We start from the raw sequence: 55,389 nt of genomic DNA, 5'->3' as shown, positions 1-55,389 counted from the left end.
CGTTGTTCCGGATCGTTTGTCAATCCGATCACGGATGTGTGCTGGGGCTGCATGTTTCCACTTTCGCTCGGATCGCTCAAGATCTGGCCATCCTCGCGCGCCGATACCAAGAATCCGGATCTGCCGATCTGCGCGTGCGGAACGCCCGTGCCGCGCGTCGGGCTTGCGATGGGATTCTGGGAACCCGTGCGCCTTGTCGATGTCTCGACAAAACCGTGGTGCTTTCCAAATCTCGGAGGCATCAAGCTCGACCCTGGCTTCCCGATCGGTAACGGCTATGCGTCGAACTCTTCGCAGATCGGAGGACAATCGCAGAACACCGCCAAATATCACGTTCATTATTACATCTATCCGCTTCTCTATTGGCTGGAGGTCGTAACCGACTTCCTGTGCCTTGAGGCGAGCTCCTTCGACATTGCCTATATGAGCGAGATCGATCCGCTCTGGCAGGACGACGAGCTGACGACGCTGTTAAACCCGGAAGCGGCGCTCTTCACCTCGCCGATCGCGCAGGCCGCGTGTTCGGCCGACTGCATCGCCTCGACCGCCAAACTGCCGATCGACGAGCTGTTCTGGTGTTCGGGTTGCCAAGGGCCGATGTATCCGATGAACGGCAATATCGGAGCCAATGTCGGCATCAAGCAGTCGGCGCGGCTCGCGGCCGAGCGGATGATCTACAAGATGCATCGCCAGGGCCTTGCCTGGGGGACCAGCGGCTCGAAGGCCCTTTGCTCGAAGTACATCATGCCGATCCTGAAGAAGAGCCAGTATCGGCTTCAGCAGGTCAATCCGACGCCGATGGTCAGCGGGCGCGAAAGCTGCTCGCCGATCGGGGCGACAACCATCTTGCCCAAATCCGGACAGGTTTACCCGGTCAAGGGAGAGGACGTCGGCTTCCTCCTTTGGCGTAAACGCAATTGCTGCGTGCTGTAGGACGGAGGCTCGCCGTGAACCGAAAAATCGCTATCTCGCTCGCCGGCTTCAGCCTCATCGGCTGCGTAACGGCGGTCGTCGCCCAGAGCGCTGACGGGTTCGACCCCCAGGCTATCGAGGCGCGCGCGGGAGAGTTCCAAGCGGATGCCCAGGCACTCTTCGACTACGTTACCTCCAATGGCGATGAACATCGGGAAGAGGCGCAGACGATCGTCAACGAGGGTTACGCCTCGATCGAAGGTCTCGATGTGTCCGATATTGCGGGCGGTGACGGGCCTTTCGACTTCGACGAAATGGTCGCCGGCGCGAAGGCCGGCATGGCCAATCCCGAAGGCGCGCCGCTATTCATCGCATTCGCGAGCCTTTCGATGCCCGAGGGAGCGCTGGCGAAATTGATCGAGGACACGACGAAGGCCGGTGGCGTCGTCGTGTTCCGTGGCTTCTCGGCCGGAAACCCGCAGGCGTTCATCACCGGCATCCGCAATGTTGTGGATCAGGCTGGCGCGAGCAACGTCGCGATCGATCCGCGGCTGTTCCGGTCGTTTCGGGTCGACCGGGTACCGACCTACGTCGCGCTTTCGAGCGATTTCGAACCCTGCGACCAGCTCGACTGCGTGACCACGCCGCCTCCGCACGACCGGATCGCCGGCAACGTCAGCGTTGGCTACGTGCTAGAGACCTTCTCGAACGCCAACGGCCCCGGCGCGCCGGTCTCGCGGGTTGCGCTCGCCAATTACAGGTCTGAGCGGTGAACATCCGCGGCCTCGCTCTTGCTTGTGCCGTTCTCGTGGCGACGGGTCAGCTCGCCCATGCGCAGATGACTTCGGCCGATGCGCGCGCAGAGGGCGAGGCGATCGGGGAGGGCGTCCGCGATGCCACGAACGGGTCCATCCTCGCCGATGGTGCGCAAGCGAACGTCCCGACATACGGAGGGACCGATTTTCCATCGCTCGAGTATGCTGACGATGCGGTCGGCCTGACGACGGCCGGCGAAGCGCAGCGCTATCAGCAGGACTATCGCATCGTCGTAGATCCATACCGCAAGGTCGTCGATCCTGCGACGATCGATCTCTCCGCGGCATCCGCCATCGAAAGCGATCCCGACGCCTATCTCGGTCCCGGCGCTAGCCCGGGTGGATCGAGCGGTTCATGCGATCCACTGCCTCCCGGGGGCGGTGGATCGACCACCTATCTCGAGAGTTGCAACCAGGGTTCGCAGCCTTTCGACGAAGCACGGACGTGCAGGGCTCTTCTGACAATTCAGACACAGGGGTCCCGGTATTGGGAGTACACCTGCGATGAGGGGTTCGACAGGGATGTCAATCTAGGCGCGCGGCAATGCGCCGCCATTCAAGGCCAGCTCGATGCCGGCGGTTGTCAGGAGATCAACCGGGTCCGGATAGGCCAAGGGTGCCTTCAGTGGTACGACAATGGACGCACTCGCTACTGCTCCGAACCCGGCGACCCAATTTACCGTCTGACCTATTCTTGCCCCGCGCAAACTGCGGTCTCCGGAGGCATTGAGCGGAACACGATTTCGATTGTCAGCGAGTCCGTCGAAGAAACACAATGCGAAGCCACGATCGGTGGAGCGACGTGCTCGCTCCAAAGCGAGACCTGCACGGCTCCCAACGAGACGCGCGTCATCAATGGCTTGCCCGTAACCCGCCCGTGCTGGGAGTGGAGCCGCACGTATCAGTGCCAGGGTTTGCTTCCGGCGAACGACTGTGCTGCGCTCGAGGCACGTCCGGAATGCGCGTTCAGCCACGACGAGTGCCTGAGCTACGACGCTGACGGCACCACCTGCAATGTCTACGATCGCTGGTTCCAATGCACCACGCCGAACACGGGGACGCCGCCCCCGCCGGCGTATGTCTGTGCGGGCGATCTCTACTGCATCAACGGCGAATGTACGAGCGTCACACGCGAGGCATCGACCGAGTTCAAGGATGCTATGGTGGCGATGAACGTCATGGGCGAGCTTCGCGACGAGTTCGATCCAAACCAGCTGAAGATTTTCAGCGGTGAGAACCTGAAATGCACCAAGAAGGTGTTCGGACTGTCCAATTGCTGCAGCGGGAAGGGGGTTCCCCTCCTTACGCCGTGGCTCTGCAACAGCCAGGACCGGGACGTCGACAAGAAGGATGATGCCGGGCTCTGTCACCACGTCGGTACTTATTGTTCGGACAAGATCCTCGGCGTCTGCGTGACGCGCAAGCAATCCTACTGCTGCTACGGGAGCAAGCTGGTCCGCATCCTCAACGAGCAAGGCAAGGCCCAGCTCGGGATGCAATGGGGCAAGGCCAAGGAGCCCGACTGCGAGGGTTTTCTGATCGCCCAGTTCCAGCAGCTCGACCTCAGCCGGATGGATTTCCGCGAGGTCTACGCCGAGTTCGTCGACGCGGCGAAGCTGCCCGACGAGATCGAAATGTCGATCCAGATCCAGACCAAGATTGAAGACTACTACACTCTGAATGGAGGGACTTGAAGTGTCGGGCGGCGAAGTCATTGCGTTTCAAAAAGGGGACCGATTCCCAGCTGCCGAGGTGCTCGATCTCGCAATCAGCGTCGCGATCGGACGCAACCTTGCTGCCAGCGAGGAGGAGATGTTCTCGCGCATCCACGACTGGTTCCTGCGGCCAGCATCAAGGGCGGAGCTCGTGGCCGCTATCGGCCGATTGCTCGAACGCGGTTGGATCTCCCGGGCGGGCGAGAGCGCCTTCGATTTCTGCCTCACCGACGCCGGCATCGACGGCGCGACGACCCTGTCCGGCGGAATGATCCGGATGATCGACCGTGGTCGGGGTCACCTCAAGACCGCCTTCCTCCTGCAGATGCTCGACCTCGACAAAGGGAAACGCTCATGAACAAGCTCGCTTTGCTCAGCCTTGCGGCAGTAGTCGCCGCAGCCACGGCCCCCAGTTTGGCGCAGACGGCGGACACGGCGTCCCAGCGCGATGCCTTCTACTGCCACGAGCGCAAGCTCGGGTCGTGGTTCTACTGCAATTCCGAGAAGGTGAAGCGCGAGGCGAAGGAGAGGGAGCAACAGCCCGCCCAAACCGTACCCGCCGTGGAGCGAATGGCGGCGATCACCAAGCAGCTCGACGAACTCAAGGCGCTCGCGATCCTCGAACCGACCTCCGAGAACATCGTCAACTACATCCGCTTTCAGCGTGAGCAGCTCGATCGTGCGTCGACCTTCGCCGATACGTGGAGCAGGTCGATCTGGCAGAACCCCGAGCTCGACTACACACTCGAACGGCCAGTGGGCACCTTGGCCAAGCAGACCTGGCTCACGGACCGCCGCGACCAGCGCGAGGGATCGATGCAGGCGCTCACGCAGCGCTACGGCGTCTTCTACTTCTACTCTTCGAGCTGCTCGGCGTGCCGGACGTTCTCGCCGGTCATGCGCGCGTTGTCCGACAACTACGGCCTCGAAGTGCTGGCTGTATCAATGGACGGTGGTCCGAATGAGCTCTTCCCGAATTACGTGATCGACAGCGGACAGTACCAGCGAATGGGTCTTCAGGGAGGCACCGTGCCGGCGATCGTCCTGTTCGACACGCAAACCAAGCAGCCGATCCCGATCGGCTACGGCGTCATGGCGGCCGACGAAGTCATGCAGCGCATCTTCTACCTCACGCAGATCGAGCCAGGGAGCGATTACTGATGTCTACTCGGACGAGAGGCGGCATCGCCGCCCGTTTCGCAAAACGCGCCGGTGTCGCTCTCTGCGCGGTGGCGACGACAGGCATGGCCGCTGCGCCGGTCAGCGCGCAGGTTGGGGCCGAGCTCAACGATTTCTTCAACGACATGGGTGCGGCGGCCAACGCGACCGGGCCGACCGCCTATCAGGGCCAATCCGCGGGCTATTATTCGGGTGGGAACATCTGGACACGGTTTCCGCAGAAGAGCGTGAACCCGGTCAATCTGCAACTGCCCTCGATCAAGGCGGGTTGCGGCGGCATCGACGTCTTCTCGGGCAGCTTCTCCTTCATCAACACCGACGAGATCGTCGCGATGTTGAAGGCGACCGCCAACAATGCGCTCGGCTTCGCCTTCCAGCTCGCCATCAAGTCGATCAGCCCGCAGATCGCCTCGACGATCGAAGAGATGGCGCAGAAGGCTCAGCAGATGAACCAGTTCAACATGAACAGCTGCGAAACCGCTCAAAATCTCGTCGGCGGTTTGTGGGGAAAGTCGGACCGCATGTCGTCGGAGATCTGCAAGTCGATCGGCAACAGCCAGGGGCTCTTTTCGGACTGGGCGAAAGGCCGTCACGAATGCGGGACCGGCGGTCAGCGGGAGTCGACGATCGCTGCGAACAGCGATCCGAACATTCCGTCGGAAAGCTACAACTTCACGTGGGATATGCTGAAGCAGAGCTATCCGAGCTTCTCTCCCCAATTCCGCGAGTACCTCATGACGTTCGTGGGGACCGTCATCTATTATCAGGATGGCGATGGGAGCGGAAAGCGCGGCTACCAGTTCTTCGGGCAAGGCGATCGCGCGCTCCTGACGGCGCTTCTCGACGGCACGAACTCGGTCACGATGCTGAAGTGCGATACGATCGACAAGTGTCTCAATCCGACGACTCAGACCATGTCGGTCGACCAGGCGCAGGCATTGAAGCCTCGCGTCCGTGCGATGATCGAGAGCATGAATGCCAAGATCCGGTCGAACACCGCGCTGACGTCGGACGAGATCGGACTGCTCGGCGCGACCACGATCCCGCTATACAAGATCATTTCGGTCAACGCGGCGGCGACGCTTGGCGGAATGACAGCCAATGACATGAACGATCTGGCCGAGATTGTGTCGATGGATCTGCTCGATGCGCTTGCGCAGCAATATTACGGCTACGCATCGCGGGGAGTCGGGACGTTCCAGAACGCGAACGAGGAAGCGCTGTCGCAATGGCGTGACCAGATCGTCTCCGTGCGCCACGTCCTCGATGGATATTCCCAAGGCATGAACCTGCGCCTCGATCGAACGCAGCACGTCATCCAGCGCGCGGTCTTCCTGGAGGGCACGCTGCGCAACAATCTCTCCCCGCAGATGTCGGCGGCGCTGTCCTTCAGCACGTCGCTGTCGAACCAAGGCGTCCAGTAAGGATCAGGGACCATGATGGAGATCTTCACGATTGGGGGCGGGGAATACATCGTCAACGTCCTCAACGCGGTCTCCGCATGGACGGGGGGAGGGGGCTTCCGTTCGCTTCTCCGGGTCGTGATGGTGATGGGTTTCATATACACGCTTCTGATCGTCGCCTTCAGTTTGAACTGGCGCGCCTGGCTCAACTGGTTCCTGGGTGCGACGCTCATGTACGGGGCACTCATCATCCCGACGACCACCGTGCAAGTCACCGATCGCCTCAATCCCAGTCTGGCACCCTCGACGGTCGGCAACGTCCCGGTTGGTCTGGCCCTCATCGCCTCGGTCAGCTCGACTGCCGGCGACTGGTTGACGCGCACGGCCGAGACCGTCTTCACGATGCCTGGCACCCTGCAGATGTCGAACAACGGTATGATCTATGGAGCCAGGCTCTGGGATCGCACCCGGGACTTCCAGATCCGCGACCCCCGCATCAGCGCCAATCTCGAGGAGTATTTCAAGCAGTGCCTCTTCTATGACATCTTGCTCGGCCATATGTCTTTCGACACGGTCGCGAACTCGAACGACATCCTGACCGATATGGGCCCCGGCTCGCCGGCGCGGGGTATGAAGTGGATCCCAGCCACGGGCACCCCGACGATCGTGACTTGCCAGGCAGGATACACGAGCCTTCAGAGCGGGATTATCACCTATACCGATGCGCAGCTCGAGGAGGAGGGCCGCAAGCTCTTTCCAGGCCTCACTCCCGCAGCAGCTCGCGCCAAACTGATCGCCGACCTCCCAGTCATCGCCAATCAGTTCCACGGTAGCAGTCAGACCGCACAACAGATTTTCCATCAACGCTCGCTGGTGGGTGCCTTCCTCGAAGCGCGAGCCAATCTCGGTGCGGCTGATGGCGATACATTCGCCATGCTCCGCGCCGAGGAACAGGCGCGCAACACCTACACGTCGATCACACAGCAAGCGATGACGTGGGTCCCGCTTCTCAACATCGTGCTGACCGTCGTCTTCTATGCGATGTTCCCGGTCCTCTTTCCGCTCTTCCTTCTTCCGCGCACAGGGGTAACCGCGCTGAAAGGTTATTTCACCGGCTTCTTCTATCTGGCCGCATGGGGGCCACTCTATGTGGTCCTGCACATGTTCATCATGGACCGCGCATCGGACTCTCTGAATGCGACCGCACCGGGCGGCATCACGATGGCAGGCATGGCCGGTATCGATGCGGTCAACGCGGATACCGCGACGATCGCAGGCTTCCTGATGATGTCGATCCCGTTCCTTGCTGCCGGCATGGCGCGGGGAGCGATGGCCGTCTCGTCGCAGGCGACCTCCATGCTCGCTCCAGCACAGGCTGCAGCGGAAGCGGCGGCCGTGGAACGGACGACGGGCAACTACTCCTACGGAAACGAAAGTTTCATGAACCTGTCGAGCTTCAACCGGCAGTCTAACCAATGGAACACTGCGCCATCCTTCACGGGTGGAGTTGCTGTGCAGTCGACCGTCAATCCCAACGGTACTTTCACGCGGACGATGGCTGACGGTTCTACCGTCTTCGATACATCACCCGGAATGAGCCGCCTCGCCTTCGGTGCCTCTTTGAGCCAGTTCGCAAATTCCGAGCGCCAGCAGACGCTTTCCGAGCTCGAGACGGCTCGCAACAGCCTCACCGAGGAGCGTTCGCGTGCGCTTTCGTTCCTCGACCGAACCTCGGCACGTCAAACGACCGGCGTCCGCAACTCGAGCGGAAGCGAAAACTCTGCAGGATATCGCTCTGGTGAAAATTTTCAGAGGTTTGACAATCAGTCGCTCGATTCGAGAGACGGTATAAGCGAAGGTGACAGGATTTCGCGCTCTTCGGGCGATCAGCAAACCAACATTGATCGTCTTGAGACTACTCGTGGCGGGAGTATTGGCGTATCTGGCACTGCCGGTAGAGGAAATTCTGGAGGAAGTCCTCGCAGGGGCTCTGGCCTTGGTATTAATGCCGGCGCCCAAACTGGCATCAATGGAGGACGGTTGCGCACCGACCTCGTGAACCGTGGAAACGATCGTATACAAAGCAACGGACTCGATTCGTCGACCTCTGACGGTCGCTCCAACGGGTCGAATGCTACACAGGATAATGGCAGCTACTCGCAGAGCGGCAGCTTTAATCGAAGCGAGGGCTATTCGGATAATTCCTATTCTCGTGAGCAAGCTCTCGAAGAGATCCGGCGCATTGATGAGCGCATTGCTGCAATCGATGAAGTTTCGACGTCCCTCAGCAACAATACCTCCAATCGCGAAGGGTACGGTGCGAACCTCAACTTCGATATGTCTCAGATTGTTGCATCAAGGTATCAGGAAAAGGCCATGGAACTTGGGGTGACGGCCCCGAGCTTGGCCCGCACCGACTACAATCCGCAAGAGCAGGCAACCTATGAGCTTGTAGCGAGAGAAATTATCGCCGATTATTACGATGCTCGCGTTGCCCCCTTCAATGATCTCATCCCTGAACGCGGCTCCTTGGTCGGCAATGTCACTGGGCCCGGCGATTTCAGCGAGTCCGACCTTCGCGCCAGCACGCCGCGCCAAAATGTTGGTGGGCCACGAAACCTCGTGAATGGATCGAGTGATGGATCTATCGGAGACCGGATCGACGAAGGCGCATCGTCACTTGGTGATCGTTATGAGGCCAACACATCTCGCTACAGCGACAAGCGGCGGGAGTTCGAGGAGCGCCGAGAAGGCTTGGGTGGAGCAAACGATCGCTTTAACGAGCGCTTCTATGATCACGACCAGCGGGAGCGTAACACAATTCAAAGACGCCTTCGTGGTGACGACGAATGAGTTACCAGCTCAAAATAGCGATAAAGATGAATGCAATTGCTAACATCAATCCGAGAATAGAATTCCATTCAACTCGTCCCTGCGATGGCTCGTAATCGTGGCCAAGGAAATCATCCCCGGTCTTATAGAGCCACTCTGGGTTCACTCCGCCTGAAGGATCCCACTTCGCGGCTGCCTTGACCACTCCAGATTCTCCAGGTTGATCGTCGAAGCTCATCGCAATTCTCCTAGGCTAGCCGTAGCATTTTAGGACGCTAAATACAACGACTGACCGGATGCTGCGTTTAAATCAAGTTGGACAATCCGTTACGGAATTCTTGATGCGCGAGACCTTGCGGACAATTCCAGACCTGCGTGGGCGATGGTCTGAAAGCAGTGCATATGCGATGCCTGATCGAAGATTTGAATCACAGGGTAGGGCGGTGATTCAGTTTCTGCGTTGGATTTGAGAGTTGCGGTGCACCAATGTCTCTTCATGGCAAAGCACTTCGAATGCCGCGAGCACTGGCGGGCTGTCGACACCGCGCGCAACATCGCACGCGACTATCAACTCACGGTCACGCTCGACCTGTTTGGCTGGACCGTCGTCGAACGTCAGTGGGGTCGCATAGGTTGTAACGGGAAGGGCGCGCGCGACAGCTTTCCGAATGCGGCGTCGGCGCGGCGTTTTGTCGATGCAGTTCGTAGCCGACGCGGAAGCGCCAAGCACCGGATCGGAGTGGAATATCGGTCCGTTGAAGAAGCATAGGCGAGCGACTCACATCCCGTAGGCATGGTTTCATGCAGTTTGCGGAAAATAGGCTTTCCAATCTCCGCATGAACTGTCGCGAATGTATTGCGCAATGCGGAGATTAGGAGAACTGGTCTGCTTTTGAGCGGGATGCCGAAACGTTGTCAGCGCGGATATCTCGCAGACTAGACGTCCGAGATCTCGCGGCTGAGGCGTGAGTTCGACCGCAGGTTTGGGCCCTGAGTCCGAGCATAAGGTTTGTAGACTGCGCCAAACACCAAGCTTGGCTTGGCAAAAGCGGAAAGCTTCAAACTGGATTTTGGTTTGAAGATATGCCAAAACACTAATCATGGCTAAGCGTTCTGACAGCAAGCTAAACCGGCTTCAGCGGGAACTCCCTGAGGGACTCCTGGCCGATGCCGCGTGGATGGAGGCGCACGGTTATTCATCGGCGCTGCGCAGCCAGTATGTCCGCGCTGGCTGGCTCGAAAGTCCGGCGCGGCGGGTCTATCGTCGCTCGCGCGCGCCATTGACATGGCCGCAGGTGGTTATCTCGCTCCAGACCGTGCTGGACCTGCCGCTGACCGTCGGCGGGCGCACCGCACTCGAACAGCTAGGCTATGCCCATTACCTTTCGGCGGAGATGCGCGAGGTTCACCTCTACGGGCCGAAGCGACCGCCGACATGGCTGGACAGCTTGCCGCTCGACGTAGCCTTCCGCTGGCACAACAGTCTGCGTCTGTTTCCCGGCGATGCCGGCGCACAAGCGGAGCCGAGCCCCGTCATGGTCAGCGCCGCAGGTCTGAGCTTACCCATCCGCTATGCGAGCAAGGAACGTGCCGCGCTCGAATTGCTCGACGAGTTGCCCAGACATGAGAGTTTCCATCAGGTCGATGCCCTGATGGAAGGGCTGAGCGATCTCAGCCCGCGTCGCCTGCAAACCCTGCTGGAGACCTGCGCCAGCGTGAAGGTGAAACGGCTATTCCTGTTCTTCGCCGACCGCCACCGGCATGCCTGGCGATCCCGTCTCGATGTGACCCGTGTCGATCTTGGATCGGGGAAGCGCGTCCTGGTCAAAGGTGGCACGCTCGACCCCGGCTACCACATAACCGTGCCGTCCGATCTGGCGGGGTAGCGGGCATCATGGCCTTTCTCGACTCTTACCGGCAACAGGTCGCCCTTCTCATCCGCACCATTCCTTTCGTAGCGCAGGAAGAAGCCTTCGCCCTCAAAGGCGGTACCGCGATCAACCTGTTCGTGCGCGACATGCCGCGCCTGTCGGTGGACATCGACCTGACCTATCTGCCGGTCGAGGATCGCGCCAGGTCGCTTGCCGCGATCAACGCGGCCATGCTGCGAATAGCGAAACGGATCGAACGCAAAATACCGGATGCGAAGGTCCATGCTTCGCGCTCGGCCGACGAGAAAATCGTCACCAAGCTGCTCGTCCGCGCTGGAGGCGTGCAGATCAAGATCGAGGTAACGCCGGTACTGCGCGGCACCGTCTACGATCTTGCCTTGCGGAGCGTTGTGCCAACAGTCGAAGACGCCTTTGGCTTTGCCGAGATGCAGATCGTGTCCTTCGAAGATCTCTATGCGGGCAAGATCGTCGCGGCGCTTGACCGCCAGCACCCTCGCGACCTTTTCGACGTGCGCGATCTCCTGGCGCACGAAGGTATAAGCGACGAGCTGCGGCGCGCATTCCTTGTCTACGTCATCAGTCACCATCGCCCGATTGGCGAAGTTCTTGCCCCGACACGAAAACCGCTTATGGAGGAATTCGAGCGCGGTTTTGTCGGAATGACGCATGAGCCGATCGCGCGGGCCGATCTTGAAGAAGCGCGCGAGGCGATCATCGCTGCGATGGTTGCCGACATGCCCGATGCGCATCGGCGGTTTCTGGTCGGCTTCAAACGCGGAGAGCCGGACTGGCAACTTCTCGGCATACCGGAAGCTTGGCACCTGCCTGCCGTCCTGTGGAAGCAACGCAATCTGGACCGGCTCCCTGCCAAGAAGCGATGTGAACTGGCGGATGCACTCGAGAAGATGCTGTTTCAATAAAGCTAGTATCGAAACTTCGTTGTCCGGAATCAAACCCTGGTCTTATTGCGGATCGTTTCCCAGAAACCGTGCGATTGCGCTCGAATATGCCTGCAGCTTCCTGCCGTATCGCAGCACCGTCGATGCAGAATCCCAGCGCATTGCATTCAAGATCGCGACACCGTCAGCGCCCAACGCGATCAGATCCTGGGTCAAGCCAACCCTCAACGAGTGGGATGATATCAACTTCAGATAGCCCACGTTGTCATCATTTTGTCGCATCGACGGCGAAAGCGCGGCCTCCGCCGCATGCTTTAGGTCCTTGCGGAAAATGTCAGGCCGCGTGGCCCAAGCTCGGATAGCAGGACCCCTGCGATGCTTAATCGAAGATTTGAATCACAGGGCAGGGCGGTGATTCAGTTTCTGCGTTGGATTTGCGGGTTTCGGTGTGAGTAATGTTTATTCATGGCAAAGCACTTCGAATGCCGCGAGCACTGGCGGGCTGTCGATACTGCGCGCAACATCGCACGCGATTATCAGCTCACGGTCACGCTTGACCTGTTTGGCTGGACCGTCGTCGAACGTCACAGGAGTCGCGTAGGTTGTAAAGGAAAGGGCGCGCGCGACAGCTTTTCGAATGCGGCGTCGGCGCGGCGTTTTTTCGATGCAGTTCGTCTCCGACGCGGAAGCGCCAGGCACCGGATCGGAGTGGCATATCGGTCGGTTGAAAAGGCTTAAGCGACCGACTTTTCGCATCCGGTCGCTCTGGTTCGATGCGTTTGGCGGAGAATAGACTCCCCAATCTCCACACGAACTGCCGTGCATATATTGGGCGATGCGGAGATTGACGTCTATATTCACCGCAGGAATTGGCAGCGCCTTTGGCTGCCGTTCGGCATCGCCAAGGGCGTCTGCGGAGCCGGATGGAAGGCTTCGGTTTTGATCTCCGCACGGCACGAGGGCGGTCAGGGAAGGTGGGGAACGTCCTACCAGGATGAATCCGAAAACATGGTTAGACGAAAGCTTCGCTTCGATCACGCTGGCAAACATCCCGACATACCCGATTGACAAGTGTTGTCAGATATGACTACATAGGATCATGTCGCGCCCCAACGCTTCGACCGATTTCGTGGATCAAGGCAGCGCGCAAGGATTTCGGGGCGTTCCCGGCCCGTGCGATCGACAAGGCGCTCGATGCGCTGACGATCGTGGCCGATGGCGGGGCGCCGGACATCGCCAAGCCGCTCGCTGGTCTCGGCTCCGGTGTTTGGGAGCTGGCGATCAAGGAGCGCGGCGATGCCTACCGTGTCGTCTACGCCCTGCAACTGGATGACGATATCTGGGTGGTGCATGCCTTCCAGAAGAAGTCGACGAAGGGAATATCGACGCCGCAGCGCGAGATCGACCTCGTGCGCGAGCGGATCAGGCGATTGAAGGAGATGCTGGAATGACCGAACAGAAGGACGACATCGAACTGGTGCGCGGGTCAGGCAATGTCTTTGCCGATTTCGACGTGGCCGATGCGAGCCTGCGTCAGCTCCGCGCGATCCTCGCCGCCGAAGTGGTCAAGACGCTCGACAAGGAAAAACTGACCGTCCGCGATGCCGAAGCCCGCACCGGTATTGCGGCGGCCGATTTTTCGCGCATCCGCCAGGCCAAGCTCGACCGCTTCACCGTGGACCGGCTGATGCGCATCCTCGACCGGCTCGACCGCGATGTTCGCGTCAAGGTATCGGTTGCTGCACGGCCCGAGCACCTCGCGGCATGAAGCAACCCGTTCAGTAATTGCAGCGGCCCGCCCGTGGGCGGGCCGCGCAACCAACTTCACCAGTCAGAACAGATCGAGCTTATCGCGCAGCGGATCCCAGAAGCCGATATCGCGCGGCTTCTGGTTTCGGCGCGGCAGCATCGGCATGTCGGCGCCGCATTGCAGCTTCTCGCCCAGAGTGACCGGGCGCACGCCCGGCATGATGATCTGGTCGGGGTCGGGTCCGGCGATGCGGACCGGTGGATTGCGCCTGGTCATGCTCCACCCCTCAATATTCGCTGGCAACCATGATCGTCAGCACTCGACGGGCAGTCGCTAGGTTGGCCGGGTTCTCGCTGCCGAACCGCAAATCGCGGTCGTAGGAATCGATCTTCCAGAACACGGTTTCGGCAAGTTGTGCCGGTCGCATGATCGTCCAATTTCCATCGCCGCCCTGATAGATCGTTCCGAAATCACGCTCGCCTTACGGATCGTTGTCCGGCACGAAGGCGTCGAAGGTCTCGATCAACTCACGCACCCGAGACCGATCTGCCTCGGGCAAGGCCCGGAATCCCTCTGTCGCCACGGCAACACCGGCCAGCCCGATCGCCTGCCGCGCCCGGTCATTGAGCCGGACAATTTTCTCAGTGCGTGAAAGTGTGCCAGCGGTCATTACGCCGCGCTCCCGCCACTTTCGCAGATGTCGATCAGTTCGCCGAAATCCTTCTGCTCACCCAGTTCCTCGACGAGTTCTGGGAGAAATGGGCAATGCGCTGGTGTCCCAAAGACCAAGGACATCAATGGCTGCTACCGGCGGGTCTACTTGCAAGACGCTTTTCCGGGTCTCTGCATCGACGAGCCCAATGAAGAACACGTCACCAGATGGTTTGCCGAGGTCAACCGGCAGATGGAACCCGGCACTGCTAACAGGGCCTTCGGTCTTCTAAGGCTGACGCTCTTGCGTCAGCGAACTTTACCTGCACTCATACATGCTAACGATAAGTATTTGATTTAACATAAGATATATTATCGTTCTAGTGGATCAACTCGGCCTGCCTTTCAGAACCCTTTCCGGGAAAGCTTGTACGCGGATCCGCTACCAAGTAGCGCGCGTGGCCCAAGGACTAATCTCGGTAGATCGCCGGATGCGCGGGTCACGTCCGTATCACTCCCAACCTCCCAATTCTTCTCGCTCGAATACGTGCTATCGGATTCTGGCGCAGCGTAAGAAATAGACGATATCCTTGAAGAACTGAGCTATCTGACACGAGACGCCGCCCGCGAAACGGAAACAAGACTATGTTTTCCAAGCGGAGTCCGGCATGCTAAATTTTTGCAGTATCATGGTATCCGATAGACGCTCGACCACTCCTGCGATTGTTGTGCAGCTTTTGCTGGGCATGGCACTCTTTGGCAGTGCGACGCCGCTCAGCAAGTTAATCGGGCAGCAGTTCTCGGTCTTCACGGCATCTTGCATGCGAATGCTGATCGCTTGCCTGGTCCTTACCCCATTCACGTGGCTGCTGACGAAAAGGTTTGGCAACGCGCAGCGGTCGGACTGGTGGGTAATTGTCGCGATCTCACTGTTCGGGATGGTCGGTTTTACCGCAGCCATGCTTTTCGGCATGCGCCTCACAACGGGGGTGATTGGCTCTACAATCATGAGCGCGACACCGGCAGTGACTGCCGGCGCGGCCGTGGTTTTCTTCGGTGCCGCAATGAACTGGCGGACGTCGGGAGCACTGGCCCTTGCGGTCGCGGGGATAGTAGCAATCAATCTGCTACGAACGGAAGGAGGCGGAGACACGGAAGCTCCGATCCTCGGCGCAGCTCTTGTCGCAATGGCCGTGTGTTTCGAAGCAGCCTACACCCTGCTTTCTCGGAAACTGTCCGACGGTATAAGCTCGCTGGAGGCCACGCTGGCAGCCTCATTGATTGCTGCGTTGGTTTTTGTTGTTCTGGCTATTGTTTTCGACCCCCGACCGTTCGATTTTTCCGACGTAGGTCAGACTGGGTGGTTTGCGGTAGCCTTCTGGGGCGCGGCTACAGCGGGGCTTGCTCCTGTTTTATGGTATAACGGTGCCCGCGAAGCGCCGGAAGCACTCACGGCAGGTGCTATGGCGGTCATGCCCCTTAGCGCGCTTGTGCTATCTTATTTGTTGCTCGGCGAGCCCTTTCGCTGGTCTCACCTCTTGGGCTTTGGGTTGGTTTTCTCAGGGCTTGTTCTGATGATAGTCGAGCATTCGAAGTCGGCAGATTAGGCTCCGGACCGATAAAGGGATTCCCAGAGCCGCGATAATGTGATCCCGCAGCGCCCCCCAAGCAAGTTGCGCAAACTTGACGCGGTTCCCTGCCGTGCTGCCAGACCATTCTCGACAAGAAAACCGCCGTGCCGTTCGAGCGCCTTGCTCATATTAAGTGGCGATCAGCCTACTGCTTCAGTGGCTAACCTTTGTTATCAAAGAGGATTTTTGCGACGAGCGGAGAAACTATCATCGCGGTGCGAGCGTTACTCCGCTGTGACCAAGTCTCTCTTGGTCAATTTCAGTCGGAAAGGAGTTATCACGATGTCCCATGAAAACGTAAGGAGCAGCGATCTGATCGGCAGCGACCGCGTCGAAGGAACGGCGGTCTATGGGTCCAATGGCGACAAGATCGGTACTGTCGAACGTGTCCTGATCGAAAAACGCGGTGGCCAGGCCCGCGACGTCGAGATTTCGGTGGGCAGCTTCCTTGGTATGGGCGGCGAGTTGCACAGCCTGCCCTGGGAAAAATTCGACTATAATACCGAACTAAATGGCTACCAGCTCGACGTGACCGAGGATCAGTTGAAGGGCGCGCCGACCTATAAGGAAAGCGAGCGCGACACCGCTTATGACCGCGATTACCAGACGCGCTCGTACGAATATTGGGCGGTCACACCTTACTGGTGACGGAAGCCACGCACTTCGCGCGCACGAAGTGCCGAGAAGCATATTGAGTGGAGACAAGGAGCAGATACCATGCCGGCAAAATCGAAAGCCCAGCAAAAAGCCGCAGGAGCAGCTCTGTCCGCGAAGCGCGGCGATACCAAGGTGAGCGATCTGCAAGGCGCTTCGAAAGACATGTACGATTCGATGAGCGAGGACGAACTTGAGGATTTCGCCAACGGCGAGCGCCAAGGGAAACCCGAGCACGCCGACAAGGATGGTTGATCGCCGGTATCGCCGTACTGGAGCTTTGTCGATTAGGCGAAAGCTCGGTATGTGAGACAAGGAATTGGTTCCGCGTGTCCTGATCCAAAACTCTGTTCGAGAGACTAGAGAGGCTTTAGACAATGGCGGAGGCTCACGCGGTCCGCTTCGATGAAGCATTGGATATGCCGGAAGGCATAATTCTGGACGTCATGCGATGCTGGCGCGATGCCAAGGATCATGGCGAAGCAGTTCAGCCCTACATATATCAGACGCTGGCGCGGCATCGGCTTGAAATTCTCGTCCCGGTTTTTGATAGCCTGATGACCCTTTGCGAAGCGGCTATGAAACGATCCATTGTTGCCGGCGAAGATGGAGATCGAAGCGGCGACGAAACCGCTCTGATCGATATGCTCGTCGATCCCGAAGACGCGCGAATTTATATCGGCTGCACTCAAGAAGATTGCATTTTGTTGAATTGCGCTTTGCGTTCGACACGCTTGATGATGGAGCAGGCAGTCGCGGGGATATCGACAGGCCGCTCACAGCAATATTAAACCAGAACTGTCGGCGTATGGTCAGCGCCGCTTCCCTTTAAAATCTCTGCCGAAAATTTGCATCTCACATGTCACACGATCCGAAACACTTCCCCTGTCCCGGTATCGCGGTAGAGATCAACCCGCGCCCCATCCCAATGATAATCAAGATGGCGGCCCTGGATCGCATTTGAGGCGAGGTCGGGATAGAACAGGCCAGCACACTCGCCGCCTTCGCGGCGCACACTTGGATAGGCCACCCCGTTCGACCCGGCTGCCTGTAATTGCCCTCCCAGCGTTTGACTCGCCGAATAGTCATTCGGGTCCGCGGCTTCACTGAATCGTCCCTCATCCGCGCGGAGATCATGGAGCCGCGCATTGATGTCCATCACGACCTCGCGGAATTGCGAAGTCCAGCCTGGTGCTTCGTTCGTGCGCGCCATGAAGCGGCTATGATGATGAATGGTTTCGAGCAGCGCGACCTCGAAGCTGTTGCCCGCATAGAGCACGCCATGGCTGCCGTCACTGAATCGCGTCGGGCGGTCGTGGCTGACATGGGTGAACGGTGCCATAAGATACGTCGCCCCAGGTCCGCCGACACGCCGCTCTTGCGGTACGAGGTCGAGATTGCCGATATTCTCCATCAATCGCGGATTGGTCTTTTGCTCCGCCGATATGAGCAGTGGCCAGTCGGCGGGATCGGCAATATCCTCGAACAGATCGATCGGCGGGTGGATGCTGCGGATGATACGGACCGCGCTTTGCCATTCGATAGTGGAAACCGGGACCGTTTCGGGATCGATCACCATCCGCCACGCTCGGCGTCGAGATAGCGGCGCACCCGCATCAGATCGGTCAGTTCGCCGCCCAGCATGATATCGAGCGCGGAGCGACCCTGAAATGCGCTATTGGGTGCCTTGATCCAGTCATGGGCGCGCCGTGTCTCACGAAACATATAGCGCAGCGCCTTGTGAATACCGATCAGGTTGGACAATCGCGCCTTGCCGTCGCGGTCGATCCGGCCGGGTTCACCGTCCGCTTTCCAGCGGCGGTAAGACCGCACGGGGACGTCAAGCAGTGTGGATGCCTGTTCGTCGGTCACATCCCATTTTCCGAACAGGTTTACCACCGCACGAAACATCGCAGCGGCCTCGTCATCGGTAATCGGGACGGGCCGAAAATCGCGAATTGCGGTGTCTACAGGTTGAAATGCAGTCATCATGATACTCCTATATGGCATCGTATGGGCCATATAGGGCCATTTGGCAACCTTCGTTTGTAATATCGGGGTTCTTGTCGCTTGCATTTATTTTCGTTGAAATCGCTAGCGGTATCCTTACCCGAAGCTGGCTTGGCGGTGGTGAACCATGTGAGCGGTTCGCAAGCAGGCGTTGCGCGCGCCTACCAGCGCCCCAACTGGAAACAGGAAAAGGGCAAAGCCCTCGACGACTGGAACAGACATCTCGTTCGCACCGTGGGTGATGCGGTCCTCTACTGCGACGCGCCGCAAGTGGAACCGCCGCCATTTTCGCGCGCCTCCTGAATGGGCGGACATGGCACATCTCCATAAGAGCAAAAGACGCAGCAGTCTCCGGCCAGCGGCTTCAGCCTTTTCTGGCAATGCGGGCACTCGTAAAAGAACCAGCATGCGTTGCTCGGCATGGTTTCGGTCGTGGCCGCTTCGCATTGGGGGCAAGTGATCGTGGAGACAGTCTGCATCAGGCTCCTCCGAGCGCACGCATCAGCGGTTGTTCAATAAAGCCCCATAGCGCGGACAGGACGATCATGGCCGTGGCAATCATCAATACCAGTCGCGTAGCCCCGTTATGGACAGGCTTTTCACAGCCTTCGGCACTGCACACGCGCGCTTTGCGCAAGTGAAGGAACCACCCGAGGGCCACGAGGACGAAGGCCGCGACCGTGAGGGGCAAATGGAAAGGAACAAACCATGCGAGCCCTCCAGCGCCGAGCCCGACAGCGACAAGGACCAAGGGCAGGACGCAGCAAGCGGCTGCGGAGAGAAGCGCTGCTGCACTCGCCAGCACTCCGACGCCAGCAACCCCACGATCGCTCACGCTTTTCGGCTCGTCGTATTGGATAGCCTGCTCGGTCATCTTTGCCTCCGCTCGATTCGAACTCTATGTACGTCCTGTAGTAGATATAGGTTCAAGGAGATTCGGCATGGGTGGCCTGTCGATAGGTGAGTTGGCGCGCAAGACTGGCGTCCATGTCGAGACAATCCGCTATTTCGAGAAGATCGGCATGCTCGGTGCGCCGGATCGTACAGCAGGCGGTCACAGGGTTTTCGACGACGGTCACCTCCGCACACTCAAATTCATCAAACGGGCGCGCGAGCTCGGCTTTGCGCCAAAGGAGGTGCGGACACTTCTGGATCTGGGCGGTCCTGCCAAAGCATGCTGCGACGAAGTGCGCGAGATTGCAGTTCATCACCTCGAAGAAGTGCGGCGCAAGATCGACGATCTCACTCGCCTGGAACGACACCTTTCCGCTACCGTCGAGCAGTGTTCGGGCGGTCATGTGCCCGACTGCGCCGTCATAGACATGCTGGAAACCGCACGGCCCTAGACCATGCATCCGATGTCAGACGCGCCGGTTGGATAGGCGAACATCGTAGTCTTCAGATCGTCAGCGGTTAGCCCATGGCGGATCGCCAGTCCGAAAATATTGATGGTCTGATCTGCGCCGGGTCCGACGAGGTGGGCGCCCAGTATCTTTCCTGTCTCCTCATCTATCAGTGTCTTGTAGCCGTAGACCGGTTCGGCGACCCGCCTGGCGGTGAACCATTGAGAGGTCCGCTCGCACTTTGTTCGAAATTTCAGCCCCGCCTCGTTCGCCTCGGCCTCGGTGAGCCCAACCCGGGCGATAGGCGGAAGAATAAAGGCAACGCTCGGTACTCCTCTGTAATCGGGTTCGCGGTGATTGCCTTCGACGAGATTGGCCGCGACCACTTTTGCATCATGGCTGGAAACGGGCGTGAGTGGCGGCCCGTTCGAGGCAGCATCGCCGGCAGCGTAGACGGCCGGATTGCTCACGCTCTGCAGAAATTCGTTCAGCTTCAGCTTTCCGTTTTCGACTGCGACACCGCCCTTTTCGAGATCGAGCCGCTCAATCGCCGGGGCCCGTCCTGCCGCATGAACGACAAGATCGGCCGCAACCTCGATCGGCCCCTCCTTGCCACTCGCATGGACCGCATACTCTCCGTCCCGTTCTCGAATGGCATCGACGGTCGTATCGGTAATCACGCGGACACCGATCCGATTGATCGCATCCATGAGCCAGCTCACCAGTTCTGGTTCGAACTGTGTCAACATGCGCGGTCCCCGCTGGAGGATCGTTACCTCGGCTCCCGCGCGGGCGGCGATATGGGAAAACTCGGCGGCGATATATCCGCCGCCGACCATCACGATCCGCTTCGGCAGCGAGGGCAATTCGAGAAAGCCCTCATTGTCGATCAGGTGCTCTTCGCCCGGGATGGCTAGAGGTATCGGTCTGGCTCCCGACGCAATCAGGATTTTGCGATATCCGATTTCCTGGTCGCCTACGGCCAGCCGATCAGGCCCCCTGAATTTTGCCGTTCCATGCAAGGTCACGATGTCGGCCTCTTCATATCGCCGCTCGTGTTTTTCGGGCACGGGGTCGGTGAAGCTGCGCTTGAAGCGGATGAGGTCGGGCCAATCGATGTGCAGACCCCCTTCTATCCCGTGCCCTGTCATTCGCTGTTTTGCATCGATCGCCTCTGCGCCGGCCACCAGCATTTTCTTGGGATCGCAGCCGCGTAGCGCGCAGGTGCCACCGAACGGCTTCTCGTCGACGACCGCGACTTTCCAGCCAGCTTTCACAACGCGCATGGCGCAAACCATGGCTGCCGTCCCCGTGCCGATTACGACTAAATCGTATTTCATGTTCACTCTCCTGTCCGATCAACGAAGCTGGAGCGGCTACAGGTTCCAACGCCACCATCGAAAGATTGGCGAAAGGCAAAAGTCCTTCCTTGAACATATCTCAGATAGTTCTAAATTAGTAATAGCTAATGGAGAAGATTATGGGCCAGGACGGGCATTCAGAAACGGATTTCATTCGCCAGGCTGGCGAGGCCAGCCGCCTGCTGAAAGTGATGGCCAACCAATCGCGCCTGCTGGTCCTCTGCTTCCTGGCTGAGGAAGGCGAGTTGTCCGTCGGCGATCTGGCGCAGCGAGTCGGGCTGAGCCCGTCCGCCCTGTCGCAGCACCTCGCAAAATTGCGCGAAGACGATCTCGTCGCGACCCGCAAGGAGGCCCAGTCGGTGTTCTACCGTGTGTGCGACCCGAATGCGCAGCGGGTTCTCGAATTGCTGCACGACATCTTTTGCCCCGAACTCGGCCAATCCCCCCAGCCGAGCGACGACATCGGAGAGATAGTATGAGTGACGACACGAATATCGAAAAGGCCATTGCACAAGTGAACGGCGTTCTTGCCGGCAATCCGCGAGCGCCTCACGTCAAAACCTTCTTCCATGAGCCGACCTTTACCGCGACCTATGTCGTCAGCGACGATCAGACCAAGCGCGCAGCCATTATCGACAGCGTCTGGGATTTCGATCAGCCCTCGGGCCGCACCAGCCTGGAAGCGGCGGACGAGATCATCGATTATGTGCGCGAGGCAGGCCTGACCGTCGACTGGATTCTGGAAACGCACGCACATGCCGATCACCTGTCGGCCGCGCCCTATTTGCAGGAAAAGCTGGGCGGCGAAATGGCCATCGGGCGCGGGATCGTCACCGTGCAGGGCGTATTCGGCAAGGTGTTCAACGAAGGCACCGAATTCGAACGCGACGGCTCGCAATTCGACCGCCTGCTGGAGGATGGCGACGAATTAATGATCGGCGAGATACCGCTGATCGCGCTCCACGTTCCCGGCCATACCCCGGCCGACATGGCCTACATCGTGGGCGATGCGGCCTTTATCGGCGATACGATGTTCATGCCCGATTATGGCTCTGCGCGGGCCGATTTTCCGGGCGGCAATGCGCGCAACCTCTATCGCTCGGTCCGGCGACTGATGCGCCTGCCGGACGAGACGCGGGTATTCCTGTGCCACGATTACAAAGCGCCCAATCGCACCGAATTCGTGTGGGAAACCACCATGCTCGCACAGCGCACAGCCAATGTGCATCTTCACGAAGATGTCGATGAAGATCAGTTCGTCGAGATGCGCACGCAGCGCGATGCGACGCTGGAGATGCCGCGCCTGATCCTGCCAGCCATCCAGGTGAACATGCGCGGCGGCCATTTGCCGCCGCCGGAAGATGACGGCACGTCCTACCTCAAGATGCCGGTGAACAAGCTGTGATGCTGCCCGGATTTCCCGATGCCGCACCAGTGGCCGGATTGCTCGGCGGCGTGCTCATCGGCCTCGCGGCCGCGCTGATGCTGCTGGGCGCAGGGCGAATTGCCGGTGTGTCAGGCATCGCCGCGCGCGCCTGCGGCATCAGCGGGGACGGTATGCCCAGATCCGCAGCGTGGGCGTTTGTCCTGGGCCTGCCGATTGGCGCAATGCTGATCGCCTGGATTACCGGCGGAATCGAGGCAAGCTTTGCCGGTTACGTACCGCTGATCGTGGCGGGCCTTCTGGTCGGCATCGGCGCGCGGATCGGCAGCGGCTGCACCAGCGGCCACGGCGTATGTGGCGTCAGCCGGTTGTCGCAGCGCTCACTTGTTGCCACGGCGACCTTCATGGCGGCCGGGATCGCGACCGTCGCCGTCATGAACGCCTTGGGGCCAGAGCTGCTGTCATGACGCGGCTGGTGCCGCTCCTATCGGGGACATTGTTCGGCGGCGGGCTGGCGCTGGGCGGCATGGTCGACCCGGCGCGTGTACGCGGCTTTCTCGACATATTCGGGCACTGGGATCCTACCCTCGCGTTTGTGATGGGCGGCGCGGTGATCGTGATGGCGATTGCCTGGCGGATCCAGGCGCGCATGGCGCAGTCCTTGATTGGAGCCACGTTCGCCCTTCCCGACCGGACAGACCTGACCCCCCGCCTGATCGGCGGCGCCGCGCTGTTCGGCACCGGTTGGGGAATTGCCGGCCTGTGTCCCGGGCCAGGCTTCGCCGCGCTGGTAATCCAACCGGCAAAGGCGGCGGCATTCGTCGCGGCGATGCTGGGCGGAATGCTGATCGTACGCTTGTTCGAGCCGCAGCGCTAAAGCGTCGTCGGAGCAATCGAAGCCATGGCCGAGCCCAACCTGCTGGCACGCTACCTCCCCATTCTGCAATGGGGGCGCACCTATAATGGTTCTGTCCTGACGAACGATCTGGTGGCGGCGGTGATCGTCACGATTATGCTTATCCCGCAAAGCCTGGCTTACGCCTTGCTCGCCGGGCTGCCACCGGTCGTCGGGCTATATGCCTCGATCCTGCCGCTGGTGGCCTATGCGCTGTTTGGGACGAGCCGGACGCTGGCGGTGGGTCCGGTCGCGGTCCTGTCACTGATGACCGCATCTGCTGCGAGCGCTGTCGCTGCGCAGGGCACGGCCGAATATGTCGAAGCGGCGATCACGCTGGCCGCTCTGTCGGGTATCCTGCTGGCTGTGCTGGGCTTTCTTCGGCTGGGCTTTCTTGCCAACCTCCTCTCGCATCCGGTGATCAGCGGTTTCATCACGGCCAGCGGCATTCTGATCGCCACGAGCCAGATCAAGCATATTCTCGGGATTCCGGGCGGCGGCGACAATTGGCCGGAGATGCTGGGATCGCTCGCGTCCAATATAGGCCTGACCAATCCGTGGACGCTGGCCATCGGTATACCGGCGACGCTGTTCCTGTTCTGGGTCAGGGGCGGACTGAAACCAGCCCTCTTGAGGATCGGGCTGAAATCGCGCGCCGCCGATATCGCTGCGAAGGCGGGTCCCGTGATCGCGGTGGCGCTGACCATTCTGGCGGTCGTTATGCTCGATCTTGCGGAAAAAGGCGTCGATCTGGTCGGGGCCATTCCGCAGGGGCTGCCGCCCTTCGCCACCCCGTCGACCGACATGGACCTGATCGCGCAGCTATGGGTGCCCGCTCTGCTGATCTCGGTGATCGGGTTCGTGGAGAGCGTCTCGGTCGCGCAGACCTTGGCCGCCAAGAGGCGTCAGCGTATCTCGCCCGACCAGGAGCTGATCGGGCTGGGCGCATCGAATATCGCAAGCGCCTTTTCGGGCGGCTATCCGGTGACGGGCGGGTTCGCCCGCTCGGTGGTAAACTTCGATGCCGGCGCGGAAACGCCGGCTGCGGGCGCCTATACGGCCATCGGGATCGCCCTGGCATCGCTGTTCCTTACGCCGCTGCTGTTCAGCCTGCCTATCGCCACGCTGGCGGCCACGATTATCGTCGCGGTGCTCAGCCTGGTCGATCTGAAGACGCCCGGTCAGCTGTGGCGCTATTCCAAGGCGGATTTCGCAGCGCATCTGGCGACCATCGTCACCACTCTCTTGGCTGGCGTGGAACTGGGCGTGATTACCGGTGTCGTGGTTGGTCTGCTGCTGTATCTGTGGCGCGCATCGCGGCCGCACGCGGCTATCGTCGGGCGTGTTCCGGAAACCGAACATTTCCGTAATGTGGAGCGGCATGATGTCTTTACCGTTCCGCACGTCCTGTCGATCCGTATCGATGAAAGCCTGACCTATCTCAATGCGCGCTGGCTGGAGGAATACGTGCTCGAGCGCGTCGCGGACCAGCCGGAGGTGCGCCACGTCATCCTGATGTGCAGTGCGGTCAACGAAGTGGACGCCTCGGGCCTGGAAAGCCTCGAGGCGATCAATCACCGGCTCTCCGATAGCGGGATCGACCTCCACCTATCGGAAGTTAAAGGTCCGGTGATGGATCGGCTCAAGCGAACCGAATTTCTCGAGAAAATCGGCGGGCGTGTGTTTCTGTCGCAGAACCGCGCGTTTCGCGAATTGTCGCGGGATAATGACGATCCGTCTCTGCCCGACGATATCGCTCGAGGTTTGATATGAACGAATATCCAAAAAGGAAATGGAGATTGGCATATCTCTCGGCGTCCATCGCTATAGGCATTTTCGACGCACTTGTTTTTCCTCATCGTCCGCCCAGGCGGCACTTTTCCTGTGAACTCGCAATCCTTTACGGTGGCCAACCGTTTTGCTCGGGGGCCTGCTTTCGGCCTGACCGCATCCCCTCGTAAACCGACCAGAAGGAAACCCATCATGCTTCTCGAAAAAATCAAGACACCCGGCCTATCCCATCTGTCCTATCTCGTCGGGTCCGGCGGGCAGGCGGCAGTGATCGATCCGCGCCGCGATTGCGACATCTATATCGAGAAGGCCCGCGCCGAAGGCTTGGCGATCACGCATATTTTCGAGACGCATCGTAATGAGGACCTCGTTTCCGGCGCAGCGGTCCTGGCCGACATGACCGGGGCAAAGGTGCTGCACGGCCCGAACGCCGATGGCGAAGTCGTCTATGCGCAAACGACGTGCGAGGGCGACAGCTATCGCGTCGGCCAGCTCGAATTCCGCGTATTGGAGACGCCGGGCCATACATTCGATCATCTCGCCTACGCATTGTTCGACACCGAATATCCGGAGAAAGCCGTTGGCGTGTTTACCGGCGACGCCTTGTTCGTCGGCGACGTCGGACGCACCGACTTCTATCCCGACCGCAAACGTGAGGTCGCAGGCCTGCTCTATGATTCCCTGCGCAAGATCTGCGACCTGGGCGATCAGGCCATCATTTATCCGGCCCACGGTGCCGGTTCTGTTTGCGGGTCGGGCATGGCCGACCGCGAGTTCTCCAGCGTGGGCCACGAGCGGCACAACAATCCGCGGCTGCAGATCGAGGACCGCGAAGCCTTTATCGACTTCAAGGTGGGAGAGAACCATTATCAGCCTCCCTATTTCAGGTTGATGGAGCGGCTGAACCTGGAGGGCGGGAGTCCCGCTCCGCGGGTCATTGAGCCGAAACCGATGTCGCTACAGGAGCTGGGCGAATGCGGCGCGGACCACCTCATCGATATCCGCGAGCCGCTCGCCTATGCGTCGGGCCATCTGCCCGGCAGTATCAATCTCCCGGTTGGGATGATCCCCGCCTTTGCGGGGTGGTTTATCGGCGAAGGGGAGAGTGTCGCCCTGATCGCCTCGTCGCAGGGCCAGCTTAATACTGCCATGGAACACCTGGTCCGCATTGCACTGGACAACGTTCTGGGTGGTTACGTAGGCGTAGTGCCCGCGGCGGCGGCGGGCAAGAATATGCGATCGATTCCGATGGTGGATACCGAAACAGTCGAACGGCGGCTGACCGGCGAACACAACGAATGGACACTGCTCGATGTGCGTGATGCCGATGAACGGGCGGCAGCCGCGATCGACGGCTCGGAGCATATTTATGTCGGCGAACTGCCCAAGCGCTGGCAGGATCTGGACCCGGCCCGCGGCTACACCCTCATGTGCGCGAGCGGAATGCGGGCGACAGTGGCGGCAGGCTGGCTCGACGCTCACGGCTTTGACAATGTGGATGTGTACCTGGGTTCGATGGGCGCGTGGAAAGCAGCGCAGAATTGAATTGCTAAAACCTATCCCGATAGCCGACTGACCAATTGCGGAACGCGCTCCTCGCATCTGCGAAGGTAACGCCGCAAGGCGCGCATCCGTATGTCACGCGAGCATCGTAGACTCGCCCCGATCTCAGCGAGGCTTTCTACAGCGTCGAGCAATACGTCGGGTTCATGGATCTGGACCCGGTGCAGCCGGTCACTGATCCGATCGATCAGGACCGTCAGACACCGGTATGTCGGCAAAGACGGTCAAGCAAGCTGCGACGAAAACGTCCTGCTCGATATGGTGGTTTCTCTCGATGATGCGGAAAATCACGTGAAAGACACGCATGAAGCTGTCGCCTGGATGATATGCGCCTTGCGTTCGACCAGATTGGATGATGCAACTCGCTCGCGCGGAAGTAGAACTGCACCATGAGCAGTAGCATCTGGACATGATCTTCCGTTGCTGGCCCGTACGGTTGCTGTCAGGTCAGCAAAGGATCTTAAGAAACCCGTCCCGAAAGGTTGCCCCACCTGCCCCGCAATGCCCCCTCCGCTTCGCCGACATATCGGCGCGTCAAGGGTAAAGCCCTCCGATCGCGGCAATACTGAATCTGGTAATTGCACATGCCGCCATGTTCGAAAGCCGCCGTGGCTCCGGCGAGATAGAAGGTCCACATGCGATAGAAGCGCGCATCGAACATCGCCTCGATCCGTTCGCGGTTGGCTTCGCAATTGGCATACCATGCGCGCAGCGTTCTGGCGTAATGCAGCCGCAGCATCTCGACGTCGCTGGCAATGAGGCGATATTTCTCGCTCGCCGCGACGGTTTCCGAAAGCGCCGGGATGTAGCCGCCTGGAAAGATGTATTTGCGCGTGAAAGCGTCGGTTGTGCCCGGTGTGCCGATCCGACCAATCGTGTGGAGCAGCATCACCCCGTCATCCGTCAGCATATTGGCGCAGCAGCGGAAGAACGTTGCGAATTGCGGGCGTCCGACGTGCTCGAACATGCCGACCGAGACGATCCGATCGAAACGCTGGCCGCGCAACGAGAACCAAAGTTCTCGCCATCCATGCGCAGGAGTCCATCGCAGCCATAATCGAAAGCGGCGACGAGGAAGCACAGCGAATGAAACTGGCGGAACTTTCCGATCTCTTTGGAAAGTTCAACCGCTAGAGACGGTGTCCCCCCTCCTGAAGGCTGTTTCGAGAAAGACCTGAACGGCAGCGTGGGAAAAATAAGCAACCAGTTGCCATCCGCATTCTGCGTCATGATCGAAAATGCTTGGCGCGCTCCACCATATGGTTCATTTGGGTCGCTGCGTGGATGGTCAGCGGATGCTGCTTCGCGTCGGGCCGCGGCGTTATCAAGTCCGCCATTTCAGCGATATGCTCCAGCTGCTCGTTGCTTGCCTTCGACAGAAGGCTGAGAACGATATTTTCCAAGGCAATGACCCGGATGCGCAGCTGGATGAGCTCCGCGTCCGACAGGGCGGGGATATCCCACTCGTCGCAAGTGGCTGCTAGCGCTTCCTGGGGACCGCAGGGCAGTGCCCCGCCCTCGCCTTCCCACCGCGACACTGCGATGTCTTTCTTGTCATGTGTCATGTTCTCAAACTCCAGACCGAATTGCCGATGCCGCAAGCGGCGCATTCCAAACGGCGACAAACATCGCCATCGCTCAACCTATCGCGACGAAGATGCGAAGAGGCTTTCCAGTTCCTCGCGAAGGGCAAGAAGCCCTTCAAGATCGTCAGCCTCCGGCTTGCCGATTGCAGGCTTTTCGTTGATCCACCTCCCACTCACTACTGAATCGAGAAGCAGGGCAGCGAGATCGGCATGGCGGCAGCGGAAGCAGTCCGCCGATAGCGTCCGCGCTTTCACTCGCGCTTCGCCGCTATAGGGCAAATTGATAAGCCAACCGGGTCTTGCGGCCGTCCACCTGAGACCTTGCTCGGCCTCGAGCATGCCCTCCATGACCCGCATGTGTTCGAGAATGTTTGCCAGAGCGGGGACAACAGTCAGCCGGAACCATGACGGCATTCCGGGCTGCTGGTCCACGAAAGCTGCGGAGATCACTGCGATCCGGTCGATGTCCGCCCGGCGCATCGCTTCGAGAATGCGGCGTGTTCCCTCGGTGTAGAGCGGTGGTGGGTCGATCGCGGTCGATGGCGTGAACGAAACGCCAAGGGTAGAAATAACCGCATCGCAACCACGGATGGCATCAGCAAGGTCGTCCTCGAGCACGTCGCATTGGATATAGTCGGCACCTTCGATCCGTTTCGCCGGGTCCGGCAAATGATGCTCGAGACCGCGCACGTGGTGGCCGCGCCGCTTCGCCTGTTCGAGGAGCAGCGTGCCGGTCTTTCCACCGGCGCCGAAGACGGCAAGGGTCAGATTATCTGTCAAAAAGAAACCTTCGCAATTGCAAATGATGCGCTTGAATGTGAAGCCCCGCGCATGGGGTTGGTCACGCGCGGGGCTCCGAGACGGCTCTAGAGCCTGCGACCCGCAGGCTCTCTTGGGGGGAGGTGGAGCCGCCTGTCCATTGCAGCTTCGAAACCCGCGCATAGTCTGCCTAAGGCAAAAATTCAGGCAGCTCCCGCAGGTTTTTCTGCTACTGATCGCAGATAGAATACCCACGGTACCCCAGTTCATCTCCTGCCCCGGGCGGGACCACGATCAATTCCTGCGCTTGCAAGCCCGCATTGCCTTCATCGTCCAGCAGGCGCGTAGTGACGAGCAGATCGCCGCTGGTATAGCGATCCGTACCGGCAGCGCTGACCGGGATCAGTTTGCCGTTCAGCTTGATGAAGCCCTGGCTTCCCGGTTCGTAAACGAAGGTGGGGTAGCCAACCTCGGTCAAGCGGAAGACACAACGACCTTCCTTCCCGCCGATTGCCGAAACATCGGCGTCGCTCATCGTCTCGGGCTTTACGAGCGCCGTCGATATGTTCTGCAGCGCGCTGGAAGCCGGCTCGATTGGCGACGCTTTGGCCGGCGGATCAAGCTGCGCTTCGCGATCATTGCCGATGGCGGTGTTCTGGTTGCACCCAGCCAGCGCGACAGCCAGCCCTGTGGTGAGGATAAAGGTCGTCTTCATTGCGCAGCTCTTTCTTCGGGTGTCTCGGCAAGGGTTGGGTCAGGTTGCGGAGTTGCGGGAACCGGAGCTTCGATATCTTCGGGGAGCCTCTCAGTGGTCCGCACGCCATTTTCCTCGATATCCTCGATGAGGTATTTCATCTGCGCGATCTCGCGGCGCTGGGCGAGGATGATATCGTGCGCGAGCTTGCGCACGCGCGGATCGCGGATATGCGCCCGTTCGCTGGTCATGATGGCGATCGAGTGGTGAGGGATCATCGCCGCCATATATTCCTCGTCGTCGATCGTGGTCTGGCTGCGCACGAGCCACAATGCCAGGGCGAAGACCACTGCTGCGACGCCGAGAATGATGAAGTTCTTGGTTCTGTCTTTATACATGCCCCACATGAAGAGCAGCATGACGACCATCATCATCGCGCCCATCACGAACATCATCCAGAAGCGCGTTTCGCTCCAGAAGAAGTGATCGGCATCGTAGGTGTTGGCATACATGAGGACAAACATGACAACGGTCGATGTCGAGACCATCGCCATGAAGCGCCAGTAATTGCCACCGCCTCCCTCGCTATGATCGTGTTGCGTGCCTTTCGCCATATCAGTTCTCCTGTTTGCTCATGGTCTGGTAGACATATTGGGCGGTGCAGCTGATCATCAGGAACCCGGTCAGTGCGGCTATTCCGGAAATAGCGCGCATGTGACCGGCGGGCAGAATATCGCCCAGTCCGACAGTCGATATCGTAATCAGCGCGAAGTAATAATAGTCCATCCAGCTATCGATGACGTCCTGCTCCAGCGCTCCAAGTCCCCAAACACTGGCGAGATACATACCGCCTGCAAAGATACCGGCGATGACGAGATGGCTGGCAAGAACCAGGGACGAGCCGGCAAGGACCCGAAGATGCCTTGGCTCCTTCCCGGGCGGGGAAAGGGCCTTGGCGCCGCGCAGCATCCACATATGAAAATAGAGCGAGACCGCAAATAGGACGAAGCCGAGGAGCAGAGCCGCGATCATAAAGTGATCCAGCCCAGCGCCTTTGCTCCCATCCAGAGGCCCATACCGATCATGAACAGGTTCTCGGTCAGCGACACGAACCCCAGCGGCACGTTGGAACTGCCGCCCACGCAGGCGCATTTGAGCTCACGCTTCTGGATGTAGACCGCGTAGAACACGCTGACGGCACCAATCGTGCCTATGAACAGTGAGACCGGTACCGAGATGATCGGCAGCGCATGCGCGGTCATCAGGATACCAGCCAGCGCCTCGCCGAAGGGATAGACGAAACCGTAGCGCACCCAGCGCTGCGCCAGCAGATCGTAATTGAGGAACATGGTCGAGAAGCTGCGGACGTCCTGCAGCTTCTGCACCGCGAGCAAGCACATTGACAGACTGACAAACCATTCGGCAGCTTGCACGGTGAGCAGCTCGCCAAGCGCGTACCAGCTGATGGCGAGGCCAAGCAGCGCCGCGATCGCGAAGATGGCGATGACGGGTTGATAGCTGATCGTGTCGTCGCCGGTCTGCGTTCTCTTCTTGCCGAAATGGGCGCGGACATCGTCGTATCCGCCGATCCGCTTGCCATCGATAAAGGTCTGCGGTGTCGTCTCGACGCCATGCTCTTGCTTGAACGCGTCGGTTTCTTCGCGCGAGGAGAGGTGATTGTCCTCGACCGCAAAACCCTGCCGTTCGAGCAGGTCGACCGTTTTCAGGCCGTATGGACAGATGTGCTTGTCCATCACCATCCGGTATACTTTTGCCTGCTTCATTGTTTTTCTGCCTCGTTTTGATGGTCTTGGCTGCTTCCATTGACGCCGGCGTCCGCATGCGCGTTCCCATCCTCCGCACGTCTCCGGCGCAGGAACAGGGCTTCGAGACCAAATACCGCAGCTATGAGGACCGCCCCGATCACCACGATGGCGGGGTCGGAATCGAGCTTCACCCCCGCAAAGGCGACAAGAATTACGCCGTCGGCAGCGATTGCCGCAAGCAGGACCGAACCCTTGGCCCCGATCTCCTTGCGCAGATGGCGGTACACGCCCCAATGGACCAGCATGTCCATGACGAGATAGAAGAACGCCCCGAGCGAAGCGATCCGCGACAGGTCGAACAGCACCGCGAGCGTGCCCGCGATCACCACCGTATAGACCAGCAAGTGACCGCGGATCGGACCCTTCATGCCGAAGTGACTGTGCGGGATCATCTTCATCTCGGTCAGCATGGTGAGCATCCGCGAGACTGCAAATACGCTGGCGATCACGCCCGAAGTGGTCGCCGCAATCGCAATGACGATGGTAAACCAGAACCCGAGCTCTCCAAGCGCCGGCCGGGCGGCGGCAGCGAGCGAATAATCGCGCGCCTCGACGATCTGGCCGATCGTCAGACTGGACCCGACCGCGAACGCGACGAGCAGGTAGGTGACGACGCAGATCGCGATCGAGATCATGATCGTGCGGCCTACATTGCGATGCGGATCGACGATCTCTCCGCCGCTATTGGTGATCGTGGTAAAGCCCTTGAACGCCAGGATCGAGAACGCGACCGACGCCAGGAACGCGCCGCCGCTCGTCATAGACGCAGGCTCGGCAAACGCGCCGGAGAAAAATCCGCTCGCGGCGATTGCGGCCACGGCGAACAGAGCGATCCCGCCGATCTTGATCGCCGACATGACAAGCGAGAAGCCGCTCACCGATCGATTGCCCGCCTTGTTCACGATATAGGCGAATACGATCAACCCAAGAGCCAGGGCTGACAGCAGGAGACTGTTCTCCTCAAGCCCGAACGGTCGCAGGGCGTAGGTAGCAAAGGTTCGCGCAACGAGGCTTTCGTTGATAACCATCGAAAGCGCCATGAGCAGGGAAGCCGAGGCCGCAACGACGCCAGGACCATAGGCTTTCTGCAGAATCATCGCGATGCCGCCCGACGATGGCCACGCATTGGACATCTTGATGTAGCTATAGGCGGCCAGCGATGTGACGAGTGCGCCCAGAACGAACGATAGCGGGAACAGCGGGCCGGCAAGTTCCGCGATCTGACCGGTGAGAGCGAAGATCCCAGCGCCGATCATCACGCCGGTACCCATAGCCACACCCCCGGCGAGACTTATTGTCCCCTTACCAGCGGCGTCGGGCGCACTTTCCATCGCGGTATGTGTGCCATGCTTCGTCGCCGTCATAAGGCTCGAACTCCCCCGTCCGGAATGCCGGGAACGCGTCGATGAAGACAGGTCCTGTGGAGTATGAGGTGTATCGTCATCCGCGTTTTTCTCGACCAAACACGGCGTAAAGCGGCACCACGATAACGCCAATGTACCAGCCATAAAGGAAGCTGCCGACGGCTCCGGCAAGGAAGCCGCGCCAGGTTAGCCATTCGAAGCCTGGCAGGAGAGGCGCCCAGGCCTCGTGCATGTGAAACCGCTCAGGGAAAAGGAGGCCGAAACCCACACAGAGAAAATAGCTGAGAAGCAGAAAGCTGCTGAGCGTCCAGCCCCATCGCAAGATTTCCGGGCGAATCGATCGATGGGTCATATCGGCTTTCCTTTCAATCGAATGCTTTCACTCCAGCCCGCTCCAGCGGGTCATGGATAGCTTGCAAATACGCGCTCGCCCGCAGGTCCGAAAGCGATGACCTGGTAGGGCTGCACCCTCCCGCCAACTTCCATGCCGGGGGAGCCAAGGGGCATTCCCGCAACGGCGAGGCCAGTCACGCCGTCGGGTCGTTCTTCGAGAAGGCGCGCGATCTCGCGTGCGGGAACATGACCCTCAATCACATAGCCATCGACTTCCATCGTGTGGCAGGAGACCAAGCCGTCAGGCACGCCTGCTTCGGCCTTTACCTCGGCCATGGGACGGTCTTCGCGAACCATGACCTCGTGATCCAGACCGGTGCGAACATGCTTCGCCCATTCCCCGCAGCATCCGCATTGCGGATCGCGGAACATTACATAGGGGCTTGCCTGTGCGGCGCTCGTGCAGGCTGCAAGGAGGATCACGCCGAAAGTAGCGAGTGCCGCGCGCGCGCGGCGTATGCCCAAGCCAGTAACTATGAATTTCATGCTCAAATCTCCTACATTCCTTCCATGTCGTGATCGGACATGGTCTCCATGTTGTGCCCTGCATGCGGGTCGACCGGTTCCGGAACATCCGAGGTCGTTGGAGCGGGTGCCGGCGTCAAACCAGTTGTCGGCGTGCGCGGTGGTGGCGCTTCGGCCGGACCAGCCGGCTTGCGCTCGGTCGCGGGTACGCTGGCGACGGGCGCGGTTTCTACGCCGGTCTCGGTCGAATTTACGGAAGCGGCCTCAACTGGCGACGGCGCGCTCGCCGGTGCTGTCTCGATGGCAGCCGTATTTCCGTCATCCGCCATAGGCTCGGGTTGTTGATCGCACGCCGCCAAGCCCGCCAGCGCGGTCCCGAGGAAAAGCGTTCCAATCATCTTCTTCGTCTTGAAATGCTGCATCATGTTTATCCTTCAGATCCAGGAGAGGCCAAGGTGATCGGGGCCGTGCGCAAGCTCTCCGCCGAGAAAACCCTGAAGCAGAATGAGCGCGGCCATCGCGAAAAGTCCGGTGCGCAGAAGGACTCTGTCTTTACGCGGCCTGTAAGCAAGGGCGGCAAGAGCGAGACCGAGCGCGGCGATCAGCATTCCGTTCCAGCGGTGGAGATGCATGACCGTATCGCCGCCAAACCAGAGGCCGGTATGAATCCAGCCGAACAGGGCTGCGACGACGGCACCGCCCGCACCGCCATAGATCAGCACGCGGACAGCGGGTTCGGCTGCAGCGCCTCTCCCGGCCATGACGAACAATTCGGCCAAGGCTGCCAGCAGGAACAGTGCAATCGGGAAATGGATCGTCGCGGGATGCAGCTTCTTGAGGACAGTGACAAAGTCACCCTCACTGACGCTCTCGTGTCCGCCGGATGCGTCATCATGGCCGTCGGAGCCGTGGCCGGCTTCGGCAGACTGACCCGAGGCGCTTTGCATCCCGCTCATGCCAGTCGCTTCCTGACTTGGCTCGGAAGAGGCGGCAGCGTTCGTAGCGGGATCATGCGCTTCGTCGCCGTGCGCATAAACAGGACCGAGCGGCAGGATCACCGCGCAAACAAGTATCAAAAAATGGACTGCTTTCATGGTGGCGCGTGCCCTTTCACCGCAGATTAACGAGAGCTATGCTGCCTGTTACGCATCCCGAGCCGCCTCCCCTCATTAAATATCTTTGCGGGGAGCGGACGCGCCGCGCGTATGGGAAGAACGAACAGCAGTTGAAGGATCGACCCGCACCGATGGAACAGGACCTGGACCCTATTCTGAGCGCTCTTGCCCACGATATTGCACCGAGCGTGCTCGGCGGCTTCATGGAAGGCGTCTGGGAACGTGTCGGCGATATGAGTGCGCGGCGGGACGGGGCCATGCGCAGCATGCTGTTTGCCGGCCTGTTCGCAGTTGGACTCGGCGCGGGTGCCCTCACGGTTCAGGCTCCTGTCTATGCTCAGGAACCCGCCTACCCGCTATTTAGCGACGCCCGCCTTTCTCCCGCCGCGCTGCTACACGTCGATTGATGAAAAGTCCCAAACTGTATATCGCGCTTGCCGTCCTACTCGCTGCTCTTGCGGGATTTCTGGGCGCGGTCGCAGCAGAGCGATGGTTCGCGCCAACCCAGCCGGGCAGTCTCCACGAATTCGTTCACGAACAGCTCGACCTCACCGCCCAACAGGAAGATCGGCTCGACCGTCTCGAGGAGCGCTACGCAATCGAGAACGCCCAGCGCGAACTGGCGGTTCGGCGTGCTAACGCCAATCTGGCCGCCGCGATGGACAAGGAGCATGAATACGGCCCCGAGGTCAGTCTAGCCATCGACGAGGTCCACCAGAGCATGGGCGAATTGCAGAAGGCGACGGTCCGGCATGTTTTCGCGATGCGCCGCATTCTCGACCAAGAGCAGCAACGCGAATTCGATCAGCAGGTTGCCCGGTCACTGACCGGTTCGCCTTCGGAATGATCGCGGAGTGCAGGGGCAGCCGGATAGTCAGGAGCAGGCGCTTGTTGCAAAAGTTGCCGCCGGTGACCGCCGCGCATTCACGGAACTTGTAGAACCGCTCATACCCCGCCTGCTTGCAACCTCATTGCGAATGGTTGGCTCACATGATGAAGCCGAAGACGTTGTGCAGAATGCCCTTGCTTCGGCGTGGATCGCCCGCAAGCGCCTCGATCCGGCGCGGCCCGTTCTCCCGTTCCTCACGACGATCACACTCAACAAATGCCGCGACAAACTCCGCAGGCGGAAGGCAGCGCAGTTCCTGGGGTTCGGAAAGGCTTCCATGCCGGAACTTGCCTCCGATCCTGCGCCCTCGCCGGAATCCGAGACAGTCGATCGGCAGCTTCTGCAAAAGACCCATGCCGAAATTCAACGGCTTCCCGTGCGGCTGCGCGAGGCGCTGATTCTCGTTGCCATCGATGGGCGAAGCCAGAACGAGGTTGCCGATATAATGGGTGTTTCGGAGAAGGCGGTGGAATCGCTGGTCTACCGTGCCCGAAAGGCTCTGAAGGAAAAAATTTCGCGCGCGTGAGGGGAAGCGCCTCCAGCCGCGTAGGATAGGGCAAACCTCCTTCGAACAGGACTTTCTCATGCAAGCAATCAATCGACGCAAATTCCTGGGCTCGAGTATCGTCGCCGGCGGCCTGTTTGGTGCCACCGCCGCGATGCCCGCCTGGGCGCGCGGCGGCAACATGAATGGCGCGACGATCCGCCAGGGTTTCGATGAAGTATCCGGCCGCAATATCGATCTAACCATCGCGCGCGGCCCGCGAATTGTTCAGGGCCGTAGCGGTATGGGAGTGGCGGTGAACGGTAGCGTTCCCGGTCCGCTGGTGCGGCTGAAAGAAGGCGATCCTGTCAATCTCAATGTGACAAATGCGCTGGACGAAGACAGTTCGATCCACTGGCACGGACTGCTTGTGCCGTTTCAGTTCGATGGTGTGCCCGGTGTGAGCTTTCCCGGAATCCGGCCGCGGCAGACATTCACCTACGAAATGCCCGCCATACGGCAGGCTGGCACCTATTGGTGGCATAGCCATTCCGGCCTGCAGGAACAGGCCGGGCATTACGGGCCCATCATCGTCGATCCTACCGGACCCGATCCGGTGCAGGCCGACTACGATTACGTGATGCTGCTCAGCGAATTTACGCCGATGCATCCCCACACAATCATGTCGAAGCTGAAGAAGGGCGAGGGGTACTTCAATTACCAGCAACGCACGTTGACCGATGATTATCCGCTGACCGGAGAAGAGCGCCGGATGTGGGCAGAAATGCGCATGATGCCGACAGATATCCTCGACGTCACGGGCTCGACCTACACTTACCTCGCCAATGGACACGGTCCCGAAGAAGGGCTGGAATATCTGTTTTCGCGCGGCAAGCGGGTCCGCATCCGGGTGATCAATGGCAGCGCCATGTCCTTTTACAACGTCCGTATTCCCGGGCTGAAATTCTGGGTCGTAGCGGCCGACGGTCTCAACGTGAGGCCGGTCGAGGTCGAAGAGTTCCAGATCGGCACCGCCGAGACCTACGATATAGTCGTCGAACCGACCGGCGAAGCGCATACCATCGTCGCGGAAAGCATGGATCGCTCGGGCATGGCGGTCGCGACGCTTGCCAGCCGCCCCGGTGCCCGCGCGCCTGTCCCCGCGCTGCGCGATCCGCCGCTCCTGACGATGGCCGATATGGGCATGGCGGGTATGGGTGGCATGGCTGGAATGGAAGGTGACATGTCAGGCATGGATCATAGCGCGATGGGACATGGAACCTCGCCGCCGGACGGTATGGACATGAGCGACAGCGGCGACGGGTCAAGCGAGGGAGCGATGGCCGGAATGGCTGGAATGTCGATGGGCGGCATGGACATGCGCGACACGTCCAGGCTGCCACCCGATGTGAAGGTCAGTCCAGGCATAGACATGGTTGCCATGAACCCGCAGGACCGGATGGGCGATCCTGGTATCGGCCTCGACAAGGTTCCGCATAAGGTGCTGAACTACAAGGATCTGGTCGCGCTCGAACCGAATGACGATCTGCGCACGCCGTCGCGCCAGATGGAAATTCATCTCACCGGGAACATGGAACGCTACATGTGGTCGTTCGACGGCGAGAAGTTCTCGGCCGTCAGCGACGAGCCGATCCGCTTTGCCTATAACGAACGGGTTCGGGTCAAGCTGGTCAACAACACCATGATGGCGCACCCGATCCACCTTCACGGTCATTTCTTCGAGCTCGTCAACGGCGCACCTGCCGATCGCCAACCACAAAAGCACACGGTGGTCGTGCAGCCCGGCGGCTTCGCCCAGTTCGATCTCACCGCCGACGAGCCAGGAGACTGGGCGTTTCACTGCCATCTTCTCTATCACATGCATGCCGGCATGTTCCAGATCGTAACGGTCGCGCAGGAAGCAGGGCAACCAGACGTACAGCGCGTGGGAGAGAGCGGATGAAGTATATGATCGCGCTCATGCTCGCCGGAACGGCAACGCCCGCCTTCGCGCAAGACCATGGCCATAACCATTCCATGCCGATGCAGCCTGCCGACCCGCAGGACGCAGAGGAGGCCGCCGAAGAGGAAGGCAGCGGAGAGGATGCTTCGCCGCCATCCTCCGCAATGCCCATGGACCATTCGCAAATGGACCATGGTGCAATGGATCACCAATCCATGCAGCCGCAAGGTGAAGGTAGCCCCGAGATGCCGCAACCCATGGGCCAGTCACCTGTAGACCACTCACAGATGGATCATTCGCAAATGGGCCATGGGTCGATGGATCAGTCCGGAGTGGTCGACGACCAAGCGGGCGGAGAAATGGACCATTCCGCCATGGGTCATGAGGCGATGGCGATGGACATTCCCTCGGGTCCGCCGCCCGCTTCCGCGGGTTCGGGCCCTGCACGCGCCGCAGATGCCATATGGGGTGTTGAGGCAATGCGCGAGAGCCGTGAGCAGTTGCGCGATGAACAGGGCGGCCAGACATATTTCTGGTTCCAGGGTGACCGCGTCGAATACCGCGCGCGCGAAGGATCCGACGGCTATCTGTTCGACCTTCAGGGGTATTACGGTGGCGATCTCGACAAATTCTGGTTCAAATCGGAAGGTGAAGGCAGTTTCGGCGAGAAGATCGAAAGCGCCGAAGTCCAGGCGCTCTACAGTCGCGCTATCGCGCCGTTTTTCGATTTCCAGGCCGGTATCCGGCAGGATTTCGCGCCATTGGACCGCACCTATGCGGTGGTCGGCATCCAGGGCCTCGCACCCTATCTGTTCGAGGTGGATGCCGCCGCATTCCTGTCCGACAAAGGCGACCTGACGGCGCGCATTGAGGCCGAGCTCGACCAGCGAATTACCCAGCGCCTGGTCCTTCAACCCCGTGTGGAAGCGTCCTTTTCGGCGCAGGACGTGCCTGAACTGGGCATCGGTGCGGGCTTGGATACAGTCGAAGCCGGCCTTCGCCTGCGTTATCATTTCGCGCGTGAGTTCGCGCCCTATATCGGGATCGATCAGGAATGGAGGATCGGTCAGAGCGCCGACTACGCACGCGCCGAAGGAGAAGATCCCAGCGTGACGAATTATGTCGTCGGCATACGGTTCTGGTTCTGAGTAACAAGGAAAGTTCGATGCACACTACAATCATTCGGGGCGTGGCCGCTGCGGCGCTTGCTTTATCCGCGGCACCGGCGTTGGCCCAGGACATGGACCATTCCGCGCATGGGGAGCATTCGCAATCGAAGCAGATGGACCATTCGGCGCAGGGCATGAACCAGGCGGATCATATGGCGGCCATGAACGACGACGTCGCGGGGGCGGAGGCTGCTCTCACAGCGTATCGTAACGCGCTGACGGCGCGCGATGCTGAGGCCATGACAGCCTTGTTTGCGGAAGAATCCTTCGTTTACGAGAACGGAAAGGATGAAGGCAGCTTCACGAACTACATGGCGCATCACCTGGGGCCTGAACTGGACGCGATCACCAGTTTCACCTTCGGTGAGCCGACCGTTGCAGTCACCCGGATGGGACACATGGCTTACGGCCGGGAAACCTATACCTACCGGATTGAACTGGCGGATGGACGCGTGATCGATCGCGAAGGCGTGGCAACGTCGGTACTCACGCACGACGCCAATGGCTGGAAGATCGTGCAATACCATTCATCGTCGCGTCCTCCCCGCAACCAATAAGACCTCATGGCGTCGGTTCCAGCTCTACGAAAGCCGTCACGCAAGCTGCGGCTGCACATATTCGGCAGCAAGCTGCATAAGTGGCTCGCGCTTGTTGTCGGCGTGCAGGTGCTGTTGTGGATGGGAACCGGCGCTATCATGTCCTTTCTCAAGATCGAGCAGGTACGGTCCGAGCACGTCATATCGCGCGAGGCCGAAACACTCGATCCTGAGTTTCCGGCGCCGCAATGGTTGGTGGATCGACAGGGCATCGTTGCCGTGACGACCAAGTCCGTAGCTGGCCGTCCCCTCGTTCAAGTCGAGCGTAGCGATGGCTCGATGACGCTTCATGAGACCGAGACCGGAACGAGGGTATCTCCCCTCCCACTCGCCGATGCCCAGGCCATCGCTTCGCGGGCCTGGACCGGTCCCGAGACCTCGATCACCGGTGCTAAGCTGATCGAGCGCCCGATAGGAACAGAGTTCCGAGGTCCGTTTCCGGCGTGGCAAATCACCTTCTCCGATCCAGACGCGACGAGGCTCTACATCGATGCGTCGAGCGGCGCGATTCTCGCCGCTCGAAGCGATACCTGGCGCTTCTTCGACTTCGTCTGGGGCTTGCACATCATGGACTGGACCCAGCGCGACCGGATCAACAGCTGGTGGCTGCTGCTTTTCGGAATCGGTGGAACGGTCATCGCGTTGTCGGGCTTTGTACTGCTGGCGAACCGGTTCCCGAAACTGCGCCGCAGAAAGGTCCGGTGATCTATCCAAGGTATCCAATAATCGCGCTAATGATAGAAAGGCGCAATGTCATCCCTGCCCAGAAGTATCGGGAAAGTTTGCCAAGATCAAAACAGCGAGGCCCGTCATGAACAGTTCCGAACAAACCGCACCTCATCGAAAGGTTTCGATTCTACCGCGGATAGTCGCGATTCTGATCGGACTCATCGGTGCAACACTGTTTGCCGGTGGCATCTGGCTCGCAATCCTTGGCGGCTCGCTTTACTATGGGCTGACCGGCGCGGCGCTGCTTGCTTCCGCCTATTTCATCTTTCGCGGGAAAGCCTTGGGCGCGTGGATTTACGTCGGCATCTATATGGTGACCGTGCCCTGGGCATTATGGGAGAGCGGCAATGATCCGTGGGCGCTCGTGCCGCGGCTTGTTGGTCCGACCGTTCTCCTCGCTCTGGTCGCTTTGGTTTCACCCCGCCTTTATCGGCCGACAAGATGGCCAGTTGCACTTGCAGGGGCTGGGGGAGCGGTGGTGTTCCTTGCGGTTGCACTCTGGGTTGCATCGGCATCGGGCCCCGATCCGGTGAGGGGGGAACTCCCGATAGCCCAGGCCGGGATAGAGTTCGAGGATGTGGGCGTTGACTGGCCAGCCTGGGGAGGAACCCATTCAGGTCAGCGTTATTCGCAGTTGGATCAGATCACACCGGCCAATGTCGGCGGCCTGAAGCGCGCATGGATAGCACATACCGGCGATCTGCCCCTAGGTGCGGGTGAAGGCAAATACGCCCCAGAAACGACCCCGCTGAAGATCGGCGACCGTTTGTATCTGTGCTCGGCGATGAATATTCTCATCGCGCTCGACGCGCAAACCGGCGCGGAAATCTGGCGCCACGATCCACAAGTCTCCACCGCCGCCATTCCCTATTCGGCCTCCTGCCGCGGCGTGACCGCCTACACCCGCCCACGGGACAGCGGCACACAGCTTTCCGGAGGCGCCCAAGGCTCTCCTTCCCAGAATGGAGGCGCGCCGCTCGTACCTTCGAGAGCTGCAGCGAATTGCGCGATGCGCATTATTGAAGGGACGCTCGATGGCCGTCTCATCGCCGTCGATGCCGAAACCGGCCGCCCCTGCGCCGACTTTGGCGTCAACGGCGAGGTCGATATCAAAGAGGGCATGGGCCAGACATATCCAGGCATGGTGGCGATCACGGCTCCTCCGGTGATCGTGCGCGGCAACATCGTGACGGGCCATCAGGTTCTCGACGGGCAGCGCAACAGCGCACCGTCGGGCGTAATCCAGGCGTTTGACGCCGTTACCGGGGAGCGCGCCTGGGCATGGGATATGGGGCGTCCGGGAGAATTTGGCGAACCTGCTCCAGGCGAGCAATTCACGCGCGGGACGCCCAATATGTGGACGACGGCTTCGGCGGACGAGGAATTCGGTCTCGTCTACCTTCCCATGGGCAACAGCGCGGTCGATTACTGGAGTTCGGATCGCAGTCCACAGGAAAACGAATTCTCGACGGCGCTCGTGGCATTGGACGGCGAGACGGGCGAGCCACGCTGGCGTTTCCAGACCGTATACAAGGACGTCTGGGACTACGACCTCGGGAGCCAGGCAACGCTTGTCGATCTGCCGGGCGGAACGCCGGCGATTATTCTCCCGTCGAAGCAGGGCGAGATCTACATTCTCGACCGACGTACCGGTCGACCGCTGCACACCGTGATCGAGCGCGCCGTGCCGCAAGGTGGTGTGGAGCCCGCCGAGCGCACCGCCACGCAGCCCTATTCGGGCTTTGCGACGCTGCGCAGACCCTCTCTCGAAGAACGCGACATGTGGGGCATGACGCCAATCGACCAGATGATCTGCCGCATCCAGTATCGGCAGTCGGCCTATGATGGCTACTATACGCCTCCCACGTCAGATCGCCGGTGGATCCAGTATCCCGGTTACAATGGTGGATCCGACTGGGGATCGGTGGCGATCGATCCGCGCCGCGGAGTGATCTACGCCAACTATAACGACATGCCCAACCACAACCGCCTCGTCCCTCGCGCAGTGGCGGACGAAAAGGGATGGGAGCCGCGCGGCCCGCAGGGCAATCAAGGTGGCGGTGGTTCTGAAGGTGAAGGCTCGCCCCAGACCGGTACGCCGTTCGCCATCGACGTCAACGCGGGCTGGCGGCTCGGGCTGACCGGCCTTCTGTGTAAAGAGCCGCCTTATGGCGGCATTCGTGCGATCGACATGAGTAGCGGCGAGACGCTATGGGACCGGCCCTTCGGTTCGGCACGCGCAAACGGTCCCTGGGGTCTTGCTCTTGGCATTCCGTTCACGATCGGTACGCCCAACAATGGCGGCGGTGTCGTGACGGCAGGAGGACTGCTGTTCATTGCCGCGACGACCGACAATCTGATCCGCGCGATCGACGTAGAAACCGGTGAAACCGTCTGGACCGACGTCCTGCCGGGCGGCGGCCAAGCCAACGTGATGACCTACTCCCAGGACGGCCGCCAGTATGTCGTGGTTATGGCAGGCGGGCATCATTTCATGAAGACACCTGTCAGCGACGCAATAGTAGCCTACGCGCTGCCCTGGAACTAGCTAAGGAGAAATCACTGGGCAGAGGGATTGCCTGCCAGCGTTCCTAGGCAGAACCGGCATTGATCGCTTCAAGCTTCGTGTCCGTCATCACAAATAAGGCCATTTGCCGCTTCGTGACACCCCGGTTTTCTAGCGATTATTTCGATCCTGCACTTGCATTTCGAAAACCGGAAGCTTCACCCCCCGCAATCGCAAAGCATTGGCAATAACCGAAACCGATGATAGGCTCATCGCCGCTGCCGCAATCATCGGGTTGAGCAGCAGTCCAAACGCCGGGAACAGCACCCCTGCGGCAACCGGTATCCCGAGCGTGTTATAGGCAAAGGCGAAGAACAGGTTCTGGCGGATGTTGCGCATGGTCGCGCGCGACAGGATGATTGCCTGCACTACCCCGGTCAGATCACCACGCACCAATGTTACACCGGCGCTTTCGATCGCTACATCCGTGCCCGTTCCCATGGCAATGCCGACATCGGCGGCTGCCAGAGCCGGCGCATCGTTTATACCATCGCCCGCCATGGCGACGCGGCGTCCTTCACTCTTCAGCCTTTCAATCTCGCGGTGCTTGTCCTCGGGCGAGACATTGGCGTGCACCTCGTCGATGCCCATTTCCCGCGCGACCGCTTCAGCCGTTGCTCGGCTATCGCCGGTCAGCATGACCACGCGGATATCGCGAGCGTGCAAAGCGGCGATGGCTGCCGCGCTGGTCGGCTTGATCGGATCGGCCACCGCGATCATCCCCGCAGGGTGCCCATCGAATGCGACAAACATCACTGTTTGTCCTTGCGAGCGACCGCTTTCCGCAGAGCCCAGCCAGACATCGTCATCGATCCCCACCCGCCGCATCATCTTTTCATTGCCGATGGCGATGCGACGATTCTGTACATTCGCCTCGACGCCTTCCCCCGTGGTCGAAGCCAGGTCTGTGGCTTCGGCAGGCGAAACACCGCGGGCCCGCGCGCCTTCTACTATGGCGTGCGCGAGCGGGTGTTCGCTGCCCATCTCGACGCCCGCGACCGCGGCAAGGAATTCGGTTTCGTTGATACCCTCGACCGGGTCGACCGCAACCAGGTCAGGCTTACCCATCGTCAACGTGCCGGTCTTGTCGACCACCAACGTATCGATCTTCTCCAATGTCTCCAGTGCTTCGGCATTGCGGATCAGGATGCCATGCTGCGCGCCCTTGCCTGTGCCGGTCATCACCGACATCGGCGTGGCAAGCCCCAGCGCGCAGGGACAGGCGATAATCAGAACAGCAATCGCATTGACCAACGCATAGGCAAGCGCTGGCGCGGGACCCCAGATGGCCCACACCGCAAAGGTGACGATCGCAACAACCACGACCGCAGGAACGAACCAGCCCGCGACCTGGTCCGCGAGCCGCTGGATCGGCGCGCGGCTGCGCTGCGCCTCGGCAACCATCTGGACGATCTTGGACAGCATCGTGTCCTTGCCGACATTGGTGGCACGCATGATGAAGCCGCCGGTCTGGTTCACGGTCCCGCCGATAACCGTATCGCCCGCGCGCTTGGTCACGGGCAGAGGCTCGCCGCTGACCATGGATTCGTCGATCGCGCTTGAACCCTCCTCGATTTCGCCATCGACCGGCACTTTATCGCCGGGCCGCACTCGCAAGCGGTTGCCGGTCGCCAATTCGTCAAGCGGCACTTCGCGTTCGTCGCCATTGCCGAATATCTTCACCGCCGAGGGAGGTGCGAGTTCGAGCAGCGCCCTCAGGGCGCTGGAAGTCGAACCGCGCGCCTTGAGTTCGAGTACCTGGCCCAGAAGCACGAGCGTGGTGATAACCGCCGCCGCCTCGTAATAAACGCCCACGCGCCCCGAGTGGTCGCGGAAGGCAGGCGGGAACAGATCCGGCAGCGCCGTTGCCACGAGGCTGAACACATAGGCAATGCCCACGCCGATCCCGATCAGCGTAAACATGTTGAGATTGCGGGTCTTGAGCGATTGCCAGGCCCGGACGAAGAAGGGCCAGCCGCCCCACAGGACCACCGGCGTGGCAAGGAGGAACTGCGCCCATTGCGCCCTGGCAGGCTCAATCAGGCGGTCGAAGCTGATCCCCGGGATCATGTCTCCCATTGCATAGACAAACAGCGGCAGCGTCAGGAGCGCGCTCCACCAGAACCGGCGGCGCATGTCGACCAGTTCCGGATCGGGCCCTTCATCCAGGCTGACAGTCTCGGGTTCGAGCGCCATTCCGCAGATCGGGCATGAGCCGGGACCGGGCTGGCGGATCTCCGGGTGCATCGGACAGGTGTAGATAGTGCCTTCCGGCACGTCCTCAACAGCATCGAGATGCGCGTTCGACAGATAGAGCTGGGGGTCCAGGAGGAATTTGTCGTGGCAGCGCGAAGAACAGAAATAGTGCTCCGCCCCCTCATGCTTGGCCTTGTGTTTCGCGCCGTCGATCTCGACGCTCATCCCGCAGACCGGATCGATCGCGGTTCCCTTGATCACGCTTTCATCCCTGCTCATGACCATTCCTTCCTAGCTGTTCACCACGACGAACTGCCCCATCATGCCCGCATCCTCGTGTTCGAGGATGTGGCAGTGATACATGTAGGGCGTGTCCGGGTCGCTATGTTCCTCGAAGCGCAGCAGCACGCGCACCTGCTCGCGCGGATTGACAATAACCGTGTCCTTGAAACCGGTTTCCAGTGGCGGGGGCGCGTGGCCATCGCGGTCGATCACACGAAACTGGACGTTATGAATATGAAAAGGGTGGGCCATCATCGAAGCGTTGGCGATTTCCCAGATTTCCCACTGGCCGACGGGCACCCGCTCGTTGATGACATTCATGTCCATGCTGGCACCATTGATAGACATCCCGCCGCCCATCATGCCCATATCGAGCACGAACCTCCGGGTTCGCACTGCAAGTGAAGGGTCGAGTGCTGGTAGCGCGGCAAGCTGCGGCGGCAGATTCCTTCTCGGCGAGGAGCCAGAGGGTCTGATATCGAGGATCCGGAACGGCTCGTCCGTCCGGGCATCGTCGCGGCGTCGGCCCATCATACCGCCGCCCATCATGCCGCCGCCGTTGCCCATCATGCCCATCGAATTGTCCGGACTGGTCGCCAGAAGGCTGAGTGGGCGCCCCTCGGAAAGATCGACGAGGATCTGCGCCCGCTCACCCGGTGCGAGCCTGAGCGAGCGGACTGCATGCGGGCGATCCAGCAAGCCGCCATCGCTCGCGATGAGCTCCATGGTCTGACCACCGGACAGCGAGAAATCGTAGAAGCGTGCGTTCGATCCATTGAGGATCCGCAAGCGTAACTGACCGGTCCGAGCGTCAAACACCGCGTTTTGCGTGCCATTGACGTAGAGTCGATCCCCGCGCACGCCCATCATTTGCGCATGCATATTCTGCGGATAGAGGAGCTTGCCGGAGTTATCGAGCACGCGGTCCTGAACGATAAGCGGAATATCATCCACGCCGTATTCGCTCGGCAGGTCCAGCGCGTCCTCTTCATCATCACGGACATAGATCGGCGCGGCAAGACCAGCATAGACCTGCGGTCCCGTGCCGCGATGCAGGTGCGAATGATACCAATAGAGAGAGGCACGCTGGCGAACTTCGAAAGACGGGCTCCAGCGCGCGCCGGGGCGGATAAGCTGGTGCGGTCCGCCATCCGCAGCGGCGGGAAGCTCGAACCCGTGCCAGTGGACTGTCGCGCCGTCGTCCAAGCCGTTGTCGACATGCAACCGGACCCGCTCGCCGCGGCGCATCTCCAATGTCGGACCAAGATAAGGCGCGTTTATACCGATCGTAGGCGAAACGACCCCGGGAACGAATTCCTTCTGCCCCGCGGATATCGACAGTCGAAAGACCCGTTCGCCTTGTTCGACAATTCCCTGATTGAGCTCGGGAATGGCGAGCGGATTGGCGCCGGCTCCATCCGCACTAAACAGCGAATTTTGCGCTTCGCATGCAGACAAGGGAAGTGCCACGAGGCCGGCAGCCGCTGTGCCAGCCCGTCGCAGCAAGGCACGACGGTTGAGGCTGGATGCAATCGACCACTGGTCCATCTTACTTGCTCCGGAGATATTTGATCAGTGCAGCGATGCCCAACACCATGAGGATGGTCAGCAATAAGCAGAACAGGCCCATGATCCCCATCATGGCCGCTGGCATGTCACCGTTCATCATCGTACTTCTCCTATTGTGCCGACCCCGAAAATGATCCGGGGCCGGTTCACAATTACTTCTTGGTGATCGAAGTGATCGTGTTGCCGCCTTCGCCGGTTGTGAAGTCGAACGAGATCGTGTCGCCAACCGCCACGTCCTGACGCAGCTGTTCGTCGGCTTGGAACCCCATCGTCATGGCGGGCCATTCGATCGCGGGGACAGCGCCGTGATCGACTGTGATCGTTCCCGCATCGGCGTCGATGGCGGTGACGATCCCTTCGGCGCTGGCGGTCCGCATCGCGCCATCCGATCCCATCATCGGCATGTCGCTATCGTCCATCGGCATCTGAACGTCTGCCATGGCCGTGTCGTCCATCGCTTCGGTATCGTCGCCCGAGTCGCACGCGGCGAGAGCCAGCGGCGCTGCCAATAGGGTCACGAGGGTTGTAATACGCATTCTTCTTCTCCTTCGAGGGGTTTGGACCGTTTGGCCCTGGGCCGCCGCATCATCAGAAAGGCGGCGGGAAGTACGAACATTGAAAGCAGCGGGGCGGTGATCATCCCGCCGATCATCGGGGCCGCGATACGGCTCATCACCTCGGATCCGGCGCCAGTGCCGATCAGGATCGGAAAAAGTCCAGCGAGGATCACGGCGACGGTCATCGCCTTGGGCCGGACGCGCAGCAGCGCGCCTTCGCGGATGGCTGCCGATACCTCCTCGGCATCGAGATCGCCCTCCCGCCGTTCCAGCGCGGCCTTCAGGTAGATCAGCATGACCACTCCGAATTCCGCTGACACGCCTGCCAGCGCAATGAACCCGACGGCGGTGGCGACGGATTGGTTGTATCCCATCAGGTAAAGTAACCAGAACCCGCCGGTCAGCGCGAATGGCAGCGTGCCCATGATCAGCAGCGCCTCGTCGAAGCGGCGGAAGATCAGGTAAAGTAGCAGGAAAATGATCGCCAGCGTCGCCGGTACGACGATCTGCAACCGCTCGTAAGCGCGCGTCAAATATTCGAACTGCCCAGCATAGGACAGGCTGACGCCGGCGGGCAGATCGACCTCGGCACCGATTGCCTCCTGCAAATCGCCCACCACCGAGGTGAGGTCGCGCCCGCGTACATCGACATAGACATAGCTCGTCGGCCGGCCTTGCTCGCTCTTGAGCATGGGCGGCCCGCTGGTCACGCGGACGTCCGCCACTGTACCAAGCGTAATCTGCTGTCCCGCGGGGGTTAGAACCGGAAGATTGCGCAGCTCATCGACGCTGTCGCGAATCTCGCGCGGATAGCGGACATTGACCGGATAACGGGCCAACCCCTCCACCGTACGCGCGACATTTGCGCCGCCGATCGCGCCCGATACAATCTGCTGCACATCGGCGATGTTGAGCCCGTAGCGGGCTGCTTCCAGACGATTGATATCGACATCGACATAGCGCCCGCCTGAAAGCCTTTCGGCCAGGGCCGAACTGACGCCCGGCACCTCCTTCGCAATCTGTTCGACCTGTAGCGCCACTCGTTCGATTTCGCCCAAATCTTCGCCCGAGACCTTGACCCCGATGGGGCTCTTTATGCCGGTGGCGAGCATGTCGATGCGGTTGCGGATTGGGGGCACCCAGACATTGGCGAGGCCCGGAACCCGGACCACGCGATCGAGTTCTTCCACCAGCTTGTCAGGCGTCATCCCTTCGCGCCATTCCTCGCGCGGCTTGAAGCTGATCGTCGTCTCGAACATCGTCAGCGGCGCGGGATCGGTGGCCGTATCAGCGCGGCCCGCCTTGCCGAAAACGGTATCGACTTCGGGCACCGTTTTGATCAGGCGGTCGGTCCGCTGAAGCAGGGCCGAGGCTTCCCCCGGTGAAAGTCCGGGAAGCGCGCTCGGCATGTAGAGAAGATCGCCCTCGTCGAGCGGCGGGAGAAACTCGCCGCCCAGCCGCGTAAAAGGCACCAGCGTCGTCGCGAATATCAGTCCTGCGATGACCAGCGTCGCCTTCGGACGCCGCATCACCCAGTCGAGCCCCGGACGATAGGCACGGGTCAGCGCCTTGTTGATCGGGTTGCTGTCTTCCCGCGGTATCTTGCCGCGGATCAGCCATCCCATGAGGACCGGAACCAGCGTGATCGAGAGGATTGCAGCCGCTGCCATCGCGTAGGTCTTGGTGAAGGCCAGCGGAGCGAAGAGCCGTCCCTCCTGTGCCTGCAAAGTGAAGACCGGCAGGAACGAAAGGGTGATAATCAGCAGGCTGAAAAACAGCGCCGGACCGACTTCCTTGGAAGCATCCGCGACGATCCGCCAACGCTCCTCACCCGACATGACCGTATCGGGATTTTCCTCGGTCCATCGCTCGATGTGCTTGTGCGCGTTCTCGATCATCACGACCGCCGCATCGACCATCGCGCCGATCGCAATGGCGATCCCGCCAAGCGACATGATGTTGGCGTTCACGCCCTGGAAGCGCATCACCAGAAAGGCTGCCAGAACACCCAGCGGCAAGGTCACCACGGCGACCAGCGCAGAGCGGGCGTGCCACAGAAACAGCAGGCACACGAGCGCAACGACGACGAATTCCTCGATCAGCTTGGTGGTGAGGTTATCGACTGAGGCATCGATCAACTGCGATCGGTCATAGGTGGTGACGATCTCGACCCCTTCGGGCAGGCTTGCCTGCAACTGGTCGAGCTTCGCTTCGACCGCCTCGATCGCACCGCGCGCGTCGGCGCCTTGCCGCAGAATGACGATGCCGCCTGCGACTTCGCCCTGGCCGTTCAGCTCGGCGATACCGCGGCGCAGTTCGGGGCCGATTTGCACATTGGCGACATCGCCAAGCGTCACCGGCACACCGCCCGCTTCGGCGCGCAAAGGGATCGAGCGGAAATCATCGAGACTGCCGAGATAGCCCGACGAACGCACCATGAATTCCGCTTCGCCCATCTCGACGATGGAACCGCCTGCCTCCTGGTTGCCTGCCTGGATCGCGCTCACGATTTGGCCGTGGGTCACTCCGAAGGAAGCCATGCGGTAGGGGTCGAGCACGATCTGGTACTGCTTGACCATGCCGCCCACACTGGCGACCTCGGCGATCCCAGGTATAGTCTTCAGCTCGTAGCGCAGGAACCAGTCCTGCAGGCTGCGCAGTCCGGCCAGATCGTGGCCGCCGCTGCGGTCGACCAAGGCGTATTCGTAGATCCATCCCACGCCGGTCGCGTCAGGGCCGAGAGTACTTTCGACTCCGTCAGGCAAGCGGTTCTGGACCTGGTTGAGGTATTCGAGCACGCGCGAGCGCGCCCAGTAGAGATCGGTCCCGTCCTCGAAAATCACATAGACATAGCTATCGCCGAAAAACGAATAGCCTCGCACGGTCTTTGCTCCCGGCACCGAGAGCATGGTCGTCGCCAGTGGATAGGTAACCTGGTCCTCCACGATACGCGGGGCCTGCCCGGCATAGTTGGAGCGGATAACCACCTGCACGTCGGACAAATCGGGAAGCGCATCGACAGGGGTGGTCCGCACTGCCCAGAAGCCGGCGAGCGCCAGGCCGATCGCCGCCAGAACCACGAAAAGGCGGTTGGCGATCGAACTGTCAATGATCCGCGCGATCATTGGCCGGTCTTCCGGATCGAGACGATGCGCGGACCGGTGCTTGCCTGAACGAAGGTAAAGGTCACCCGGTCGCCGCGTTGGAAACCGCGAACCTGGGCCGGACCTTCAGTGGCAAAACCCATCGTCATGGCTGGCCATTCCAGAGCTTCGACCGGCCCGTGCCGCAAGGTAATGCTGCGGGAAGTGATGCGTTCGATCGTACCTGTGGCTCGATAGGTGCGCGGCTCGTCCGCATCCGCCTGCGCCTGTGCGCCTTCTTCACCGGCAGCCGTCGGTGCATCATCGATGGGACGTACATCGATACCCGCAAGGCTGGCTTCGGAATCGAGCAGGAACTGGCCGGAGGTAACCACCTCCTCGCCTGCCGCGAGGCCCGCGAGAACTTCGGTGCGGCCGCCTGCTTCTCGCCCGATCCGGACTTCGACAGGTCGGTATCCTCCGCTTTCCTGAGTGATCATCACCAGCGTGCGTTCGCCGGTGCGGATCACGGCCTCCGACGGGATGAGCAATGCTTCACGCCGTTCAGGAGCGATCGTGACCTGCGCAAACATGCCCGGTTTCAGGCGAAGGCCGGGGTTGGGCATCGCCGCGCGCACGGTAATCGTCCGGCTTGCCTCCTGTGCACTCGGCAGGATGGCAATGATCCGCCCTGCAAATCGCTCGCCAGGAAAAGCGGTGAGCGTCACGCTTACCGGCTGTCCCACGCGGGCGCTTCCCGCAAGGGCCTCGGGCACAGCGGCCTCGAGCCAGATCGGACTGTAGCCGCTGATTTCGGCGAGGCTTTGGCCTGCCATGACGGTCATGCCCGGCCTTACACCGAGCGAGGTAATCGCGCCCGATTGCGGCGCGGTGACGGTGATCGTCGATTGGGGTCTCCCGCTTCGAGCCACCGAGGAGATCACGCCTTCCGGCATCCCGAGCAATCGAAGGCGCTGGCGGGCTGCACTGGTAAGCGCCGCGTCGCCAGTGGCCGCCACGGCAAGAAATTCCTGCTGGGCGCCGCCCCATTCGGGCACCAGCAAATCGACGACCGGCGCGCCTCTTGCGATCAGATCCTGCGGGGCGTGGCCGTATGTTCGCTGAACATAGCCGCCCGCGCGTGGCTGGACGATCGCTACCTCGCTGCCATTGTAGGCAAGCGTGCCGGTCACCGTCGTTTCCGGTTCCAGCACGCCGTATTCGGCCTCGGCAGTGCGGATCCCGAAGTTCTGGACCATTCCGGAATCGATGCTGACCCCTTCGCCAGCCTGCGCATCGCCGCCCGCGCATTTGGGAACCAGCTGCATGTCCATGAATGGCGACTTGCCCGGCTCGTCGAAGCGCTGATCCGGCACCATCGGATCGTACCAGTAGAGCACTTCTTCGCAGCCGGCATCGGCAGCGGCGTCACCGCCATCGCTGCCGCCGCCGAGCATCGACAGACCGTAGCCAGCCCCCAGGCTGATCAGGGCTATACCCGCCGCCGCTGCATAAGAACGCTGGCGCGGCGAAAGACGTTCGAACACGGCTTTCATGGCCTGTCCTCCCCATATGTAAGTCGTAGAGTTGCAGCGGCTTCGACAGCCATCTGTTCGCGTTCGAGAATCTCGAGTTCGAGCAATGCCAGCGCAGATTTGGCCGCGATCACTTCAACGAGGTCGGCGCGTCCAGCAGCGAAGCTGGCGGTTTCTAGGTCGGCACGGTCGCGCGCGAGCGGGAGAAGCTGGTCACGCGCACGTTCCCATTGCTGTAGCGCGCTGCGCCATTCAGCAAGATCGGTTTCGAACCGGGCCCTGATCGCCCTCAGGCGGTCGACGCGCTCGGCCGAGGCGGCAGCAGCGTCTGCTTCGGCCGCCGCGATGCGCGGATTCTGCCGCCTGTCAGTGAAGATTGGCAAAGTGACCGATCCCATGACCGATATGACACTGCCAAAATCAGGATTACGGTGTCCATAAGTCACGCTGACGCCGAAATCAGGTCGCTTTTCAGCGCGTGCCAGATCGGCTGCAGCTTCGGCACGTCGCTGCTCGGCATCCGCCAGACGCAATTCCGGATTGGCCTCCAACGCGAACCGAAGCTCTTCCGGGTCCACGGTAACTTGGGGAGCGCCCCCCGCAGCGACGGGCTCGCTTCCGGCGATATATCGCTGCAGCCGGGCACGCGCGGCTGCGCGCGCGGCCTCGATCCGGGTAATGGCATCCTCGATTTCGAGAAGCTCGCGCCGGATCGCAAGGCTTTCGGCAGGTCTGGCCGATCCCGAAGCGACGGCACTGACTGCGACCGGAACGAAGTCCCTTAAGCTGTCCAGAGAGTCGCGCGCAAGAGCGAGGCGCTGCTGAGCATAATACAGGCCAATCCAAGCCGTCCCGGCCTCGGCGAGGATGGAACGTTCGGACAAGCCAAGACGGGCTTCGGCAATACCGATTTCGGATCCGGCAAGGCCGTATCGTGCTCGCCGCCTGGCAAGATTGGGAATTTCCTGCTCGATGCCCACCGCGAGCTGCGTCGGCAATTGCGCATACGGATTAAATGCAGCGGGTCCGGTGACCGGCAAGTTCATCACGCCTGCACGAACGCGTGGATCGGGCAATTCGTCCGCTGCGTCCGCAGCATCGCGCCTCGCCTGTACACGCAAAGCGCCCGCTTCAAGCATGGGCTGTTCCGCCCGCGCCGCCGCAAGGGTTTCTTCATAGCCGACCGACTGCGCTTGGGCAGCCTGCGCGACCAGCAGGGCCGAAAACGGCACCCAACCAATTCGCCAGTTCATAAATCTCACTCGTGCAGAGCGAGCTGACGACATAACATGCCGCACCGGCGAAGACCGGTTCGTGCGGCTGCATCGTTCGTCAGTCTCGCAAAAGTCGCAACGCGCCTTCAGGGAAAACTAGACGGTGAGGATTGGTTTTGGAGGAGGCGATTCCGGTCGCGGTGGATCTGTTTCAAACCACGGGGCCGCAGAAACAAGGTAGCTCGGTACCAAACGAAGGGGCGCACCCTCCATTTCAGTCGCATTCGACAGAGCCAAAGGCGGCAAGCAATTCATGGCAATCACGCAATCGAGCGTCATGCTGGAACATGGTCCTGCCGGATCGGTGGATGTATCGTTATCGGCCATCTCGGCACAGTCGCTCATCTCCGCCGCCTCGATCTGAGGAAGGGCTGCCGCATTCGCTCCAACCTGGACAAAGAGTCCGAAGCCAAAAAGGATCAAGGTCAAGGTACGAATGAACTTCACCGGCCCGAGATAGTCGGGGGCGAGGCGATTGACAAGTAACGAGCGATTGCGGACGGGGACCGATCAGATCGCCCCGTCCGCTTTATCCGCGTAAAATCAATAGTCTTGTGCGACTAGCAGCATCCCGCCGAAGCTGGCTCCGAACTGGCCTCCGATACCTCGCGCACGAGGTCGCCGGTTTCCTTCTCAGCTGCGCTTCTGGCGATATCGGCCTGCGCAACGATGCCGCAGCATTTGCCTTCGTCATCGACCACCGGAAGCCGCCGAACCTGATTGTCTTCCATCTTGGTGCAGCATTCGTCGACGCTTGCATCGGCGGTGACAGTAACAGGTGATGATGTCATCACCTCCTCAACGCGTTGGTCGGAGGAATTGCCTTTGGCAACACAGCGGCAGGCGATGTCCCTGTCGGTCACCACGCCCACCAACGCACCGGAATCATCGACAACGGGGATTTGGCCGCAATCATTATCGACCATCAGTAAAGCTGCCTCTTGCACGGTGCTCGATGGATTGCAGCATGCGGGGTTCGATGTCATTACGTCTTGGGCCTTCATGTCGCCTCCTACTCTTCGAAAATTGTAGTTTGATATGACAGAACTACGGTCTCCCCTTACCATGTGTTCCTATTTCAAAGCCGACTCGTTGGTCTTTCGCGCTGGTCCGTATTATCGGCTGCCGAGGAAACCCGAGGCTCGGCAGGAAGGGTGCCGTTAGTTAAATCCAATGCCCGCTCGCTGCGGAAATTGCTCTCGATGTGAGGGAAATCGATCGTTATTTCGTAACAGGGAGAAGGACTGCGTTTTCCCGCACGCTTTCGGGTTGGAAACTCTGTTAGATTGAGGTTTTTAGGCACCGCTCAAGGGTCGTGAGGTCGTTCAAAGTCGAAGCAAGGATCATATCTTGACTGACAACTCCGATAAACCTGTCGTGATCGTTACTGGCTCGAGCGGCTATATCGGCTCAGCCATCGTAAAGAAGCTTGCAGCGAGATACCGCGTGATCGGATTCGACCGCGACGCCGCTCCCCATCCCCCGGCAGAGGCCGAATGCGTCTGTGTCGATGTCACCGACCAGGCGAGCATCGATGCCGCCTTCGAACGCGTTCGAACCGCCTATGGCAAAAGGATCGCCTCCTTCGTCCACCTTGCTGCCTATTTCGATCTTA

At 60.4% G+C, this 55,389-nt stretch carries 62 protein-coding genes and 2 pseudogenes (2 of these 64 running past the window's edge); 32 read left to right on the top strand and 32 right to left on the bottom strand.

Annotated features, from left to right (window positions below; translation table 11 throughout):
- The 7 genes in view from traU to GRI69_RS15145 are tightly spaced (at most 14 nt apart) and all read left to right on the top strand, a layout consistent with a single transcriptional unit that may run on beyond the window.
- Positions 1-933: the 3' portion of a conjugal transfer pilus assembly protein TraU gene (gene traU, locus GRI69_RS15175; protein ID WP_160729022.1), read on the top strand. Its footprint begins 93 nt before the window's first position; the window shows 933 of its 1,026 coding nt (coding positions 94-1,026); its start codon lies off the left edge, out of view; its stop codon occupies positions 931-933.
- 14 nt (positions 934-947) lie between these two features.
- A complete protein-coding gene (gene trbC / locus GRI69_RS16370; protein ID WP_337191081.1) occupies positions 948-1,685 on the top strand; it encodes a type-F conjugative transfer system pilin assembly protein TrbC in 738 nt (245 codons plus the stop codon).
- Positions 1,682-3,421 (top strand): conjugal transfer protein TraN, encoded by a 1,740-nt coding sequence (locus GRI69_RS15165; protein WP_160729021.1) that lies wholly within the window; start codon positions 1,682-1,684, stop codon positions 3,419-3,421. The genes trbC and GRI69_RS15165 overlap by 4 nt, the downstream gene beginning before the upstream one ends.
- Position 3,422: 1 nt before the next feature.
- Positions 3,423-3,800 carry a hypothetical protein gene (locus GRI69_RS15160; RefSeq protein ID WP_160729020.1) on the top strand — a complete coding sequence of 126 codons (378 nt, stop codon included), beginning with the start codon at positions 3,423-3,425 and terminating at the stop codon, positions 3,798-3,800.
- Complete coding sequence (traF, locus tag GRI69_RS15155; protein ID WP_160729019.1) at positions 3,797-4,603, top strand: conjugal transfer protein TraF; 807 nt, start codon at positions 3,797-3,799, stop codon at positions 4,601-4,603. The genes GRI69_RS15160 and traF overlap by 4 nt, the downstream gene beginning before the upstream one ends.
- The gene (locus tag GRI69_RS15150; RefSeq protein WP_160729018.1) at positions 4,603-6,045 is read left to right on the top strand and encodes a conjugal transfer protein TraH; all 1,443 of its coding nucleotides are present in this window, start codon (positions 4,603-4,605) and stop codon (positions 6,043-6,045) included. Before traF ends, GRI69_RS15150 begins: the two co-directional genes overlap by 1 nt.
- A 12-nt stretch (positions 6,046-6,057) precedes the next feature.
- Positions 6,058-8,877 carry a conjugal transfer protein TraG N-terminal domain-containing protein gene (locus GRI69_RS15145; protein ID WP_160729017.1) on the top strand — a complete coding sequence of 940 codons (2,820 nt, stop codon included), beginning with the start codon at positions 6,058-6,060 and terminating at the stop codon, positions 8,875-8,877.
- Between the two features lies 1 nt (position 8,878).
- Here the strand turns inward: GRI69_RS15145 and GRI69_RS15140 are convergent, their stop codons facing one another.
- On the bottom strand, positions 8,879-9,094 hold the full coding sequence (locus tag GRI69_RS15140; protein ID WP_063612630.1) for a hypothetical protein: 216 nt from the start codon (positions 9,092-9,094) through the stop codon (positions 8,879-8,881).
- 258 nt (positions 9,095-9,352) lie between these two features.
- Between GRI69_RS15140 and GRI69_RS15135 the strand changes: the two genes are divergently transcribed.
- The 3 genes from GRI69_RS15135 (at position 9,353) to GRI69_RS15125 (ending at position 11,668) form a co-directional block, all read left to right on the top strand.
- Positions 9,353-9,625 carry a WGR domain-containing protein gene (locus GRI69_RS15135; RefSeq protein WP_063612631.1) on the top strand — a complete coding sequence of 91 codons (273 nt, stop codon included), beginning with the start codon at positions 9,353-9,355 and terminating at the stop codon, positions 9,623-9,625.
- 331 nt (positions 9,626-9,956) lie between these two features.
- Positions 9,957-10,742, top strand: coding sequence for a type IV toxin-antitoxin system AbiEi family antitoxin (locus GRI69_RS15130; protein WP_082834651.1), 786 nt, complete (start codon positions 9,957-9,959; stop codon positions 10,740-10,742).
- Between the two features lie 8 nt (positions 10,743-10,750).
- The gene (locus tag GRI69_RS15125; RefSeq protein WP_160729016.1) at positions 10,751-11,668 is read left to right on the top strand and encodes a nucleotidyl transferase AbiEii/AbiGii toxin family protein; all 918 of its coding nucleotides are present in this window, start codon (positions 10,751-10,753) and stop codon (positions 11,666-11,668) included.
- Positions 11,669-12,106: 438 nt separating this feature from the next.
- Here GRI69_RS15125 and GRI69_RS15120 read toward each other — a convergent pair whose 3' ends face one another.
- Positions 12,107-12,685: a hypothetical protein gene (locus GRI69_RS15120; RefSeq protein ID WP_160729015.1), complete on the bottom strand. Its 579-nt coding sequence runs from the start codon at positions 12,683-12,685 to the stop codon at positions 12,107-12,109.
- A 26-nt stretch (positions 12,686-12,711) separates the two neighbouring features.
- Here GRI69_RS15120 and GRI69_RS15115 point away from each other — a divergent pair, with 26 nt between their 5' ends.
- Positions 12,712-13,098, top strand: coding sequence for a type II toxin-antitoxin system RelE/ParE family toxin (locus tag GRI69_RS15115; RefSeq protein WP_063612635.1), 387 nt, complete (start codon positions 12,712-12,714; stop codon positions 13,096-13,098).
- Positions 13,095-13,415 (top strand): helix-turn-helix domain-containing protein, encoded by a 321-nt coding sequence (locus GRI69_RS15110; RefSeq protein WP_160729014.1) that lies wholly within the window; start codon positions 13,095-13,097, stop codon positions 13,413-13,415. The genes GRI69_RS15115 and GRI69_RS15110 overlap by 4 nt, the downstream gene beginning before the upstream one ends.
- Before the next feature lie 63 nt (positions 13,416-13,478).
- Here GRI69_RS15110 and GRI69_RS15105 read toward each other — a convergent pair whose 3' ends face one another.
- The 4 genes and pseudogenes from GRI69_RS15105 to GRI69_RS16315 all read right to left on the bottom strand — a co-directional run bounded on the left by GRI69_RS15105 (position 13,479) and on the right by GRI69_RS16315 (position 14,192).
- A complete protein-coding gene (locus GRI69_RS15105; RefSeq protein ID WP_160729013.1) occupies positions 13,479-13,673 on the bottom strand; it encodes a hypothetical protein in 195 nt (64 codons plus the stop codon).
- A gap of 10 nt (positions 13,674-13,683) precedes the next feature.
- A pseudogene (locus GRI69_RS15100) lies at positions 13,684-13,866 on the bottom strand (DUF3768 domain-containing protein); the annotation flags it as partial.
- 12 nt (positions 13,867-13,878) lie between these two features.
- Entirely contained in the window at positions 13,879-14,067 is a 189-nt protein-coding gene (locus tag GRI69_RS15095) for a hypothetical protein (protein ID WP_160729012.1), read from the bottom strand.
- A complete protein-coding gene (locus GRI69_RS16315) occupies positions 14,067-14,192 on the bottom strand; it encodes a hypothetical protein (protein WP_268234557.1) in 126 nt (41 codons plus the stop codon). Before GRI69_RS16315 ends, GRI69_RS15095 begins: the two co-directional genes overlap by 1 nt.
- Before the next feature lie 524 nt (positions 14,193-14,716).
- Between GRI69_RS16315 and GRI69_RS15090 the strand changes: the two genes are divergently transcribed.
- The 4 genes from GRI69_RS15090 to GRI69_RS15075 all read left to right on the top strand — a co-directional run bounded on the left by GRI69_RS15090 (position 14,717) and on the right by GRI69_RS15075 (position 17,124).
- Positions 14,717-15,655, top strand: coding sequence for a DMT family transporter (locus tag GRI69_RS15090; RefSeq protein WP_160729011.1), 939 nt, complete (start codon positions 14,717-14,719; stop codon positions 15,653-15,655).
- A gap of 306 nt (positions 15,656-15,961) precedes the next feature.
- The gene (locus GRI69_RS15085; protein ID WP_160729010.1) at positions 15,962-16,327 is read left to right on the top strand and encodes a PRC-barrel domain-containing protein; all 366 of its coding nucleotides are present in this window, start codon (positions 15,962-15,964) and stop codon (positions 16,325-16,327) included.
- A gap of 69 nt (positions 16,328-16,396) precedes the next feature.
- Complete coding sequence (locus GRI69_RS15080; RefSeq protein WP_160729009.1) at positions 16,397-16,588, top strand: DUF3008 family protein; 192 nt, start codon at positions 16,397-16,399, stop codon at positions 16,586-16,588.
- Between the two features lie 158 nt (positions 16,589-16,746).
- Complete coding sequence (locus tag GRI69_RS15075) at positions 16,747-17,124, top strand: hypothetical protein (protein ID WP_160729008.1); 378 nt, start codon at positions 16,747-16,749, stop codon at positions 17,122-17,124.
- A 71-nt stretch (positions 17,125-17,195) separates the two neighbouring features.
- Here GRI69_RS15075 and GRI69_RS15070 read toward each other — a convergent pair whose 3' ends face one another.
- The 5 genes from GRI69_RS15070 to GRI69_RS15055 all read right to left on the bottom strand — a co-directional run bounded on the left by GRI69_RS15070 (position 17,196) and on the right by GRI69_RS15055 (position 19,217).
- Entirely contained in the window at positions 17,196-17,912 is a 717-nt protein-coding gene (locus tag GRI69_RS15070) for an RES family NAD+ phosphorylase (protein ID WP_160729007.1), read from the bottom strand.
- On the bottom strand, positions 17,906-18,322 hold the full coding sequence (locus tag GRI69_RS15065) for an MbcA/ParS/Xre antitoxin family protein (RefSeq protein ID WP_050599403.1): 417 nt from the start codon (positions 18,320-18,322) through the stop codon (positions 17,906-17,908). Before GRI69_RS15065 ends, GRI69_RS15070 begins: the two co-directional genes overlap by 7 nt.
- Positions 18,323-18,439: 117 nt before the next feature.
- Positions 18,440-18,658 carry a hypothetical protein gene (locus tag GRI69_RS16205; RefSeq protein WP_237453151.1) on the bottom strand — a complete coding sequence of 73 codons (219 nt, stop codon included), beginning with the start codon at positions 18,656-18,658 and terminating at the stop codon, positions 18,440-18,442.
- On the bottom strand, positions 18,595-18,765 hold the full coding sequence (locus tag GRI69_RS16310; protein WP_272916482.1) for a GDCCVxC domain-containing (seleno)protein: 171 nt from the start codon (positions 18,763-18,765) through the stop codon (positions 18,595-18,597). The genes GRI69_RS16205 and GRI69_RS16310 overlap by 64 nt, the downstream gene beginning before the upstream one ends.
- A gap of 56 nt (positions 18,766-18,821) precedes the next feature.
- The gene (locus GRI69_RS15055) at positions 18,822-19,217 is read right to left on the bottom strand and encodes a hypothetical protein (protein WP_119587736.1); all 396 of its coding nucleotides are present in this window, start codon (positions 19,215-19,217) and stop codon (positions 18,822-18,824) included.
- A 67-nt stretch (positions 19,218-19,284) separates the two neighbouring features.
- Here GRI69_RS15055 and GRI69_RS15050 point away from each other — a divergent pair, with 67 nt between their 5' ends.
- Positions 19,285-19,689, top strand: coding sequence for a MerR family transcriptional regulator (locus tag GRI69_RS15050; protein ID WP_119587737.1), 405 nt, complete (start codon positions 19,285-19,287; stop codon positions 19,687-19,689).
- Here GRI69_RS15050 and GRI69_RS15045 read toward each other — a convergent pair.
- Positions 19,686-21,026 (bottom strand): dihydrolipoyl dehydrogenase family protein, encoded by a 1,341-nt coding sequence (locus GRI69_RS15045; RefSeq protein ID WP_202392053.1) that lies wholly within the window; start codon positions 21,024-21,026, stop codon positions 19,686-19,688. The genes GRI69_RS15050 and GRI69_RS15045 overlap by 4 nt on opposite strands.
- Before the next feature lie 128 nt (positions 21,027-21,154).
- Between GRI69_RS15045 and GRI69_RS15040 the strand changes: the two genes are divergently transcribed.
- The 6 genes from GRI69_RS15040 (at position 21,155) to GRI69_RS15015 (ending at position 26,662) form a co-directional block, all read left to right on the top strand.
- Complete coding sequence (locus GRI69_RS15040; RefSeq protein WP_233548446.1) at positions 21,155-21,526, top strand: ArsR/SmtB family transcription factor; 372 nt, start codon at positions 21,155-21,157, stop codon at positions 21,524-21,526.
- On the top strand, positions 21,523-22,452 hold the full coding sequence (locus tag GRI69_RS15035) for an MBL fold metallo-hydrolase (protein WP_066850798.1): 930 nt from the start codon (positions 21,523-21,525) through the stop codon (positions 22,450-22,452). The genes GRI69_RS15040 and GRI69_RS15035 overlap by 4 nt, the downstream gene beginning before the upstream one ends.
- Positions 22,452-22,898 (top strand): YeeE/YedE family protein, encoded by a 447-nt coding sequence (locus tag GRI69_RS15030; RefSeq protein ID WP_160729005.1) that lies wholly within the window; start codon positions 22,452-22,454, stop codon positions 22,896-22,898. The genes GRI69_RS15035 and GRI69_RS15030 overlap by 1 nt, the downstream gene beginning before the upstream one ends.
- Entirely contained in the window at positions 22,895-23,308 is a 414-nt protein-coding gene (locus GRI69_RS15025; RefSeq protein ID WP_066850796.1) for a DUF6691 family protein, read from the top strand. The genes GRI69_RS15030 and GRI69_RS15025 overlap by 4 nt, the downstream gene beginning before the upstream one ends.
- A 24-nt stretch (positions 23,309-23,332) precedes the next feature.
- Complete coding sequence (locus GRI69_RS15020; RefSeq protein ID WP_160729004.1) at positions 23,333-25,099, top strand: SulP family inorganic anion transporter; 1,767 nt, start codon at positions 23,333-23,335, stop codon at positions 25,097-25,099.
- Positions 25,100-25,309: 210 nt separating this feature from the next.
- Complete coding sequence (locus GRI69_RS15015; RefSeq protein ID WP_160729003.1) at positions 25,310-26,662, top strand: MBL fold metallo-hydrolase; 1,353 nt, start codon at positions 25,310-25,312, stop codon at positions 26,660-26,662.
- A gap of 189 nt (positions 26,663-26,851) precedes the next feature.
- Here the strand turns inward: GRI69_RS15015 and GRI69_RS16305 are convergent, their stop codons facing one another.
- From GRI69_RS16305 to GRI69_RS14955, 13 genes and pseudogenes are all read right to left on the bottom strand, one after another.
- Entirely contained in the window at positions 26,852-26,986 is a 135-nt protein-coding gene (locus GRI69_RS16305; protein WP_267899765.1) for a hypothetical protein, read from the bottom strand.
- A gap of 154 nt (positions 26,987-27,140) precedes the next feature.
- Positions 27,141-27,683, bottom strand: a pseudogene (locus GRI69_RS15010) (class I SAM-dependent methyltransferase); the annotation flags it as partial.
- A gap of 223 nt (positions 27,684-27,906) precedes the next feature.
- Positions 27,907-28,245: a hypothetical protein gene (locus GRI69_RS15005; RefSeq protein ID WP_160729002.1), complete on the bottom strand. Its 339-nt coding sequence runs from the start codon at positions 28,243-28,245 to the stop codon at positions 27,907-27,909.
- Between the two features lie 78 nt (positions 28,246-28,323).
- Entirely contained in the window at positions 28,324-29,046 is a 723-nt protein-coding gene (locus GRI69_RS15000) for an NAD(P)-dependent oxidoreductase (RefSeq protein WP_066850779.1), read from the bottom strand.
- A 208-nt stretch (positions 29,047-29,254) separates the two neighbouring features.
- On the bottom strand, positions 29,255-29,740 hold the full coding sequence (locus GRI69_RS14995; RefSeq protein WP_063612652.1) for a DUF6692 family protein: 486 nt from the start codon (positions 29,738-29,740) through the stop codon (positions 29,255-29,257).
- The gene (locus GRI69_RS14990; protein ID WP_063612733.1) at positions 29,737-30,267 is read right to left on the bottom strand and encodes a DUF305 domain-containing protein; all 531 of its coding nucleotides are present in this window, start codon (positions 30,265-30,267) and stop codon (positions 29,737-29,739) included. Before GRI69_RS14990 ends, GRI69_RS14995 begins: the two co-directional genes overlap by 4 nt.
- A 67-nt stretch (positions 30,268-30,334) precedes the next feature.
- Complete coding sequence (locus GRI69_RS14985; RefSeq protein WP_063612653.1) at positions 30,335-30,751, bottom strand: potassium channel family protein; 417 nt, start codon at positions 30,749-30,751, stop codon at positions 30,335-30,337.
- Positions 30,748-31,503, bottom strand: a complete 756-nt coding sequence (locus GRI69_RS14980; RefSeq protein ID WP_063612654.1) for a glutaredoxin family protein — start codon at positions 31,501-31,503, stop codon at positions 30,748-30,750. The genes GRI69_RS14985 and GRI69_RS14980 overlap by 4 nt, the downstream gene beginning before the upstream one ends.
- On the bottom strand, positions 31,500-32,816 hold the full coding sequence (locus GRI69_RS14975) for an APC family permease (RefSeq protein WP_233997512.1): 1,317 nt from the start codon (positions 32,814-32,816) through the stop codon (positions 31,500-31,502). Before GRI69_RS14975 ends, GRI69_RS14980 begins: the two co-directional genes overlap by 4 nt.
- A gap of 169 nt (positions 32,817-32,985) precedes the next feature.
- Complete coding sequence (locus tag GRI69_RS14970; protein ID WP_066850773.1) at positions 32,986-33,261, bottom strand: DUF5676 family membrane protein; 276 nt, start codon at positions 33,259-33,261, stop codon at positions 32,986-32,988.
- Between the two features lie 50 nt (positions 33,262-33,311).
- On the bottom strand, positions 33,312-33,788 hold the full coding sequence (locus GRI69_RS14965; protein WP_160729001.1) for a DUF411 domain-containing protein: 477 nt from the start codon (positions 33,786-33,788) through the stop codon (positions 33,312-33,314).
- A gap of 11 nt (positions 33,789-33,799) precedes the next feature.
- Positions 33,800-34,192, bottom strand: a complete 393-nt coding sequence (locus GRI69_RS14960; RefSeq protein WP_063612657.1) for a RodZ family helix-turn-helix domain-containing protein — start codon at positions 34,190-34,192, stop codon at positions 33,800-33,802.
- A gap of 9 nt (positions 34,193-34,201) precedes the next feature.
- The gene (locus GRI69_RS14955) at positions 34,202-34,861 is read right to left on the bottom strand and encodes a DUF2231 domain-containing protein (RefSeq protein WP_063612658.1); all 660 of its coding nucleotides are present in this window, start codon (positions 34,859-34,861) and stop codon (positions 34,202-34,204) included.
- 152 nt (positions 34,862-35,013) lie between these two features.
- On the opposite strand from GRI69_RS14955, the gene GRI69_RS14950 reads away from it, so the two are divergent.
- From GRI69_RS14950 to GRI69_RS14915, 8 genes are all read left to right on the top strand, one after another.
- Positions 35,014-35,289: a hypothetical protein gene (locus GRI69_RS14950; protein WP_160729000.1), complete on the top strand. Its 276-nt coding sequence runs from the start codon at positions 35,014-35,016 to the stop codon at positions 35,287-35,289.
- Positions 35,289-35,729, top strand: coding sequence for a periplasmic heavy metal sensor (locus tag GRI69_RS14945; RefSeq protein WP_063612660.1), 441 nt, complete (start codon positions 35,289-35,291; stop codon positions 35,727-35,729). The genes GRI69_RS14950 and GRI69_RS14945 overlap by 1 nt, the downstream gene beginning before the upstream one ends.
- A gap of 7 nt (positions 35,730-35,736) precedes the next feature.
- Positions 35,737-36,297 (top strand): RNA polymerase sigma factor, encoded by a 561-nt coding sequence (locus tag GRI69_RS14940; RefSeq protein ID WP_063612661.1) that lies wholly within the window; start codon positions 35,737-35,739, stop codon positions 36,295-36,297.
- Between the two features lie 58 nt (positions 36,298-36,355).
- A complete protein-coding gene (locus GRI69_RS14935) occupies positions 36,356-38,218 on the top strand; it encodes a copper resistance system multicopper oxidase (RefSeq protein WP_160728999.1) in 1,863 nt (620 codons plus the stop codon).
- Positions 38,215-39,366: a copper resistance protein B gene (locus GRI69_RS14930; protein ID WP_160728998.1), complete on the top strand. Its 1,152-nt coding sequence runs from the start codon at positions 38,215-38,217 to the stop codon at positions 39,364-39,366. Before GRI69_RS14935 ends, GRI69_RS14930 begins: the two co-directional genes overlap by 4 nt.
- 17 nt (positions 39,367-39,383) lie before the next feature.
- Positions 39,384-39,944, top strand: coding sequence for a YybH family protein (locus tag GRI69_RS14925; RefSeq protein WP_225871716.1), 561 nt, complete (start codon positions 39,384-39,386; stop codon positions 39,942-39,944).
- A 6-nt stretch (positions 39,945-39,950) separates the two neighbouring features.
- Positions 39,951-40,688, top strand: a complete 738-nt coding sequence (locus GRI69_RS14920; RefSeq protein ID WP_174539187.1) for a PepSY domain-containing protein — start codon at positions 39,951-39,953, stop codon at positions 40,686-40,688.
- 106 nt (positions 40,689-40,794) lie between these two features.
- Positions 40,795-43,260 (top strand): membrane-bound PQQ-dependent dehydrogenase, glucose/quinate/shikimate family, encoded by a 2,466-nt coding sequence (locus GRI69_RS14915; protein ID WP_063612664.1) that lies wholly within the window; start codon positions 40,795-40,797, stop codon positions 43,258-43,260.
- Positions 43,261-43,389: 129 nt separating this feature from the next.
- On the opposite strand, the gene GRI69_RS14910 is transcribed toward GRI69_RS14915, so the two are convergent.
- The 7 genes from GRI69_RS14910 to GRI69_RS14880 form a co-directional block, all read right to left on the bottom strand.
- Positions 43,390-45,753: a heavy metal translocating P-type ATPase gene (locus GRI69_RS14910; RefSeq protein ID WP_063612665.1), complete on the bottom strand. Its 2,364-nt coding sequence runs from the start codon at positions 45,751-45,753 to the stop codon at positions 43,390-43,392.
- Positions 45,754-45,765: 12 nt separating this feature from the next.
- Positions 45,766-47,304 carry a multicopper oxidase family protein gene (locus tag GRI69_RS14905; protein ID WP_067505942.1) on the bottom strand — a complete coding sequence of 513 codons (1,539 nt, stop codon included), beginning with the start codon at positions 47,302-47,304 and terminating at the stop codon, positions 45,766-45,768.
- Between the two features lie 173 nt (positions 47,305-47,477).
- Positions 47,478-47,861 carry a copper-binding protein gene (locus GRI69_RS14900; protein ID WP_202392052.1) on the bottom strand — a complete coding sequence of 128 codons (384 nt, stop codon included), beginning with the start codon at positions 47,859-47,861 and terminating at the stop codon, positions 47,478-47,480.
- Positions 47,840-51,007 (bottom strand): efflux RND transporter permease subunit, encoded by a 3,168-nt coding sequence (locus GRI69_RS14895; protein WP_160728997.1) that lies wholly within the window; start codon positions 51,005-51,007, stop codon positions 47,840-47,842. Before GRI69_RS14895 ends, GRI69_RS14900 begins: the two co-directional genes overlap by 22 nt.
- A complete protein-coding gene (locus GRI69_RS14890; protein ID WP_067505937.1) occupies positions 51,004-52,521 on the bottom strand; it encodes an efflux RND transporter periplasmic adaptor subunit in 1,518 nt (505 codons plus the stop codon). The genes GRI69_RS14895 and GRI69_RS14890 overlap by 4 nt, the downstream gene beginning before the upstream one ends.
- Positions 52,518-53,753: a TolC family protein gene (locus GRI69_RS14885; RefSeq protein ID WP_063506157.1), complete on the bottom strand. Its 1,236-nt coding sequence runs from the start codon at positions 53,751-53,753 to the stop codon at positions 52,518-52,520. The genes GRI69_RS14890 and GRI69_RS14885 overlap by 4 nt, the downstream gene beginning before the upstream one ends.
- A gap of 581 nt (positions 53,754-54,334) precedes the next feature.
- Positions 54,335-54,778 carry a CBS domain-containing protein gene (locus GRI69_RS14880; protein ID WP_050600430.1) on the bottom strand — a complete coding sequence of 148 codons (444 nt, stop codon included), beginning with the start codon at positions 54,776-54,778 and terminating at the stop codon, positions 54,335-54,337.
- 346 nt (positions 54,779-55,124) lie between these two features.
- On the opposite strand from GRI69_RS14880, the gene GRI69_RS14875 reads away from it, so the two are divergent.
- On the top strand, positions 55,125-55,389 hold the 5' end (the start) of the coding sequence (locus GRI69_RS14875) for an NAD-dependent epimerase/dehydratase family protein (RefSeq protein ID WP_050600431.1). It continues 2,276 nt past the right edge of the window; only the first 265 of its 2,541 coding nucleotides appear in the window; it begins with the start codon at positions 55,125-55,127; its stop codon lies off the right edge, out of view.

It is taken from the genome of Qipengyuania vulgaris, assembly GCF_009827325.1.
Classification (GTDB): Bacteria; Pseudomonadota; Alphaproteobacteria; order Sphingomonadales; family Sphingomonadaceae; genus Qipengyuania; species Qipengyuania vulgaris.
Note: the sequence above shows the minus strand (reverse complement) of the source record. Positions and strands in the feature narration are given on the sequence as shown.

Coding starts and splice junctions, on each gene's coding strand:
- traF (WP_160729019.1), top strand. CDS start 3,797: ATGAACAAGCTCGCTTTGCTCAGCCTTGCGGCAGTAGTCGCCGCAGCC.
- GRI69_RS15150 (WP_160729018.1), top strand. CDS start 4,603: ATGTCTACTCGGACGAGAGGCGGCATCGCCGCCCGTTTCGCAAAACGC.
- GRI69_RS15145 (WP_160729017.1), top strand. CDS start 6,058: ATGATGGAGATCTTCACGATTGGGGGCGGGGAATACATCGTCAACGTC.
- GRI69_RS15140 (WP_063612630.1), bottom strand. CDS start 9,094: ATGAGCTTCGACGATCAACCTGGAGAATCTGGAGTGGTCAAGGCAGCC.
- GRI69_RS15135 (WP_063612631.1), top strand. CDS start 9,353: ATGGCAAAGCACTTCGAATGCCGCGAGCACTGGCGGGCTGTCGACACC.
- GRI69_RS15130 (WP_082834651.1), top strand. CDS start 9,957: ATGGCTAAGCGTTCTGACAGCAAGCTAAACCGGCTTCAGCGGGAACTC.
- GRI69_RS15125 (WP_160729016.1), top strand. CDS start 10,751: ATGGCCTTTCTCGACTCTTACCGGCAACAGGTCGCCCTTCTCATCCGC.
- GRI69_RS15110 (WP_160729014.1), top strand. CDS start 13,095: ATGACCGAACAGAAGGACGACATCGAACTGGTGCGCGGGTCAGGCAAT.
- GRI69_RS15105 (WP_160729013.1), bottom strand. CDS start 13,673: ATGACCAGGCGCAATCCACCGGTCCGCATCGCCGGACCCGACCCCGAC.
- GRI69_RS15095 (WP_160729012.1), bottom strand. CDS start 14,067: ATGACCGCTGGCACACTTTCACGCACTGAGAAAATTGTCCGGCTCAAT.
- GRI69_RS16315 (WP_268234557.1), bottom strand. CDS start 14,192: ATGTCCTTGGTCTTTGGGACACCAGCGCATTGCCCATTTCTCCCAGAA.
- GRI69_RS15090 (WP_160729011.1), top strand. CDS start 14,717: ATGCTAAATTTTTGCAGTATCATGGTATCCGATAGACGCTCGACCACT.
- GRI69_RS15085 (WP_160729010.1), top strand. CDS start 15,962: ATGTCCCATGAAAACGTAAGGAGCAGCGATCTGATCGGCAGCGACCGC.
- GRI69_RS15080 (WP_160729009.1), top strand. CDS start 16,397: ATGCCGGCAAAATCGAAAGCCCAGCAAAAAGCCGCAGGAGCAGCTCTG.
- GRI69_RS15070 (WP_160729007.1), bottom strand. CDS start 17,912: ATGGTGATCGATCCCGAAACGGTCCCGGTTTCCACTATCGAATGGCAA.
- GRI69_RS15065 (WP_050599403.1), bottom strand. CDS start 18,322: ATGACTGCATTTCAACCTGTAGACACCGCAATTCGCGATTTTCGGCCC.
- GRI69_RS16205 (WP_237453151.1), bottom strand. CDS start 18,658: ATGTCCGCCCATTCAGGAGGCGCGCGAAAATGGCGGCGGTTCCACTTG.
- GRI69_RS16310 (WP_272916482.1), bottom strand. CDS start 18,765: ATGCCGAGCAACGCATGCTGGTTCTTTTACGAGTGCCCGCATTGCCAG.
- GRI69_RS15055 (WP_119587736.1), bottom strand. CDS start 19,217: ATGACCGAGCAGGCTATCCAATACGACGAGCCGAAAAGCGTGAGCGAT.
- GRI69_RS15050 (WP_119587737.1), top strand. CDS start 19,285: ATGGGTGGCCTGTCGATAGGTGAGTTGGCGCGCAAGACTGGCGTCCAT.
- GRI69_RS15045 (WP_202392053.1), bottom strand. CDS start 21,026: ATGAAATACGATTTAGTCGTAATCGGCACGGGGACGGCAGCCATGGTT.
- GRI69_RS15040 (WP_233548446.1), top strand. CDS start 21,155: ATGGAGAAGATTATGGGCCAGGACGGGCATTCAGAAACGGATTTCATT.
- GRI69_RS15035 (WP_066850798.1), top strand. CDS start 21,523: ATGAGTGACGACACGAATATCGAAAAGGCCATTGCACAAGTGAACGGC.
- GRI69_RS15030 (WP_160729005.1), top strand. CDS start 22,452: ATGCTGCCCGGATTTCCCGATGCCGCACCAGTGGCCGGATTGCTCGGC.
- GRI69_RS15025 (WP_066850796.1), top strand. CDS start 22,895: ATGACGCGGCTGGTGCCGCTCCTATCGGGGACATTGTTCGGCGGCGGG.
- GRI69_RS15020 (WP_160729004.1), top strand. CDS start 23,333: ATGGCCGAGCCCAACCTGCTGGCACGCTACCTCCCCATTCTGCAATGG.
- GRI69_RS15015 (WP_160729003.1), top strand. CDS start 25,310: ATGCTTCTCGAAAAAATCAAGACACCCGGCCTATCCCATCTGTCCTAT.
- GRI69_RS16305 (WP_267899765.1), bottom strand. CDS start 26,986: ATGCGTGTCTTTCACGTGATTTTCCGCATCATCGAGAGAAACCACCAT.
- GRI69_RS15005 (WP_160729002.1), bottom strand. CDS start 28,245: ATGACACATGACAAGAAAGACATCGCAGTGTCGCGGTGGGAAGGCGAG.
- GRI69_RS14995 (WP_063612652.1), bottom strand. CDS start 29,740: ATGAAGACGACCTTTATCCTCACCACAGGGCTGGCTGTCGCGCTGGCT.
- GRI69_RS14990 (WP_063612733.1), bottom strand. CDS start 30,267: ATGGTCTCGACATCGACCGTTGTCATGTTTGTCCTCATGTATGCCAAC.
- GRI69_RS14985 (WP_063612653.1), bottom strand. CDS start 30,751: ATGATCGCGGCTCTGCTCCTCGGCTTCGTCCTATTTGCGGTCTCGCTC.
- GRI69_RS14980 (WP_063612654.1), bottom strand. CDS start 31,503: ATGAAGCAGGCAAAAGTATACCGGATGGTGATGGACAAGCACATCTGT.
- GRI69_RS14975 (WP_233997512.1), bottom strand. CDS start 32,816: ATGGGTACCGGCGTGATGATCGGCGCTGGGATCTTCGCTCTCACCGGT.
- GRI69_RS14970 (WP_066850773.1), bottom strand. CDS start 33,261: ATGACCCATCGATCGATTCGCCCGGAAATCTTGCGATGGGGCTGGACG.
- GRI69_RS14965 (WP_160729001.1), bottom strand. CDS start 33,788: ATGAAATTCATAGTTACTGGCTTGGGCATACGCCGCGCGCGCGCGGCA.
- GRI69_RS14960 (WP_063612657.1), bottom strand. CDS start 34,192: ATGATGCAGCATTTCAAGACGAAGAAGATGATTGGAACGCTTTTCCTC.
- GRI69_RS14955 (WP_063612658.1), bottom strand. CDS start 34,861: ATGAAAGCAGTCCATTTTTTGATACTTGTTTGCGCGGTGATCCTGCCG.
- GRI69_RS14950 (WP_160729000.1), top strand. CDS start 35,014: ATGGAACAGGACCTGGACCCTATTCTGAGCGCTCTTGCCCACGATATT.
- GRI69_RS14945 (WP_063612660.1), top strand. CDS start 35,289: ATGAAAAGTCCCAAACTGTATATCGCGCTTGCCGTCCTACTCGCTGCT.
- GRI69_RS14935 (WP_160728999.1), top strand. CDS start 36,356: ATGCAAGCAATCAATCGACGCAAATTCCTGGGCTCGAGTATCGTCGCC.
- GRI69_RS14930 (WP_160728998.1), top strand. CDS start 38,215: ATGAAGTATATGATCGCGCTCATGCTCGCCGGAACGGCAACGCCCGCC.
- GRI69_RS14925 (WP_225871716.1), top strand. CDS start 39,384: ATGCACACTACAATCATTCGGGGCGTGGCCGCTGCGGCGCTTGCTTTA.
- GRI69_RS14920 (WP_174539187.1), top strand. CDS start 39,951: ATGGCGTCGGTTCCAGCTCTACGAAAGCCGTCACGCAAGCTGCGGCTG.
- GRI69_RS14915 (WP_063612664.1), top strand. CDS start 40,795: ATGAACAGTTCCGAACAAACCGCACCTCATCGAAAGGTTTCGATTCTA.
- GRI69_RS14910 (WP_063612665.1), bottom strand. CDS start 45,753: ATGAGCAGGGATGAAAGCGTGATCAAGGGAACCGCGATCGATCCGGTC.
- GRI69_RS14905 (WP_067505942.1), bottom strand. CDS start 47,304: ATGGACCAGTGGTCGATTGCATCCAGCCTCAACCGTCGTGCCTTGCTG.
- GRI69_RS14900 (WP_202392052.1), bottom strand. CDS start 47,861: ATGCGTATTACAACCCTCGTGACCCTATTGGCAGCGCCGCTGGCTCTC.
- GRI69_RS14895 (WP_160728997.1), bottom strand. CDS start 51,007: ATGATCGCGCGGATCATTGACAGTTCGATCGCCAACCGCCTTTTCGTG.
- GRI69_RS14890 (WP_067505937.1), bottom strand. CDS start 52,521: ATGAAAGCCGTGTTCGAACGTCTTTCGCCGCGCCAGCGTTCTTATGCA.
- GRI69_RS14885 (WP_063506157.1), bottom strand. CDS start 53,753: ATGAACTGGCGAATTGGTTGGGTGCCGTTTTCGGCCCTGCTGGTCGCG.
- GRI69_RS14880 (WP_050600430.1), bottom strand. CDS start 54,778: ATGAAGGCCCAAGACGTAATGACATCGAACCCCGCATGCTGCAATCCA.